This is a genomic window from Marinobacterium sp. xm-g-48 (genome assembly GCF_013282925.1).
In the GTDB taxonomy this organism is placed as follows: domain Bacteria; phylum Pseudomonadota; class Gammaproteobacteria; order Pseudomonadales; family Balneatricaceae; genus Marinobacterium_E.
On the sequence record NZ_WBYQ01000007.1, the window covers coordinates 1 to 57,671 of the forward strand.

The window sequence follows — 57,671 nt, forward strand, 5'->3', positions numbered from 1 at the left end:
CGATGACATCGTCCAGTACTTCGCCGTTGCTCATAAGCGTCAGGGTTGGCAGCTTCGCGCCCGGTGTCACACCGACCGCTTCATCAAACACAACAGTCAGGGTGACTTTATCGCCAGGCAGGTAGTTACCGCTGACAACATCTACAGAGGCTACGCGCGGTGACACGAGGTCGTCAGCAATATCTTGCAGTGAGGTTTCAATAGTGACAGCAGCGCCAGCATTGGCAGTAGAAACGATCTGGCTATTAACACCTGAAGTGACAGTGGTCGCAGCGACAGAACCATCAGCGGCGAGAACTGATGCGCCATTTAAAGCAAAACCGGTGACTGACAGAGACGGGGTAGCGTTGTCAGTATCCGATACAAAGTAGTTGAATGTCAGTGTGGCGTCGTCGGTTTGACCGGCGTATGTCGCAATCGCGCCGTTAGACAACGAAAGAAAAGGCACAGCGCCGTTTGACACTGTGACACTGTCACTGAACGTTGCGCTGATAGGCACAACGGATCCGGAATTGTAGCGCGCTGATGGCACGCTGAAACCTGAAAGAAAAGTCATCTCTACCCCTAGATTTGCTCTTCGTTTAACTTCATTCGCCTCTGGCTAATAGTGACAACTAGTGACACCAATCCAACCAGGTTTGTCATTATACTGACAATTTGTCACTGATGTCAAACATGTCAGGTATTTTTTGTCACACTCGACTATGTATGACATGGGGTAGATATGCGGGGAACTACTTTAGGGCATAAAAAACCGCCCCGAGGGGCGGCTGTTGGATTCACGGATAACTGAATTACCAGTTGAACTCCCAGGTATCAACCTGTTGGGTTTCTGTGATGTGCGTCACCTTAAGCCCAAGCGAGACAGATCGATCTGACGATGCATCGTTGCCAGCCACATCGACACCGGCAAACGTGACTTCACCACTGGTAATGTCGCTTCCGGTTACTGCGTGGGTCGACACAACCACACCGTCGACGACTAACTCAAGCGAATCGCCTTCGGCTATATCGACAAGCTTAATGACGATATCAGGGGTAGCGTCCGCGTTAACACCACTGTCATCAACGGCGGCGTTAGTTCCGTTATATACAGTATTCGTACCGGTTATTATTTCCTTGAATACTGCATCTGCCGTGTCCGTAGGAGATGCGTCAGTCACAGTTACAGCGTTACTGCTAGTGGCTGAAAGATTACCCGCTTCATCCATTGCATAAGCGTAATATGTACCAGCCGCCAGGCCTTCGGTAGACAGATTGGTATCTGTGTTAGTCGACGTAATGGCGACCCGGTTAACTTTGTCATCTGCCAACGCGACTATATCAGCAAAGGTCGAGATTGCATCGTCGTTATTGTCGTTGATTAGATAGACAAAGCCTTTCTCATCTGACTGGACAACAACATCATCACTAGCATTACTCACAGATTGAGCAGCCATGACAAGGTTAGGATTCGTTGTGTCAACAACAATAGTCGTGCTGTACTCACTGGTCGCATCGTTTCTGACTCGAATCTTCAGGCTGGCACCGTCAGTCAACGCAGAGGCAAAGGTTATCATCTGCCACGGCCTGTTGTCGGAGAGGTAGCCCGAGTTCGAAATACTCGAAGAGGTCCAACTAGAGCCTCCGTCAAGAGAGTATTCAATCTGCTTGTTGTAGAAACCGTCAGGAGCATTGGCAATCGATACAATTGCTGACTCAATTGTTTGGGACGATATATGATTATCATCGAATGTAATCACTTCAGCGCTGTCGATCGTCACCGCTCCTAGACCGTTACTCAGCGTTATATACCTGCTACTGGAAATGGCGGGTGAAAAATCAGTGAAGCCATTTATGGCATCTGCCAACTTTCCAACCATGCTATTGTTTCCAGTGGCGCCACTAAGCGGGAAGGTTACGACTCCCGATGTGCCACCTGCATCTGTATAACTCACCCTCAGGATATCACCGTCCGACAAGTCAACTGTATCAATGCCGTTACTGACCACGCTAACTGAGGCACTCACCATTATCGGCGTGTCCGAGATCAACGTAACATCTAGTTCAAGCGGTTCAGGTACCAAATTGAAAGATTGGTGTGCAGCCGAACCCTTGTTACCCGCCACGTCAGCGATGCTTGCAAGCAGAGTAACCGCCCCACTCTGTCCTGCGAGATCAGACGAAGTCAGGTCGATATCAACATACCCATTTGTGATGTCATTGGCTGTCAATTCTATTGTTGTTAAGGCACTAACGGAGATCTCATCCACCGAGCTCTCGCGATCCAACGTCACAAGGTTGTTCGTCAGGGTAAGCGGCTCAGTTTGATCTACTGGCACGGTAAAGCTGATCTTCGCGCCGGATGAGCCCGGAGTTCCGATCACGGTGATAGTGATTCCACTATCTACACCACCCTGCAATAAGCTGAACGAGGTGCTGCTATCGAACATTGGATAAGAGACGTCATACTCATAGGTGTTACCACCGACCAATGACGGCGCACCACTAACTGACACATCGGACGCGTAATCGTTGATCGTTTGACTAGGTTGAGTAATCACAACAGCCGGCGTGCTTGCGGGTAGCAACACCTCGCTCCACGATGAGCCGTCCCACTGTATGAAATAGGCCTGTGGATTATCCAAGGTACCACGAGCCGCATTATCGTAGTAGCGCGCGCAGTGATAAGTGATGGCTGTATTCTGCAAAAACTCGTTTGCATTTATGAGGTTTATTAGATCGTTAGAACCAAAATACTCATCAAGATATAGACCCGATATAGGTTCTCTGTATCCTGCCGCGGCAAAGGCTGTATCGGTCATCTGATCTGCCGCAGTAATGATGCCATCACCATCTGTATCCACAGCATAAAATGCATCGTGCACGAGATGAGCTTCAATTAGCTTCAAGTTATGCGATGAGTTTAGCGTATAAGTAGTCACATCTGGCGATGCATCGTCGTAGGTTAGATACTCCTTCATTGTCCCGACAACGTTCACGCCACTCATTGCAACGCTGGCCGTAATGGTCTGAGCACCGTCGGCACTATCAAGTTGCACGTAGTCACCGGCACTCGTGCTGCTCGTATCCAAATTGACTCGAACGGTACCACCAGTGGAGTACAAATCGACATCTGTAATGCTCAACGGAGCAGTTACAGGAGCCGTCGTATCAAAAGTTATTGCCTGAGTGAATTCGGCTCCAGTGTTACCCGCCGCGTCAGACACCCGGAACTTCACAGTGGTATCACTGTTGAGATTCGCATCGCTAAAGCTCACAGCAGTAGAACTGATAGCAGTTGCGGCGACCTGGCTCCATGCAGCACCATTCCAGTACTCTAGAATTTCACCAGTAGCCAAGGCTGCCGAGAGTGTCGCACTGATTGTGAGGCCATCTACATCATTGGTGATGAAATCGCCTTGTACCCCCGAGTCATCACTGATAGTTATCGCAGTGACAGCCGTCGTGGGTGCTGTGGTATCCAGCGTGAAAGTAAGGCTCTGACTGGCAGAGACATTCCCGGCAACATCAGTCTGTCGAACCTCAACAACATAAGCTCCATCGGCCGAACCGTCGGTTGCCGGAGCGGTGTAGGTTTCACTCCACGAACTGAACGCCCCCGCATCCTTCTGCACTCGATATTCAACAATAGCGCCTGATTCTGCATTTGCTGGTGCAGTAATAGCGCCAGAGTTAGTTACTGCATCTGAATCATTGCCGGAGACACCGTTGGTACTGTCAACAGCCAAAGTTGCGTTTGGTGTAGCTACAGCCGTGTCGATGGTAATTAACTGCGAATCCACAGTTCCCGCCGTTCCGGCTGAATTCACAACCCGCATCTGTACTGTCGCTGTAGACGTTAAACTTGAGGCATCGTAGCTAACTGCAGTACCTGTTACTGAATCGCTGATATCAGTCCAGTCTGTACCGTTAGTTGAGAACTCAAGACGCTGGCCCGTTGCCAGCGCGGCATCAAGTGTCGCGGTGATGGTTAGACCGTCGTCGTCGCTGGTGATGAAGTCTGGAGTGGACGGTATTCCGGCTTTGACATTAAGAGCAGAAACGTCAATATCTGTCGCAGTTGGGCGAACCAATATCTCACTACCGGAACTGTAGAATTCATCTATCCCTACTGCAGCTTTCCACGTAGTTAACGCTGCGGGCTCGGGATTTCCTCCTCTGAAGGTCTGCAAAATCTGATATTGCAGAGTATAGATCGAATCACCCGGAGCCGGTACCGCAAAATCAGAGGTGTAAGTGGCTCCATTTAACTCCAATGTTAAGTAGTCACCAACCTGTACCGAGCTAATATCAATTAATACGTCCCCTTGCTGTCGATTGGGGTCAGTACTAACTGCAACAGCTAAATCTGCCATAGGCGGATATGCTGAGGTGTCATCCGAAATCGCATCGATCGTAACCGATGGAACTGGCAGAAGAGCGGCTAATTCCGCCGGCGTATCTGCGGCATTAACGCCGGCTGACACTGCCGCGGCGTTTAGCGCAGCAACTTCAGCGACAGCGACAGTACGGCCCAAGCCTATGGCGTTGTAATCATCGGCATCCGGTGCAGCACTGCCCTGATCGTCGATGTAATCCAAAACTACCTGCATCGCTGTCAATTTGGCGTGTGCCGCATCGAGCGCTGCCTGAATAGCCGATGCACTAAGCGTTCCGGTTATCCCACTGACAATCTCATTCGCAAGAGAAACAAGCTCTTGCGTCAAAGGCAGATCAGAAGATCCGTCGTTGTAGGTGTCTATGCCAAGAGCGAGATATCCAGTGAACGCGGGTAACTGAACCGTCGACATAGCCGTAGGATTTAACGCCTCAATAATAATGTTGAGGGATTGTACTCCCCAAACACCGGCGCTATCGATAATGTCCTTGCCAGCATTTGGTACGGACGGAGATGATTGATAATACTGCTCTCCTGAGTATCGTTCCGACACTACATAATCGGTTAAGCCAGCACTAGTCCATGCGTTTGGCAAACCGTTGAAAGCGTCGACAATTGCGTACAGACCGCCGTCAAAAGCTGGATTATCCTCATTTCCAGAAACCGACGTGTTCAAGTCAGTCGTATCAACTGAAATATCGGTACCAGTACCTCCCCTAATTGCTAGCGCAAAACGAGCACCATTAATCGTCGCATAGCGGTAGGTCACATTCGGACCTGAGCTTGGGTCAGGGTTAACATTTCCATTGACGTCTTCTTTGAAAATGTTCTGTGCTTCAGCCAAGGTCAAACCATCATTAGATCTTCCAACAGCGTTATCCCCGTTTCGGTCGAGCAAGTAATAGACTCGCCCACCATCAACGGTCACTGGCAAGATAAGATTGCCCAAACTACCCATATCAAATGTCGACGGTACGGGAGGTGTAACAAACTCTTCAAAGGCCTCCAGCGCGAGCGCAGCCGGCGTAATTGCAACGTTATTGGATAGCGTCACACTAGTTAGGCTATCTGAGTTCCCAGCCACATCAGTGAATTGGAAGTCCACCGTAACATCGCCACCAGCTGCCACTTCGGTATCGCCTGCCGAGACGATGTAGGTAGCTGAATAGGTACCATTACCGTTGTCCGTAACACCTTCTAGCGTTACACCATTGAACTTGGCTGCTGAGAACGTAATTCCAGTTTCGCCGCTCGCGGATGTAAGAGTAATTGCCACCGAGTCACCCACGCCGTAGGTTCCTGGAGCTACGCTCACCGACAGGTCAACTGCAGTATCTAGCGTCAGATTAATCATTTGCGTCGCGGTATTACCCGCAGCGTCAGTGTGCTTCACCTCAACCTTATAGCTGCCATTTGTGGTTGGCGCAGTGTAGGTACCAGCCCAGTCAGAGACAACACTGTCATCAGCTGCATTCAAAATGCGGTACTGCAGTGTATCCGAACCTGTATTTGTGGGTGCTGTAATGCCCGCCGTATCGGTTATGCCATCTGTCGCGCTGCTACCGCTGTCGGTGGTGATAAGCGCATCAGGCATTGGGATCGTTGAATCATATTCAAACGTGATTGTCTGAACTGTAGAAATGTTGCCCGCTTCGTCGGTCTGACGTACTTCTACTTTGTAGTTACCATCAGTTGTCGGCGCTATGTAGCTAGTCGACCAATCCGTCACGACAGCATCGGAGTTGTCAGCATCAAGCACACGGTATTCAACTACCGCCTGCGTCTCAGCATTGGTAGGCGCAGTGATAGCCGCACTATTTGTAAGGCTGTCATTCGCAGTACCTGAATCGCTTGTCAGCGCCGCATCGGTGGTAGCAGGAGGTGTGGTATCCAACACAAAGCTGGAAGTTGCTGCAGTACTTACGTTGCCTGCATCATCTGTCGCTACTACAGATACGGTGATCCTACCGTCGGTTAGCTGCGTCAAATCTGCAGAGGACAACTGTACAAATTGACCTCCGCCAGTTGCTGTCAGCGTTTTCTCAACTTCGTTGGAACCATTAGTGAAGGTTAAAGTGATCTCTGTGCCCTCTTCCGCAGAGACGTTGTAGAGACCCTCAGTTGCATTCAACGACGTGATCTCAGTTTCGGTCAATGCACCGGAAACAGCCCCATTAACCGCAAGACTTGGCGCATCTGGAACGACTGTATCAATCACAACAGGTTTCCCGGTTGGTACCGTCTCTTCACCCAGGGCATTACGAATCTTCAGTGTGATCGCCGCAGACTGGGTCAGCGTTGGATCAAGGTACGAGACAGACGTACCTGATACGCTAGAGCTAATGTCGACCCACTCACCTGCACCATTGAAGTACATAAGCTTGTGACCGGCAGCTAGTTCGGCGCTCAGAGTCGCCTTCACGGTCAAACCAGAAGTCTGGTTTACAATGAAATCACTCTCGGAGAAATCGGTGCTAATTACACCACCTAGTTCAATTTTGAAACCTGTGGTGGACATGTCAGCGCCGTCTCGGTCTCGGACATACAGGTTTCTAATCGAACCCGAGCTCGAATTGCTAGCTTGATAGCCGGCTGCGTAGATCTTTGCATTCAGCTGATTGTAAATATCGATGTAACTCGCATCACCGTTCCAAGTCGTATCGAATGTTGCAATTACTCCGTTTGAGTCACTTACCGTATACGTGCCAGAGCCAAAATCTTCGTAGTCAAAATAGATCGTATCGGAACTCGTGCTAACGCGAGTGTCGGATGGTCCAATCTCTCCAGATACATTTTCAGTGACCGTGTAACCAAGACTATCGAAGGTAATTGCCTGAGTCGGTGTTACTGGTTTCACCTCCTGCAATGCCACCGTCACATCAGTAGTATTGTTGAAGCTATCCGTGAATCCGGCTGTCACGGAGATAGTCTCAGTACCCGCAAACTTCGCATTTACCGCGGTGTAGGTGTCCATGTTATTGGCTGTCGACTTCGTAAAGTACGCAGCAAGCTCGGTATCGGTCAGTGCTGTTCCGTCAACCTTCACAACAACATCGGCATTCTCAGTTACCGTAAAGCCGTCATCATATGAGGCGTCACCTAAATTCACTACTGCGGTCAGAACTGGGGCATCAGGTGCCGTGGTATCCAGAATTCCTGTACCCGCCAGCTCGGTGGATGCGTAACCCAGGTTACCCGCCGCATCCTTAAGTGCGGCAGTAATAGAAAGGGTTTCGGTACCATCGAATGCATCGGTAATCGCCGTCGCGGTGTAGGTACCTGCAGGGCTTTCAATGATGTCAAAACTATCGGTAATGTCGGTTGAACCATCCATCAACACCACGGCTGCGGAGTGTTCGCCAACGATCGTGAGCACATTGCCGTCACTTGAAAGGGTCGGCTGGTTAGGACGATCGGCATCCAAGCTAAAGCTTGCAATATCAGAGCTGGTGGTTTGGTTGCCGGCCAGGTCGGTGGAGATCACCGATACTGTTATCGTGCCTGTGCCAAGGTTGTTTACATCCCCAGCCGTCAATACCAACTTCTGCGCGCTGCCATCATTGGCTGACAGTGTCTTCGTAACCGAAGTGCTGCTAGATGCATCACTTGTTAGGGTTACTTCGAGCGTTTCACCCTGCCCGCCTTGAACGGTAATGACACCTTCAGGAGCTGTGGCTTCTACGACACTTGCTGCATCATCGCTTATCGCCACTGGAATGACTACTGCGGGAGCAGACGGATCTGTGGTGTCGACTACGATATCCTGTGAGGCTGTTGCGCTGGCCTCACCAGAAAGATCCTTCACACGGATTTCGAGTGTGTAGGTCGCATCTGCGCTAAACGCAGTTGAACCGAATGCGATAGCGGTGCCGGTAATAAAGTCATCGGCAATCTGAGTCCAGGCACCATCATCAATACGGTACTCGGCCAACTGCCAAGCTTTCAGTTCAGCGCTCAGCGTTGCAGAGATCGTTTGAGCGCCGGTATGCGACGTGATGAAGTCAGTAGCAGAACCACCCGCATTATCAGCATCAAACGTATCCATGCTAATAGCGTCGATGCTAGCGACCGTCGGCAGTGGCTCAGCCACAAGGTCTACGAGGCTTTGAACGGCTGACTCAGTGAGCGTTGCTAGATCTTCACCGCTGTCCGTACCAATTGAGCTGTGCGCCAGAATTGCGTTCGCTACAGCGACATGACGCTCCTCCAGCGTTACCGCAGGTGAGCCAAAGGCGGTTATACCTGCATCTTGGTATTGCGCCAGCGACGGTGCAGCGACATCGACACCATCGGCTTGCGCGTACTCAGCGATTGCAGCTAGGGCTAATAGATGATACGAGCCTGTGGTGATCAGACCTTGGATATCGGTGAAACTGGTGTAAGTTCCTGACGCAGCATTTAGTTGCTGCAACAGAGCAGGAATTAGCTGATCCGTGATACGCGAGCCATCACTCAGTTCAAGGCCAGCTTCACGCAGATCATCGACATCAGGCGGAGTGTTGTTGCTGTCGGCAATATAGGCAGCGATTTTCGTCAGCGCGGTTGTCTGAGCCGTCATCACGGATGACGCAATTGCCGCGATCTCAGACAGATCTTCAACATTGCTTAGATCCGTTTCAGCGCCGAGGGCTTCGTTGAACAGCCTCAAGTTAGATGCATCGATGCTCAAGCCAAGCACCGCTGTATCGGTCTCTGACAACAAGACATCGGCTTCGTCATTGATCTTGCCTATTAGGCGATCTGTTACTGCAGTGAGTGCAGCGATCTGTGCCACTGTGGACACATCATTCTCATCCAGACCCGCAACGATCTCGCTGACGAGGTCGGCTTGCAGATCGGCCTGCGCATTATCTGCACGTAGGGTCACACCAACTCTGGTCAGATCTGTTGCAGCGATTGCGCCACTATCGATTGCTGCAACATCCAGAATGGTCTCCATGCTATCGAAAACAGCCTGGATTGACTCGCCCGTGGTCAGCGTCTCATTGGTTGATTTCAGGGCTGAGAGTACCGCATCCTCGCGGCCTGCAGTGACATCTAGACCCACATCTACAAATGTCTGGGCCCCCATAGCACTAGTATCAGCCTCTGCATCGCCTGCTGCAGCAATCAGCTGCCCATGAGTGGTGATGGCTATCGCCATCAAACTCTGGAGCGACGCCAGATCAGATACAGCACTCAGGTCTGTCTGCTGTTCAAGTACTGCCTGCAATGTGGAGAGGTTATCGGCAGTGATGTTGGTGACACCTAGATCTTCCAAATCGCTCTGAGCGATATCAGCTGTGCCTGCCACATTTGCAAACAGTGCCGTGGTAAGCGACAACAGTTCGTTAATATCAGCAACGCTTGCAAAGTCAGACTCATCCGCAGCCGCGAGAAGATCACTCACTAGGGTGAGCTGCACAGTTTGCGCTGTTAGATCAGCAACCGGTGTCAAACCAATGGCAGTCAGCATTTGCGCTGAAACGGCTCCTGTATCGCTGTCTGCGATATCCAACAGGCTATTAATCGCATCAACAGCGGCTTGGACGTTAGCAAGGGTTGTTGCACTGCTGGTGTTCTTCAATGCTGACAAAGTCACTGCCAGACGCGTGTCGTCTAGAGCGTCGATCCCCATGTTGGCAAAGGTTGTTGCAGTAAGCAGAGAGGTATCCGCACTGCTCTGCCCGGCAACAGCCGTGATGTCGGCGAAAGCTTGAACAGTGGTATTCAGTTTGCTCTGCAGTTCCGCCAGGGTTGAAACGGAGTCCACCGACCCAAGGTCGCTGAGCACCTTCTGTAGCGCCGGTAGGTTATCTGCGGTAGCTCCCTGAATACCCAAATCTAGGTACTCAGCGTCGGTCACCTGAATGTCAGTGTCACCGGCAGCACGTGTCAGAACGCGGTCGACAAGGTCAACCTCTACCTGCAGGTCAACAAGACGCGCAACATCGCTGAGCGAAAGTGTAGCTAAGAAATCTTGCAAGATAGCGACCTGAGCGGGTTGGGCACCGGCTGTCGCTGTCAATTCAACACCAATGTTGACGAGATCAGCCTCATCAAAACTTGGTGTACCGGACTGTGCTGTCGCTAGAATAGCGGTGTAGCTGTCGACAAGTGTCTGAACAGCAGCGAGGCCGGTCACCGTGTTACCAGTATTGGCCAGCGCGTCTTTAACGGCCAGAGCCATATCGTCCGCGGTTAGGCCCGTGATAGCGTCATCTGTGACGCCATCTACGCCCATTTCACTGAATGTCGCAGCATCAATAGCGGCTAACGCTGCGCTTGTATCCGATTGAGCTTGGGCTGTAGTTGTTAGCGCAACCACTGCATCAAAGGCATCAACCGCTGTCTCCAGCAGTGTTTCAAGGTTCGCGTATTGAACCACTGCAGCACTGCTGGTTTGATCAGCCAGCACCTTCAGCAGAACAGCACTTCGACTGTTGCCAGCGCTGTCGGCCAGCAGATCAGCAAACCCGAGTTGTGTTAGCTCCGCATCGGATATCGCGACGCTTTGCACATCGTTTGAATCTGCGAGTGATAGAACCTTCTCTACCGTGGCAACGTAGCTTTCGATCTTAGCGACTGTGTTTATCAGATTCGCCTGATCTGCCGCAGATTGTCCGTTTCCTACAGACGCAATAACCCCTTGCAACAGCGCTACCTGATCTTCTGAACGAGTCGCACTTAGGTTGGTGACTCCAATTATCTCAAACGCCTGTTCAAGTTCCGCAGCGCTTGGTTGAGCGCCGGTTGCGTAAACCGTGTTAAATACTTTGTTGTAGCTGCTGGCCAGGCTATCGATTTGAGCGTAGAGATCACCCTCAACTTCAAATCCATCGCGCACGCGCGCCAAGGAATCCAGTACTGCGCTGAGATTATCGGCACGCACTTCAGCCAAACCGATATCCGCAAATGCCTCGAGACCAGGTTCTGCCGCGTCAGCAGCCGACGAGTATGCGTGGATCAACGCAGATGCGGTGGTGACTTTGTTCACCAGCGCTTCGACGACGGCAACCGTCATCAGATCTATTGCGCCTAGTTCGGCATAACCGCTGGCGTTATTAGTGTCTGCGATGACTTGTAGCGTCGGATTACCCGAAGCATCGAGAACTTCAGCGCCTTCGCTATCAAGAACCTTCTCGTATCTTAGCGAGGTGTTGACGATGGTACTGCTTGCCGTGAACGTCGCTGTCCAGTTAATACCGTCGGTGCTGCTCCAGATTGGCGCACCCTCGGCAGCAGTGAAGTTACCGCCTACCAGTTCCAGTACGTCGTCTGGCAACTGCCCCACCCGCTCTGGGAAGCTGATCGTCACGACAGACGACTCCCCAGCCACCAACGCAGTTCTTGTGAATACAATGGTTGCCTGACCAAGCGTGTCAGCCAACTGATCAGCGAGTACGCGGTTGATCGCACCCATTTGGGTGTCATCAACGTTTTGAATATCCAGCGCTTCAAGCTGCGCTGTGGTAATACCTGAGGCTCCCTCTGGCGAACTCGTAAAAGTTGCCAAATCAGAGGTTGTTACCTGTACATAATCGCGGTTCAGACTGAGTGTGTCTGTCACCTCACCGACTCGCTCCCAAGTTGCAACCAGACTATCGCCTGATTCAGCCAAAGTGAGGGCAAATGGCAGATCGGCGTAGGCGTCCGCTGCCTGCAATTGCGCAAGCAGATCAGTGATGAGGTCGCCTTCGGACACATCTACCGTAAGTACAACATCACTAAACTCTAGACGGACTTGTCCTGGGGAAAGCTCAAATCCACTTTCAACAACAGTACCTGCAGGTGCGATTGCCTGTACAGCAAAGCTAGCAATATCGCCGCTCTGAACGACAGTCGAAGTGATTTCGCTGGCTGCAACAGTTTCAGTCAGGGTCGACTGGAAGGTTGAGTCGGGCTGAGGTCCAAAAGACTTGTAGAGCACTTGTACGTTGTTGCCGTCGGCAACCACGGTGTAGTTCTTAGCAGAATAACCAGGCTGCGCCTGAATTGCCGCGACCAGGTCACTGACGCTCGGGTTTACCACACCAGAGAGATCCAACGACAGTGCATCGCCACCAATATTGATCGCAAACACAGCGGGCTCTAGCGTGCCATCGGTGCTCACTGTCAGGCTTTGCTGCGCCTGAACCATGGCATCTGCCGTACCCGCTTGTAGCGCAGACAGATTCTTAACCGCTTCAGCTAGCGTGATAATTTTATCGCGGGTATCCACGGCGGTATCGCCATAGCGACCTGAGAGCCTGTCAAGAAGCTCATTCATTACAGCGCGCTCAGTAGCGGCAGTTGCAGGCAGAATATTATCGACGCTACCAATAATAAAGTCGTTGCGTGAAGAGCTCTCTGCGGGGTTACCCACCAAGTCAGCAGTGCTCGCTTGTACTTCGAATACTGCGCGAGGGTCATCAACCACAAAGGTAGGCTGGGGATCTTCGCTTTCGGCAGCAGCGACGGAGATCGCTTCGGTCAAATCTAACGACCATTCGAACTCAACGGTTCCATCTACAGTGTTGTAGGTGGCGCTATTGACAGTAAGCCCAGCGGGTAGCAGTGAATCGTTTATCACGACCGCGCCATCCACGATCTGCAGGAAGCTTGTGTCCAGCGAGTATTTGAAGCTATCGTCTAAGGAGTTGTTCAACAGCACATTGAGGTTGTCGCCTGGGCGAATACCCTCAATCGAGCCTTTTACAAGCAGGGGGGCGTCGCTTGAAGGCGCAGTAACCTCAGCAACTGGCGGCACGATGTCGACTGCTACTAGAATTGGGGCACTGAAGTCCGCCTCTTGCCATACCTGTGTTTCGCTTGCGGCTATTGCGAAGCTTACAGGGATACTATTGGCATCGCCTTGTAGCTCAATGATCTCCATCGGCACAGGCACCGAGATCGAGCCATCTTCAGCGATATGAGAGGCATCGATTACCACCTCAAAGATATTGGGCTGACCATCATGATCACCGCCAACGATATTACCCCAGCGCACAAAAATAGTGTCGCCAAGTTGAGCACCTTTAATCGGCAGCGTTGCTGTCTCGGCTTCCGCTAAGTTCAGACCAAAGCCCGAGGCTGCAGCGGCATCCATATAGGCCAGATCCATGAGATCGCGGTTTACGCCAACGGAATCGAGTGACTCGATGCTTGATGAAGCCTCGAGGGCTTCGACCAAAAGATCGGCACCGGCCTGTTGAATCGCAAAACCGGCTGTACCGTCGATGTTAGTGACAGGCTCAATCTGCTCTGCAAGCTCTGACAATGTTGCAGCAACAGAACCGCTGAGGCTGTCTCGCGCTGATAGCATGGCAAGCACTTGACCGTATTTAACAGATGCTTCGGAGACACCTTCTTCTCCTGGTTGTAGCAAGTCTAGGCCTGTATCCGCCTCAACTGCCGCAGCGTTTGTTACCGCTGGTGTAGTCGCAGTGATGTCATTTAAGCCAAAAATTGAACCAATACCTGCGTTGTACTGATCAACAGTTGCAACGTCGAGCTGAGCGTCAGGCCCATTGATCGCAAAGAATTTTGCAACGGCCAACTCAGTCAGAGGTGATACGGTCACGTCGACCGCACCCGGCCCAGTAACATTGAACATTGCACGAATAACGGTATCCAGGTCTTTCGCTTCACCGGTGTACTCGTCGATGTAATCAGGATCAGAATCCTCGTCGAGAACTTCAAGAATCACAGGTCCACGATAGCCCGCAGGGTAGGTTTCGCTTGGCGAGACTACGATGCTTGCTTTACCCGTTGCCGGGTCGATATTAATTACAACCCCATCTTCAAGAAGCGAATTACCCGCTTTGTCTAGCAGATCAATCTGAGCCGCGGAGTTGACGACGAGACCGAGCACGATCGATGGATTAAGCTCGAATGACTGAGTATCGACACGCTGCGTGTGACTGAGATCTGACTCAGAGAGGTTCTGAGCAAAATCGCCTAAGGCATCACTAGCGATGCTTACCTTCAGATCGGCATAGGTCAGATCGGGAATCTGAACGTCTACACTGAAGCGCGTCAGATCCATTTCACCCTGTTCATTGAGCTCAAAGCGGAAGTTCTCTGCTACTAACCCTGTATTCCAGCCGGGATCCGATTCAGTTGGCTGAGGCATCGCATGCAGGTTGCCATCAGAATCTTCGTAGGCACGAGGTGCAACCGAACTGCCGGGGATCTGAGCCAACTCGATCGAGAAGAAATCCAAAATCTCAGCTTCGTTATCAGCCACCAGCTGTGCAATTGCAGCAGTGTCCGATGGATCAATACTCTGGTCAGTCGCAAGAATCCAATCCATCACCTCTGAGAATTCAAAGGTGAAGCTAACGGCCTCTAGCGTGTTAACCACATCCTCACCGTCATCATTGGCAGTGAAGCTGTCGGTGGCAGCAGTAAGTTCCGGCGCTTGGGTATCGACCACCGCCGTGGTGTAGTTACGCTTATCGCTCACCATCTCAACAAGCGCGGGGTTACCGGCATCATCAGTCAGCACGGCTGACTGCTCTGCCAGACCGAGAACCTCTAGATCATCGCTGTTGATATCCCCCTCAGCGACGGTGTATTCAAATCGAAGGGTGTCTGTTCCATCTCCTTCGATGTAGTAAGCAAGCTGACCATTACTCAAGGTCAGTACTGGGCCATCGTAATCCTCATGACCTATTTGCGACTGAGTAACAGCGTTCAAGTCAACGTTGATGACAGAATCAAACGCCACTTCAAACGCAATCGTGGTGCCTGCTTGGTAGTAGCCGTCATTCGCTACATTAGTCGCAGCAGAGGCGCCCGTTGCGCTAGAAGTTGTCTCGACAATGCTGATTGTCTGCACGACCGGCGCATCCGTATCAACAACAACGAGGTTCGCCGATGTCAGAGACCCGCTCTTAATTCGGCTCACATCGAAGGCATTACCATCTAGGGCATTGCCGGCGGCATCCGCAATCACTCCGCCGTTCATCACTACGGCGTTAACTGCTAGCTCAGCTGCAGACTGGTGATTATCCAGTACGTCGTATCGGAACAGGAGTGTGTTCGAGTAACTGCCCGATACATAGCTGGCGACACCGCCATTCGACAGTGCCAAGGTAGGTCGGCCCGCCGTTGTATCGACTGAAACCCACTCAGTGGTATGCATTTTGATCCAGACTACATCACCGGTGTTGTACATGCCGATCTGTGCAGGATCCACCTCAGCGCTGTTGTACTGCGCCTCAATTGCACTGAAGCCAACAAGTGCCGGGCCCTCTGCGTCAACAATAACCGTGTTCTGTAGACGGTTAGACGATCCGAGCTGCGTTTGCGTCAGGTTACCCGCCTGATCAACAACCAATTTGTCATTCTCTAGGAAAGTGACAACCTGCAGGTCTCGGACCTGTGCATCACCCTCACTGAAGGTGTATTCAAAACGCCAGCTGTCAGTACCCGAGCCAGAGACGTAGGTCGCCGTCTCACCATTGGATAGTGTCAGCGTCGGCACTCGATCACTCGCCGGCTCATCGGCTCGATCCATTAGGGTCACCGCCTCAGAGAATTTAACGTCTAGGGCTAGCGTATCGCCGATAGCATAAGCACCGGCAACAGTTTCAATACCCTCGATGCGCGCGTTGACTGTATCAACAGGCTGAACCAGCACGTTAGAAGCAAGATTTGCGTTGAACGCCATATCAGCGACTGCACCATCAGCAACACGTACTTTTACCGGATCAGTGCTGTTGTCATTCGGTATAACAACGAAGCTGTACTCGCCTTCTGGCCGCCCGGAGTTATCAGGCGTTTCGAGACTGTCGAGATCAATCTCGCCGTTGAGAACATTGATCCAGCTGAAATCTTCAGGGGTGCCCGGGATGCTCGGTGCAATCGCAGAGTAACTAATCTCTCCCGTCTGCGCGTCGACTGTGCGTAACTGGACCGCTTCGGAGAAGTTGATAACGATACGGACTTCATCACCCTCACCGGCAATCCCTCGAAGGTCGGAGCGGATCTCTACCGTTGGGTAGGCACTGTCGAGTGTGTACGCAGCTTCCGCTGACGTTCCCAGACCATAATTTCCTGCCAGGTCCGACACCTGAGTCATATCAAGAGAGATAGACTGTTCACCAGCTTGAGTACCTTTGAGTGGTGTGAAACTACCCGTCCAGGTTACCCCGCCATCATCACTAGAGAGCGCGCCAAGCGAGCCATTTTCAAGATTGAAAAATTCGGGGCGCAGCTCTTTTACCGCTGCATCAAAGACGACTGTCAGCGTCGCCAACTCACCCGCACCGAGGGTCGCAGAGCCATCTGTATCTAGCAGGCTGATCTGCGTCACCTCTGGTCGCGAAAGATCGATCTGCACGCCACCCTGATCATCGGCTAGAGCGCCATCATTTGGCAGACTCAAATCGGCTGATTCACCCGCAACAACGCCGGTAAAACGGGCAAAGTTAGCGCGAAACTCATCGATTGCGAGCTGGGAAGCCTCGCCATCGGTTGCTCGTACTGTGTAACTGAAGACTAAGCGGTTTGGCGTTGAGGCTGCTGCATTGAATTGCGCAATTTCACCATTGCTCAGTTTCAGCTCTGGAGTACCCAGCGAATCGTCCATCGCAACGGGTTTGTTCCAACCCAACGCAATATCGATAATCTCGCCTGCCTGATAGTTCCCCGCGTTAACGGAGATGGTGTTGAAGTAAGGCGTTGCGGCATCAACGACGACATCAGAGCGGTACGATAAGCGGCTATTGTTACTCAGAATTGCCGGGTTAACTTCATTACCTGAGATATCTTTTAACAGCGCGCCGTTACCAATTAGAGCGTGGACATCGAGGTCTGAGGTGTCGAAATCGTTCGGTTGAACGACATATTTAAACTTGAGGTAACGGCTCTCATCGCCGCTTACATACTCAGCGACCGCACCGTTACTGAGCGCTAAGATTGGACTCCCGTTGGTGAAGTCGACATAAACGTTTTCGCTGAACTGAACCGTCAAATCGACCTCATCACCCGCGAGATAAAGCTTATCCTCAGCCGCGGTGATGGTTACGATGACCGGCGCGACACTGTCGATCTCAACGGTTCGCAGATCTGCCAGATTGGTACCGGGCTCTATCTGAGCTTTCGCGGCATTACCGGCAAAATCAGTAATAACTGAATTGTTGCGTACCAGAGCGAGCACATTGAGTGCATCTACCTGATCGTTCTCAACGACTGTGTACTCAAACACCAGTGTGTCGCTCTCACTACCGCTGATATAGCTGGCCTCTTGGCCGTTGTTTAGAGCGAGGAACGGACGGAAGCCGGTCGATGTATCAACCTTTACCTTTTCGTCATACTTCACCGCGATACGAATAGTCTCGTCCACTGTGTAAGGCGTAGTATCAACGGCAGTCACCGAAACAATCTGCGGCGGGATCACATCCCACGCGCGGGAAAACGACTGCTCCGCGTTTTCATTGCCTAATAGATCGGTCACTGTACCCTTGCGCAGCGCCACAGTGACTTCACCCGTTGGGTTATCAGCTAGCGGCTCTACCTCCAGCGTGTAGACCCGATTCGGGACTACCTCGGTAAAACCACTGGTCACTCGCAAACCGTTGGTAATTGTCAGGTCGTTGACATCGAAACCGACAACTTCTTCACCAAAATCGATGGTAAAGAGACGGTTATTATTGAACAGGATCTCTTGCGAGAAGCTGACTATCGGGCCTTGAGTATCGATGCTCAGAGGGTTTGAAGCGCTCAAGCCTACACCCGCGTTGCCAGAGTCATCAACGACCAGAGCGTTATCGAGTGTCAGCGTTACACCCTCTGCCTCCTGACCTAGGCTAGGGATGAATACCCCTTTCCAGACGGTTCTCGGTAGTTCGGTACCGTCCACCGCTACCAACGTATTCAGCGTTCCGTTAGAGACTGTGATAGCTGAGCGCGGATTCGATACCGGCTCAGCAAAAGTCAGAGTTACACCGACGGTTTCACCGGCGACAACCTGCGAGCTATCAAAGCTGATTTGTCCCTCTGGGCGGGTTGTGTCCACCTCGATATCGTAAGTAGTTGCAACGGCAGTAATATTACCCAGTGCTAGAGAGACCTGATCATTTGCATCAGCCAAAGAGACAACGTCCACACCATCGGCATTGAAACTCAGCACATCCAGGTCAGATGAGTCAGCGTCACCATCCTGAAGGGTGTAAATGAACTTGTAGGTGCGGGCATCTATCTGCGCAGCATAATTTGCAGTAGTGCCGTTACTCAGGCTGAGGTTCGGTGAACCATCGCCTTCAAAGTCGACCGGCTCAGAGAACTTAACCAGGAACTCAACACTGTCGCCGATAGAACGAACACCATTGGTCGATTGAATCGCGCTGATATAAGGGGAGCGCGCATTGATCTCAACATCGTTGAAGGTCGATAGATTATTTGCGCTGCTGATACGCAGATCGACATTTTGCCCCAAGGTGCCAACAAAAGCGCCATCGTTCTCCGCAACACCGAGAACCGTCAGATCCAACGTATCACGGTCGCTCGGTTTCACAACGTAGCGGAATGTCAGCGTATTTGTTCCACTTCCCCCTTGATAGGTGGCAAAACCACCATTTTTAAGCACGAGCGTCGGCACACCCTCGGTGGTATCGACGTTGACAACACCGGTCGTACGAACCGTCAGATCTAGAACATCACCCACCACAAACTGCTCGGTGTCGTTATCTAGATAGCGGACACTCTCGATCGTGATCGGCTCATAGGTCACTACATCCGGAGCATCTGGATTCTGGTCACCGAGTGATACAAATAGCGCGTCAGCAAGACCTGGCACTGGGACTTCACCCAGTCCGTTACCAGCTGAGTTACCATCACCATCAAGGATGGTACCGCCATTAAGTAGAATCGTCCCAACCTGAAGGTCAGCAACATTCATCGTCTCGGTAACAACAAACGAGAATGTGAGAGTCTGTGTGCCTGACCCTGCTGAGTAGACACCGAAAACGTCGAGTAGTTGTTCCCCATCGCTGGTCAGCGTCAGCGTGGGTGTACCGTTACGGCTGTTGACTAGCACAGGCTCATCAAAAACGACTTTGAAAGATACGGTTTCACCCACCAGGTAGTTGCCGCTGACAACCTCAACCGAACGGGCTTGCGGGAGAACAAGGTCGTTATTGGTTTCAGTGTTCCCAACGATGGCGATTTTATCTTGCAGCGTTAGGTTGGCATCATTTGCTAGGTCATCTGGGGTTGCACCGATCAGATAGACATCCCGGTCCTCAATCGCCACTGTGGTAACAGTAGAGTTGATAATTGCATCGCCCAAGTAGAATCCGTTAACGCTCAAGTCCGGCGTTGAATCGTCAGTCTCGGCTACGGTGTAACGGAATACAAAGGTATCATCGGAGTTTAACGCTGCAGTCGCCTCAGCGTCATAGATCGCCCAGCCGCCATTGGATAGATGGAGGTAGGTTAAATCCGAAGCCCCCTGGATAGAGACCACGTCATTGAAACGGGCCTCTATGAGCAGACTTTCATTGTAATTGGTCAGTATCTGACGCGCTGCAAACTGTTGAATTGTGATAGCCATTGTACTCTCCTTGCGCTAACAGCGCACTAGCCCTGCCACACAAGCAAAGCCGGTAAATTCTTTAAAATCTGATGCTTATATAACTTATCTAGACTTGGCTTTGATTTTTTCTATCTTGCGATACAGCGTGCGAACCGTGCATCCGAGCTCGTCTGCAACCGCCTTCTTATCACCGCCATGCTTCACTAGCAGTTCCTCGATAAACAGGAGTTCGCGCTCCTTTAGCGAAAGGTTTTCTCGCTGTGCGCGTTGAGCTGATGGCGCTGTTGATGAGACTGGCGAACCAACCACCGGTTGGGGTTGTGGGCGCGCCTGAGGTGCAGGCGCACTGCCCTGATCGGCTGTACTTAGGTCGTCAAGCGACTGATTGGTTGCAGAGAACTCCTGCAGTTTTGAATCCACGGTATCGGTATCAACCTGAGCCCCTGGAGCACCAGACCAACGCCCTTTTCGACGAGCATCGTTAAGCTCAGCCGGCTCTACTACCGGAGCAGAGTTTGCTTCTTGAGTGGTCAGGGTATGTGTCTCAGTCGATCGTTCAAGAGCCATTGGATCATCGGCGTTATCCACCATAGTCGATTCAATGCTGAACGTGCGATCCTGCAAGTCTTGGCTCTGGCTGAACACTGAGCCGCCGGTAATCGCGAACTGCATCACACTCTCATTGATGACATAACTCGTGGACTGCGAGATTGCTCGTAACAGGATGTTGCGCAGCTCAATCAGGTTACCGGTGAAGCTGTGCGAAAGCAGGCGGTTGTAGGCCGAACGATCCAACTGGTAAGGCTGACCCGGCGCAATTTCACGCAGGATATTTGCCGAGAGCAGATCGATATCCGCAATACGCTCGTTCAGTGTTGGCGTATTAATCACCATCTGGGCGAGCATGTGATACAGATCGTTTCTGAAACGACCCGCTTCAACAAGTGCGGTTAGGTTAGCGGACGTTGAACAGACAAGACGCACGTTGGATGCGATCACATCATTCGAGCCAACCGGCGTAAATACACCGCTCTCCAGATAGCGTACCAACTGTGCCTGCATATCCAGTGTTAGCTCTGCCACCTCGTGCAGATAGAGTGTGCCCTCTTCTGCCAAGAATACGGCACCTTTGCGCACCATCTCAAAAGCGGAGTTCTGCATGCCGAACAGTTCGATACCAAAACGGCTATCGTTCAGTGCAGTACAATTGACCGTTACAAAGCGGCCATCAGCCCTACGACTCGCCTTGTGAATAGAGAGCGCACACTGTCGGCGACCCGTTCCTACCTCACCGTTGATCAAGACGTTGGCATCCAAACGGGATGAACGCTGTAGGTTTTCAATCAACAGTTTGAACGCTTCACTGGCAGCCATGGCACACTACTCCTAATGTAATATTTGTCATATGTGGCAAAAATATTCTTGTTTGTCGCATCTGTCAAACTCCTATTTTTCACCAAATGACTGATTCAATGTCTTGACAACTGGCTTGAGCAGGTATGTCAGGACTGACCGGTTACCGGTCTTAATGTCAACCTGACCGGTCATACCCGGGATCAGCTCGACCTCTTTTCCAATCGATGTAAATACGGGGTTTGCAGGCATCATCAGGTGGACGATATAGAAGGTTTGCTCCTGCCCTGGACGGCTCCCATCTTCGACAACTGTGTCGCCCGAAATGAACTTGACGTTTGCTTCAATTGTCCCGTAAATGCTTGAGTCAAAAGGGTCAAGACGCAAAGTTGCCATTTGGTTCAATGACAAGTCAGCAATGTCTTTGGGCGCTACTTTCGCCTCGAGAAGTAGCTGATCATCTTTAGGGATAATCTCCATCAACTCTTCGCCCGCTTTGAGGACTGCACCCATGGTCGTGACGTTGATGTTCTTCACATAACCTGGAATCTGAGCCACTACATCTGAGCTCTCTACCATATCGGTGCGCTGGTTCAGCACTTGGCTCGACTGCGAGAGTTCATCGCGCGCTTCAGCTAGTTCGGTACTGGCTTTCTCACGGTATTCATTTATGCGGCTGCGCAGTTTTGCTTCAGCGTCGATGACCGCTTTTTACGCGGTAAGCACCTCCATCTGATCCACATCACCGGTGGCCTTAAGCTGATCAACAATCCCCTTTTCGCGTTTAGCTAGGCGCAGGTTGTCGCGCAATGCGCTGACATCGTTGCGAAGACTCGCTTTGCGACTCTCGTAGAGTGTGCGTTCGATATCAACGATTTCAGCAGCCCCTTTAACGAGCTCCGGCTCAAACTGCGGCTCTTCATCAGATATCTCGGCAGTTAAGCGTGCGATTTTGGCTCGCAAAGCATACACACGGGCTTGGATCTCGTTACTTGAGGCTTCAAAACGCTTGGAGTTAATCTTTGCGAGAATCTGCCCCGCTTCAACGAAGTCACCCTCTTTTACATACAGCGCATCAAGAACACCGCCATCCACAGACTGAATCACCTGCACACGGCTCTGAGAAAACACTTTTGCCTGTGCCCGAACAAACTGGTCCAACTCGAAATAGTAGGACCAGGCGATAAAGCCTGTGAAAGCAGCGAAAACAATCCATACAACGGCTGTTCCGCTGTAAATCTCTTTAGTCTTAGCCATTGCTCACCGCCCTAGCGCTCTTTGGGCGCAGTTGTACCGCTGACGCAGGCGCGTCATTCGCGATCTGACCGTTATTCATCACAATGACTCGGGTAGCCAGATCCATCGCCAATTTAGGATTGTGGGTAGCGAAGAGTAGAATATCGGTCGGACGCATCCGCACTTTGATCGCCTCAACGACCGCCGCTTGAGTATTCGGATCGAGTGACGCAGTGGGCTCATCAAGCACCCAGACGCTGGAGTTGCCCACAAACATGCGCGCAATAGCGACGAGTTGCTTCTGCCCGCCCGAGAGACCAACACCGCCCTCGGCAATCTCAAGGTCTAGGCCTTTCTCGCTCTGATCAGCGATAGCGTTGAGACCTAGAAGGTTGACCACACTGAGAATTTTGGTGTCGCCGATTGGGCGACCCAGAGTGAGGTTGCTCTTCAAAGTACCTTTGAATAGTTCTGGGGTTTGCGGCAGATACGCTAGGTTCTTAGCGATGTATTCAGGGTCGAGTTCCCAAAGGTCGGCATCGCCCAGACGAATGCGTCCGGCACTGGGTTTGTAGAGACCGGCCAGCACTTTTAGAAGAGTAGATTTACCTGAGCCGATACTCCCAAGGAGCGCGATTCGCTCGCCCTGCTTCACCTCCAAACGCTCTACATTAAGGATCTTCTGCCCCTCTTCCGAGTACTGAAACTCCAGATTTTGCACGGAGATGCGAGCTGGGCGAACATCCGGATAGACATAGTCGACGCCCTGATTACGCTGTTCTGGAATAGCCCAGAATGCGTCTATCATCTTCATTGACTGCGCCACGCTCTCATACTGCACAAGATGACCTACCGCCTGGCCCACAGGGCCCAGTACTCGGCCACCCAAAATTGAACAGGCGATCATGCCACCCATAGTCATCTCACCCTGACCGATCAAGTAGACGCCGATAACGATCGCAATTACATATGAGACCTGTCCCATTGTTTGAGATGTAGTGGTCGCGTTGGTGGAGATACGCTTCTGCTTGAGGCTGTACTCGGAGATTGAGTCGTTGATCTCATTCCACTCATGCTCAAACATCTGGTAGGAGCCAACGCTTCGGATTGTTTCGCGTCCGCGAATACTATCGACCAAGACACCTAGCTTCTCGTTCGAGCGCATCACTAGGTTTGCCGCTAGGTCCTTGCAGCGCTTCTGTGCAATCAGTGCCATGATGATGCTGACCACCAAAAATGCGCCGTAAACAAAGGCGATCTGTCCACCGATAAGGTAGATAACACCGAGGAACATCAGTGCAAACGGCATATCCACTAGCGAGAATACAATCGTCGAGGAGAAGAACTGACGTACCGACTCAAGACCATTGATCTGGGCCGTCAGTGTACCAACCTGATTTGGCAGCTTGTCGAGCTGCACATTGAGAAGGCGCTTGTAGATGTCCGCTGAGATCTTCTTATCGATAAACGATGAGTTGTGATCGACAATCTTGGAGCGGGTGATTTTGAGTAGCCAGTCGACCATGTAGATGATCGATACGCCAGCCACCAACGAGGTCAGTGTCTCCATCGCCAAGGTCGGCACAACACGGTCATACACCTGCATCGCAAAAAGCGACGAAACTACAGCAAAGAGGTTAACGATGACCGTGGCGATCGCGATATTCACCAACCACACCGGATGCTCTTTGAAGTTCTTAAAGATCAGACCCTTGGTCGTGATGACCTTCTGCTCCGGCGCGCTCTCATAACTGGTCTGTCTGCGCTCTAGCCAAGTGACGACGGTTACAGGCAAATGCTCAGGTTCAAGCTCAACCTCATCCAGCGTGACCTGATCGATGATGCGATAGAGTGTGTCGCTCTTCTCGATAATCTTCCACTGTCCGTCATGGAAGATAATCCCTGGCAGGTTGCTATCTTGTAGCTGAGACGTTGAGGTATGCGCCACATTAAGATCATTTAGACCCAGACGTTTAACTACGAACTGCAAGGTCTCGAAGGGCGTAAAGTTTGTCAGCTCCTGGAGGTCCTCAAAGGCCTTATCCAGAGCTCCGACATCATATGTGGCGCCACTGTTCGCCAGCAGGGCCATGGTTAGTTCTTTAGTAATCACTGCTCAGGCCTCACTCGATCTTATCGTTCTTATCCGCAATGATCGGTCGATCACTGGGGTTATTCATTTTTGCCAGAATGGCTTTTGCTTCGGCCTTTTCTGCCTCCGAACCATCACGGCCGATCTCTTCGAGCAGCATCCGAGCCATCACTTCATCACCCATGTTCATGTAGACAATGGCTAACTGCAGCTTCTCGCTCTTGTCGGCGCCGGCAACTGCAGGCTTGGCTACTTTTTCTGGTTGTTGCTGAACCGGCGCGCTTGGCTGTGCCGGGGGTCGTGCCGGCGCTGGGGCAGGCTGAGTCGTCGGCGCCTGTGCTCGCGGCGTAGCTGGATTCACAGGGCCTGCGGGTTTAGCCGGATTAGCTGGCGGCGGCGCTGGCGGTACTGTTGGTCTGGCTGGCCGGGGTGCAGGCGCGCGCTGTACTGCTGGGGCCTGGGGCTCTTTGGTTGGACTAGCCTGAGCCTGTTCTACCCTCGCAGGTATCGCTGGGCGCTGCGGTGCTGGGCGCACTGGCGCTGGTTCTGGATCATTCCAATGAGGCTGTTGGGGGCTCGGTTGTTGCGGGCTTGCCTCTAATGGGTGCCAAGGTTGCGGCATCTGCACGGCCGCTGTTTGAGCCTGTGTATGCTGAAGCTGCTGATTGTGGCCCATCAGTGAGGGCAACGCCTTGAGTAGATCACTCATCATGGAATGCTGGTCGTGCTGCACCGAATGATGACGCGAGTCTGAGTTCTTGTGCATAAACAGCACGACAACAAACATCGCTAAGAGAAGTAGCACCGCCAGTGCGATAACGACAATGTAGAACGGGAACTGCTCAGTGCCATTGGAGACTGGTTGGCTGCTCGACTGCATCGGCGGGTAAAAAATCTGTGGTTGTGGAGCGGGCGTGGAGTAGATCGCCGCTGGCTGCATCGGCTCAACGACCGGCGCCGGCTGTGCCGCTGGGGTCGTCACTGAAGATGACTGCGCAGCAGGTGCTACAGCTGCCACAACCGGTTTTGATACGGCTCTTACCGCGGTTTTAGCGGGCTGATCGTACTCTTTAGCCGGCGCGAAATTTGCAGCTACCTGCCCTGACTGAAGCGACAACTCTACAGGATAGACGCGACGAAACTCTTTGAACTGCACATCCAGTATCAACGTGAAATTAGCACTATCGACTGGGGTTGATGTGGTAATAAGGTAGCGATTGACGCCTAACTTGCGCACGGTCGCGGTATTGAAAAACGCAGGTCGGGTGTAGCCAGCTTTTTGGTACTCCGCTTCTGATGCCACAGTGACGCTAACTGGGTCAGTAACAGATGAACCAAATTCGGCGACGCCATAGACCGGCTTACCGATGGACGGAAATATATTGAGTTTTAACCCCTCATTCGCCAAAGCGACATTGAGCCCTATAACCAGTAACAGAGCGACTAACGTAAGCAGTCTAATGAAGCGTTTGGCATGGATTGATGCCATATAATTTGAGTTAACCATAGATATTTACATCCGTTTCAGCGTCAATGTGGTCGACACCAGCGGGTGTAACGACCTGTGTGTTATTCAAAATTGAATCTGGTGTTGCAGGCTGAGCAGCTGCGACCGCATCGTCAGTTGTGCTCAGTTCCTGAATTTCGCCATCGATCAGCATCTCGAAATCGGACTCGTCCGAGAGGTAAGCTGAGAGGTCAAGTAGATCGGTATTCGGTTCAATCCCTTCGGGGGCGATGAACGGTGCAATTACCATCGGGTAATAGTCATAGAACTGCTCGAGTACCTGAGTCAGCTCTGGGGCAATCTGTTGCACGTATGGGTTTTCGCTTGCGGCGACGGCTTGAACAGCGTCGGCAATTAACGGGTCGAGCTCGCATTGATCTAAACCGCTCGCAGGGTCAAGCAGATCGAGCGTTGAATTGATTCCACCGGTAAGGTTATCCAGCGTAGAGAGAGCCGCTAATACCAGACCGTGGTTCTCTGCAGCAGAGATTCCGTCAGCTGTATCAAACCCATCCGCTGTTGTAACTGTGATTTGGCCGCGGGTGTCGGTGAGGCTAAACAGCCCATACAGCTGTGCCATCGCCTGATCATAAGCGGCATCCAGATCCAAAACGCTATTTGCCTCTGCTAAACGCAGCGCCAGCTCTGTCAGTGGCGTCACGCTGATCGGTTCAAGCGCTACTGAATCTTCGTAGTTGATGAGCGCGCGTAGACCAAATCCTGCCGTGGTTTGGCCGTAGTCCTTTAGCTCGCCGCTAAACTCATCGAGGTAATCAAGCTCTGCTGAGCCGTCCAGAATATTGATGATCGCCGGGCCGCTGTAGCTAGCTGGCATCAGGTCGACATAGTCGATTGCACCGTTGAGTGGATTGAAGTCGGTCTCGCCGAGGAGTTCGCCCTCTAGGGTATAGGCTTTGACAATTAGGGAGTCGGTGACGAATTCGCCGGCCACAATCCAGGTGCTCGTGTCACTGTTGTAATCGTGTACAGAACCATCGATATCGACAAACGTCGTTTGATCGTAATCGTAGTAAGATTTTGCGGTGTTATTGCTGTCCACGCCCGTAAGTTGGCCCAACACCAAATCAAACACTAACGAGCCACCTTTCAGATCATCAAGCGACACTCCATTGGAGGTCGCTAGATCAAAGACTAGAGTATCGCTTTGTGTCGCATCCGTGCCCGAAGTAAACGTGGCGACAATCTCATCTGTGCCTACCTTCGTGACATTAATTTCTGTGTTGGCGGGAATGATCAGTTGTTCGCTGTAGCTCAGCGTAAAGCTTGTTGTTTCTAGCTCCACTGTCTCGACAGTGGGTTGAATATTGTTAAATGACCACTCTCCTGCAACATCAATCGCTGAAAAAATGAGATCGGCGTTACCGCCGGCGCCAGTCAATGTAACGCCGTCATCGAGGACGATGGCGTGAACCGAGACTGTTCCAACAAAGTCAGTATCCATGGGCTGTGTCACCTGGAACAACAAACTGCTGGCATCATTTGGGTCGACCGATTGCAGTGCGGCGTTGAGTTCTTTCACCACTGGATTACCCAATGAATCAGCCCCAGTCAGGTGTAGTACAGCCTTGACCCCTTGTACATCAGACGGGGTCACCGGCTTATCGAAGGTGACTTGTAATGGCAATGTAGCACCCTGCAAGGGCGAAACATTCCATTCGGCACTGATCACTTGCGCAGCATTTGGAGCAACATCGGACACAGCGACAGTCAATGTTTTGTCTGAAAATTCATCACCATTGCTTGCGCGAAGAGTAAAGCTGAAACCATTGCTCGCATTGCTCTCGTAATCTAAGTTCTCCAGCGCGGTAATTGCACCCGAACTTGAATCAACTGAGAAAGGCACGGTGATAATTGGCTCGTCATTCACATCGAGCTCTGAATTCTCAACGATCGAATACTCAATAGTTCCGTTAACGCCAGATGCCAGCGTTGCGATACTTGGCTGGAAGGTTGTCCCGGCCAGAACTTCTGGGGTCTCAATATTTTCTAGCGCTGAATCAAACACTGGATTGGTGCCGTCATCCAGTACAGCGACCGTTAACGGAAGGTCCTTGGGAACGCCCTGCTCATCGGTTGCACGAATTCGGAAGTTGAGCGTAGACAGCGTTTCATAATCGAAAGTCACGTCATCTTTGAATACAAGATCCCAGTACTCCGGCGAATCTGCATTCTGCGTGATGGTAAAGAAGTCAACGGATCCGTCTAACAGAGTCAAAACTGCAGCGGGATCATCAACGCGCAACTCCCAAGCATAAGCCGAAAGATCTGTATTCTCTTCAACTGTCGCAAGACTCAAGCGCATTTCGGAGAGTTCGATACTCTGCCACTCACCAGTGGCGATATTTCGCTCTTTCAGGGCAACGAAGTTAGCTGCGGTACCGCTCTCATTGACATCCAAGCGCACATTTTGAGTAGCCGTTTTACCGTCTGCTCCAGTGGCGATAAGCGTGAAGGTATAGACGCTCTTTAGATCGTAATCTGGTGATGCATTGATACTGACGTCACCGGTATCTGGGTCGACGGTCAGGAGTTGGAAGTCACCGGTACGTGCTAGCGAGAATACAACTTGATCCGACACATCACGCTGACTATCGTCATCATAGATGTCAGTAACTGTGCCCGGACTGTAGACCAGCGCGCCCGCTTCCACATACTCCTCAACCACACGCACAGCATCGTAGTCATCCTCAGCAGTACCATCATCTTGGAATTGAGGTGCGCTCTCATCCAGGTTACCGATATGAGCTGCAATGCTGGCTGTTCCGCCGATATTACCTGCCGCATCGACGGCATTTACCGTCAGGGTTATCTCTTTCGTATCCTGATCAACCAACCGATCTTGAACCAAGGATTCGAAGTCAAATTGCCATAAGCCGCTGACTGCGTCTTGGCGGATACTGACACCGCCGGTATCAGGGTTAATTTGGAAATATTGCTGATCTTCGGCGCTCAGTTCGTATGTGATTGATGAGGTATCGTCCGACTGAGCGATGAAGAACAGAGTGGACTGATAAGGCTGATTCTCCAGTAATTCAATCAGACCACCAGTGATCTCATCGCCATTGGAATCAACAAAGATAGGAGCCGTAGGCGGCGTCGAGTCAAAAGTAAACACACCGCTTTTCGTCGGCACACCAATAATTAGGTCACCGGCTGAGTCCAGCATTCTTATGCTGTAGTTGATATTGGTGTTATCTAGCTGCGCGGATTGGAGTGCGGTTAAGGCGGTCAGATCGAAAGTTGAACTGCCCAGATACCCCGCACTGGTAACGCTCGTATCGATTGATGCAACGAGAGAATCATATCCATCCAAGGTAAATTCAATTTTTGCGCCAGCCGGCGACGCAAAGCTGAGAATAGAGAACTCTGCATCAGGACGCAGCACCCCTTCAGTTGTATCCACACCCAGAATTGAGGCACCTACGTTGTAGGTGACCGTGGTCATCTCATCAACCGGTGAATACTGGGGAATCTCATTACCCGCAAGATCACTGACTACCAGTGTGTCGAGGAAAACCGCGTCCGGGGCAATGTTCAGCGTTGTATCGTCAACAGTGACACCCTGCACCACGAATGTTAGTTCTGAGGTGACACCGGTTGTGTCGGCTGGAACTACCAGGGCTGCTTGATTCGGCTCACCAACTAGATTGGATAACTGCAGATAGCTGGCGTCTGTTTGAGCAACTAGCGTAGTCCAGTCGATAGTTGCACTGGCATCCAACTTAGCGACTACTGTGACGTCTGCTTGGTCATTTTCATCAATGACATAGCTGACCAGCATCTCGGAAAAATAAGGGAGACTGGTGTCGATCGTGTAATTTCGATCCAGAAAAAGAGAAACCTGATCTCCGGTGTTACCGCTGGCATCGACTTGGTAAGCTTGAACCTGCTTTGACGTTAGGACACCCTCGGGCAGTGCAATGGTCGTTACGTAAGTGTCGCCTGAACGAGTCCAGCCACCAGAAGGGGGAAGAGCTTCGATAAAGGTCTCCCCTGCATCCAGCGAGTAATTGAGAACTGCGTATTTCTCCAACCCGAAGACCTGAACGATCGAGGTACGTGTGATGCCATCCGAGGCAGAGGCGCCTGTATCCGTTATCGAAAGTGAAAGCTCGCTCGGCGCAACCGTGTCAACCTCGGGATTAAACAGCTCCAGAAGTTCAAGTCCATTGCCAGCCAAGTCAGCGTAGGTGTCGGCTGGTATTACAGCCGAGCCGATTCCCTCGAACGGCTTATCAAGCACAAAGTCCGCAGTAAATTTCAGCGGATTTTGTGGGTCAACTATAGGGGCAATAAGGGTGTTTTGATCATCAACGGCAAGACTCAAACCACTTATTTGAAGACCTGAAAAATCAGGCGGCCACTCAGCCAATTTTTCAGAAAACAGGATGTTCAGCTGATACATACCAGCGTTGTTCTCGGTCAGGGTCTCAGTGGTATCTATCCAGAGTTTGACAGTCGGTGCGGCCTGATCAATATCCAGAGTTCCTGTGCTCTCCAAGCCAGATTCAGGAACTACGGCTCGAACATCAAAAGACGTTTCACTCCCCGCTGCTGGTTGTACCCATTCTCCGCTTACGGGTACCGCCGTTGCTAAATCAATCGACCATGCACCATTAACGACCGTGACATCCTCAAAGGTAACGATAATCTGCTGATCGGTCCCAATAACGGAAACATCTAACGTCTCACCCTGTTTTAAATTTGCTGTACCGCTGACCGTCGGCGAAAGCTGGCCGCTAACCGAATCAGTCACTACGGGTGCGACGGATGCACTGAGATCAACAGTGAAATCATCTACGGCTAAATCACTGCTCATCAACTCCGTACCATCAAGGTACATCGCGATCCGTGCTGTGACTGTGTAGTCGCCATCGTTAAGTGGCAGGCTTAATTCAGTTGCAAATCTTGAGGTTTCTAACGGTGTTGCTGTTGCAGTATCGAGCGTCCACTCGTATACGCCCGCCTCTGTCTGACTGGCAACCGGTGTCACCTCGTATTCAATCAGCTCTTCACCGGTTGAGGTGGTTTGGCTCAGTTTGACGATGAGTTTGAGATTTTCATTCAGCTCAGGAGATGTGCCGGTGAAAACAGGTGACTCGACATTGACGATCGCTAGATCGTTGACTGTCGGACTTGGCGGCGCCACTCGCAGCTCGCTGGTCGTTTCATCTGTTGAACTTAGCTGCGACTCACTATTCGTAACAGTTGCCTCTACGTCGTAGATAACACCCTGCTCCAGCTCTGAGAGTGTGCCAGAGACAACATCAAGATCCTCCGCGCGTAGATTGAGGGCCCAATCGCCATTCTCATCGGGTGTGACATTGACAACGACGCCATTCACGGCGACGGTTAATTGCTCGCTCGCCCCCAAAACAGCCGTGCCCTCAATGATGGGGAGCGTGTCAGACACGTTTTGTGTGTCGACCGTAGGAAGTTCAGGCGCCGTTGTGTCACTCTCATCAACATCTAATACTTCGATTGTGATGGCTTTTTCAGTGACATTTCCGGCGATGTCAGTCGCAATCAGTGTCAGCTCATAAATATTGTCGCCGTCGTCATCGCTCGGCGCTTCAAAATCGGGTGCCTCTTTAAATTTGATGGCACCGGTTAGCGAATTAACCGAGCAAGCAGCTTTGTCAGCACCATCGATAGAGTACTCCAGGGTTGTTTCATCCGTTGCAAGCGCAACACCTATATCGGCACTGTCCAGCAGAGAATCTGTCGTTCCCTCATCAAAACTGAGTGCAAGCTCATCACTGTCAAACACAGGCGCGATACGATCGAGCGTGATGCCGACATCATTTGTAACAGTGGCGTCTGACACCAGCGTCGCAACCATGTCATACAGCCCGTCATCGAGGGCCTGCAGTTCAGCCGCTTCTATTGCAAACAGTGCTTTGTTATTGCTGACAACCGCTTCGTAAGTTGTACCGGCAAACTCCAATTCGATGGTTTCGCCGTTGTCTATGTTCGCTGTTTTAACCGTCACAACGGCATCGTCAACATCCTCATCGATACCAAGCTCTGTTCCGAAAGTTGTTACGATACTGGTGATACTCGCGGCAGGTGCCGCTACTGTCCCACCGACGCCACCAACGCTAATGTTGATATCCCCACCCTCCGGCGTAGGGGCAAGGAGGGCAGCAGCGGGCGCCGCAGCACCCATCGCCATCATCGCAGGACTGATACCACCCGCAGCAGCCGCTGGTGCGGCAGTTCCAAACATTGGGATCGCACCTGACAAACCACCGTAAGAGGCTTGCATCAGGCCGGGAACGTAATCGGGGAAGTAGACCTCAGTCTCGGGTCCGAAACTGGCCAGCATTGTCTGAGTGCTATAGGGCGTGCCCATGTCACCGAAGAATTCACGAATTATGACAATGGTGCCATCGGGTAGAAGCAGTTCTAGATTGGGTCCGTTTTGTCGCCCCTCTACAAACGGAATCGGACTGAGAGAGGAGCCGTCCAATAGGGTATAGCTGGCCCCTGCTCGTGCGAGCAGCTCACGCATTTCGGCCACATCGTACACAGTCGATGCGGACTCGAAATCTTCTTTGATCAGGACCTGCCTTTGGTCAAGGATCATCGTGCCATCGTTACCCTAAATTGGTCAAAACTATGTCAAATTACAAATTGACACACTTATGACAATTATGTCAGGTATGGCAAATAGCGTCAACGATAGACGTGACACTATTGTCAATGATGGCAAAAATAGACGAATAACCTTATTAAAATCAATATCTTGAATGAACCTAGCGTTCAAGCAGGGCTCATTAAAAATATGACACACAGGCGCGAAAAATGGGTAGAAGATCCATTCTTGACAGAAAAAACAATATGAGTGTCAGTCGTAATCAAACCGCTCCAGCAGAATACGATCGTCAGATACGCCCTTCTGTTTGAGTGCCTGATACACCTGGTCCATCATCGGTACAGGCCCGCAAATAACGAAGAGCCAAGTGTCAAACTCAGCGTCGGAAAAGCTCTGCTCAATCAGCTTCTGATCGATTAAACCGACCTCACCCTGCCAACCCTCAGTTGGCTCTGACAGCACAAGTATTGGGTTGTCATCAGCCAGCTCGTCACGACAGACAATCTGATCCTCAGTCCGGTTAGCGTATATCAGACGATACGAACGCGGATCATCGGTTTGTTTGAGTTGCTGAAGTATTCCAAGTATCGGTGCCACACCCACACCCCCTGCAATCAGAGCAACACCGGGTTCCGAGCGGCCATCGACGATCAAACTACCATAAGGGCCATCCAAGTAAGCACGCGCACCCACCTTGGTTTCACCGAGCGTTGAGGTGAAATCACCGAGCTCTTTGATCACAAAACAGATCTCAGGCCCCTCTGCGGGTGCCGACGCGATAGAGAACGGGTTCTCGCTGATTGAGAAACTTGAATGACCGAGCTTCAACCAGGCGAACTGCCCGGCTTTGTAATCCATCCCCGGATGCCCATCCGGCAGCAAACTCAAGCGCCACTGTCTCTCTGACAACCTTTCCACCCGACTCACCTTCCAGGGTTTGCCCAGTTGTTGAATGGGCGAAATCAGATAGCGGTACACTAGCGTCAGAAGCGCAATCAGCGCCATGACTTGCCATAGCAGCGCTACAGTTTCGTGTGCCGCATACCGCCCCGCAGACAAGGTATGGTGCAGAAGGAGTCCAACCAAGGCTGCGGCGATTAAGCCGTGCAGCCGTCGCCAGGTCTCATAGCGATAGTCCAGCGACGAGCGCCAGACTGCCAACACAACAAGCACTGGTAGCAAAATAAAAGCGATCACACCTGTCGAGATCGCGGCAAAGTCAGTGGCGACTGCAAATTGACGCGTGCTGTCCCACGGCCAAGGGCCTGTTGTTGGGGTCGATTCGTAAAGAAAGGGATGAAGCAGAGCAGCGATCAGCGCACACCATCCAATGATGCGATGAAACCTCATCGTTGCATCCATGCCAACCTTGCGTGAGAAAGATTTAACCCGGCCAGACAGAACAAATTCAGAGAGGATCATCGCGAACGCAAGGATACCCAATACTGAACCAAGCTCTTGCCAGAAAATGCGTGGATGACCTACGAAGTACCAGGAGGCCAGCAGGGGTATTGCAATAATCAGTACATAAAAACCTATCAACAGTCCCTTCTTCATCTCAACCCCTCCGTAACGCCCCGTATCAAAAACTCTCAGTATCAATATAGGTCAACGTTACGATAGCGGGCTAAACTAAACGCCATCTGCCCAATCCTGCGTACCAACCCAAACTAGTGACAGGAGGTTTTTACATGTCGAAAATCAATGTTAAACGCCGCTCCCTACTAACTGCCGCGGCACTGCTCCCGTTGGCTCCCGTTGCCAATGCGCTTGCTCCAACCCCGTCAGCAATGGAGGGACCTTTCTACCCCACCTCTTCGATGCGCTTCGATGATGTCGACAACGATCTGGTAAAGATCGAAGGTGCGGTAAAAGCCGCCGGCGGTGAAGTAATTCAGCTGAACGGTAGACTCGTAGATAGCGATGGGGATGCCATCGCCAATGCGATCGTAGAGATCTGGCAATGTGACGCGACGGGTCGCTACTTGCATACGGCGGATCGCCGCGCCGAACCACGCGACGCTGGCTTTCAAGGGTTTGGCCGCGCCCGTACCGATGCTGAAGGGCGCTTTACGTTCAGAACCATCAAGCCTGTGCCCTACCCGGGCCGCACCCCGCATATCCACGTGAAAGTGATTGACCAAGGGTTTGAGCTGCTCACCAGCCAGCTCTACCTCGAGGGCCACCCCGGCAATACGCGCGACTTTCTATTCAATCGTATGAGTAGCGAACAGCAGCAACAGGTCAGTATGCGCTTTGAGCAGGATCCGGCGCAGACAGAGGTGTTACTGGTGGTATAACATTCGCTAGAATTAAGTTCGCCCGAGAGCCCTTCAATGACAAAATTTTCCAAGCTTGGCTTAACACTCACGCTAGCTGCGATGCTCAGCGCGTGCGGTACCAGCCCCACCGGTCGCAGCCAGCTGATGCTGGTCTCACCCTCGCAGGCTATCAACGCCTCCAAAGCGGCTTATACCCAGATGTTGGCCCCGCTCAAAGATGAAGGCAAAGTAGACACTGATGCAGAGGTGGTTAAGCGCGTACAGACGATCGCGGGGCGTATTGTCTATCAAGCGATCGAGCGCTTTCCCAACACCCGTAACTGGGATTGGAGCATCAGCGTTATTGATGACCCAGAGACTGTAAACGCCTGGTGTATGGCAGGCGGTCGCATGGCCATTTACACCGGCTTAATTGAGAAGCTAAATCCAACCGATGATGAACTGGCTCAGGTGATTGGGCATGAGGTCTCCCATGCCTTGGCCAATCACACGGCGGAGCGTATGTCTGTGGCGATGGCGACTCAACTTGGGATGTTGGCACTGAGTGTTGCAACCGAGAACAGTGAATACCGCGATCTTGCGCTTACAGGTGCGCCTTTGGCCGCTGCAGTCGCGATTACGCTGCCCAACAGTCGGACCGGCGAGCTTGAAGCCGATCGTCTTGGCATGGAGTTGGCTGCGCGCGCCGGTTACAACCCGAACGCTGCTGCCACCCTCTGGCAGAAGATGGGCGCTAATAGCAAAGGTGCTCCGCCCGAGTTTCTAAGTACCCACCCTGCCCCAGGAAACCGCCAACAGACGCTGGCAAACTTGGCACCGCAGATGACGGGCTTATACAACCCAACTGCAGCGGCCCTTACCTACTCGTTTAACTAGGTTGCAAAGACAAGAGCGGACTGAGATGCAAACGAGCTCATCGCACGAGGCACATAGCTTTGGATTCACTGGCGAAGTCTGGCGCTGGGAGTCGGAGAAAGCCTCTTGGTTCTTCGTCACCCTGCCCATCGAGACCGCCGAGCAGATTCGCTTCTTTTTTCCGTTAAGACGGGGCTTTGGCAGCATTCCGGTTCAGGTACAGATAGGCTCCAGCTGCTGGAAAACCTCTATTTTTCCCGATAAGAAGTCGGGCTCGTTTATCCTCCCACTCAAGGCACCCGTTCGCACCAAGGAGGGCTTTGGAGAGGGAGACGACATCTCTGTGGAAGTGACCGTCTCACCTTAAAAAGCGCCATGCTCTGGCTAGTGCAGCTGCTCATGCGAATATCGCTTGAGCATCTCTAGATCGACTCGTTCCAACGCAGCGATATTTGTGGAGCTAAGCTTTACCGGCGGCGCACAGTGGAAAGCCTCCGCCTCAAGCCATCGCGAGGCACACAGGCACCATGAGTCGCCAGCCTTTAGACCCGGGAAGTCATACTCCGGCCGAGGGGTAATCAGGTCATTACCGCGACTCAATGAGAACTGCAGAAACTCGTCGGTAAGAATCGCACAAACGGTGTGTGAACCACGATCATAGGCATCGGTATTGCAGCAGCCGTCACGAAAGTAACCGGTCATTGGGTCGCAACCGCACTGCTCCAACGCCTCTCCCAACACGTTTTTCTGTTTCTCAGCCATCATCCACTCCTAGACGTCTTGACGTGAGTACGCATGGCGCTCGACAAAGGATTTGAATACGCTCGCGTGACGCTGCAAAAACTCGATAGTGGGTTGATCTACGATTTTCCCAGCCTGCACTTTCTGATTCACACCAGCAATCATTACCTCAGGTTTATTCATAAAGTGAAGGTCCAAGTAGACGCCCACCTGACGCAGGTGATACTGCATCCGGGCCGTGCCTTGGTTACCGGGGCTCGCACCAATGATTGTGGCCGGCTTGCCTGCAAAGGGCTGAGGTTTGCAGCGCGACAGCCAATCAATGGCGTTCTTGAGCCCACCGGGTATCGAAAAATTATACTCGGGGCTAAAAAAGATCACGCCATCAGCTTCAACTATCTGAGTTGACAGCTTCTCAACTGCTGGGTGACTCTCATCTTCCCCATCGTAAAGGGGAATACCTGCAATAGATCCGAGCTCCAGCTCAAACTTACCCGCTGCAATCTCGCAGTAATGATTAAAGATTTGTCGATGCACGCCATCGTCACGACGGCCGTCCTCAAACTCAAAAAACAGTTTTTTATCGAGCTTTTGACTTGTAAGTTCAAAGAGTAGTGAGAGTATCTTGCTCACTAAGGAGCCCTCCACCCTTGGTGTTTAGTAAATCAATTAGGCTGCTCTCGAGCGGCCATCTTTTTTTGTACTAAACTCAAAGCAAGGAGATCATATGACTAAGCAAAAGTGGATTACATCTATCACATCAATCTGGCTGACCATTTTGACAGGGAGTTTTTTACATAACGCGCTTTTTGCAAACACAAGCACGATAGACTGGAACATATTCGATGAATTCATAGTCATCGCTACACCGTTACTCATTGTATTGATGCGTTCAAAACTACTGACACTTCATAGGCGTGCTAAAACATTCACGGTCTATAGATGGATATTCCTGCGTACTGGTATGCTCGTGATTGGATTAGTGACCCTCCTCGCGGGACTGTTCGGACTAATATTCAGTGCCAGAGCGATTCAGGTAACTTCCAATCCCACCTATCACTCTCAGGACCAAAAAGACCCATTAGGGAACGACTCTCAAAATCCTAACTTTTGGTAAAAGAGTATGAAGATCTCATTAGCGAGATTTGTAGATCATTATTCATCATCCATTTTTACCAACCTCTCCTGAACTACCACCCATTGAACCAGGTACACGCGTTGATGAACTGCCAAGAGTGCCTGAAGTCGGACTAACAGGGTTACCCGACATACCTGATCTGGGTGACCCCCCTACTGACTGAAACCCTTTCGCCAATGCTAATCCAACGCCTGTCATAATCATTAACCAAATAATGGGAAGAATCAGAATGATGCCATAGGAGAGCATGACACTGATGACCGTTTCCAATGCAGAGGCCTCACTTGCATCGGTGGACGTCAATAAGGCCAGACGGTGCTGGAATAGATTACCCAGCCCTAAAATCGCGTGCATGAACTCCAACGTGAACCACATGCCTGCCATCGTAAAAAATGCCTTAAAACGATAAGACGTAAACACCAACACGATGGGTGTCGCAATGACAATCACAGCCTGAATCAAAGCAATAATCATCGGTATGAAGACCTTTACGGCTTTATTGGCTGTCATAAGCTGAGCGGCCTCTATGGCTTGAGTGCTAGCACCCACCGCTGCCACGACATTCTCTGCCATGCCAATGACGTTATTCATTATATTACTGACACTGAAGCCTTGATCTTGGTATAACTGTGTCTCGGCACATAGGAACTTTGCCCTGCTCGAGTGACGGCGTCTGTGTTAATGCCCTGAACCTCAAGCACCGTTCCAGACCTCTGAGCAATACGGGTTAGTACCGCGTTCAATGGGTTCTTGCTTATCAGGCTGATGATTTCTTTCATCCCGGATGAATCCATAGGCCTCTTGATTATGGAGATAGGCCTCGGGCGATTGATAGAACGTACCGGGCGTTTGGAGAAAAGTTTTCGAGCCTAACCAATCAACATCCCAAAGCTTATTCAGCGCAGAGCGATCAACTGGTATCGTGGTTAGCTGCTCACGCGCCACGCTGTAACAACCCGATTCGAACTCGCCGATGCGTTGAATCAATTCAGCATCATGAATTTGTGCTTTTGCTGTTTCATACAGGTAATCGTTATAACTGTATGAGCAGCCCATTGACCGGATCGCAGCATGGGTTAAGCCCGATGAATACTGCGTAGTGATCCCCCAAAGAAGCGGTATTCTTGCTTCGTGAGCCGACGTCAGATAAGAACCGAAATCAGCCAAAAGAGCATTACCTCTTAAGGAACACGAAGCTCCAGCTTTCCCTCGCTTTGAACAAAGTCGAGGTGTTTTAGAAAACTCATCCCTAACAGAACAATCTGACTGTCCAGCTCAGGTACAATCATTGCGGGTACGTTAGCCATGGAGAGCCCACCCAAGCTAACCTCCTCCAACTGCGTTAAATCGACGGGCACTCGACCATTGGCGGTTATCGCAAAGCTTTTGCCCTCACGGGGTAACGAGAGCTCATCGGCCAGAGCATCTGAAAGTGACACATAGGTCGCACCGGTATCAACCACAAAAGAGACAGGGTATCCATTGATCGTACCGGGTGCTCGATACTGCCCTTTTCGATCGGCAATCAGGCGAACCTGATCGGTGCCGTTTGCCAAAGATAGTTGTGCATTGGGATGATCGCGCTGTTCAAGATAGGCGTTAAAGCCATAGGTAAGCATCACCAGAATAAGAATCCAGGTCATATGCGCAGAAAAACGGGCCATTTTACGCTGTGTACTCGGAACCTTATTCACACAAAACCTCTCTAGAAAAGCGCTCTCTGTTTATCTATCAGATCATTAAAGCTGGCACCAAGAAAGGGTAATACTGTGTCAGCGACCGGCTCTAACTGTTTAGAGACATAGTGTTGATAATCAATGATTGATTTACGACAGATGGTTGGTTCTGGACCGTTAACTGTCATGACGTACTCAATAGGGTCGCCTCGCCCTAAACGCACGTTTAAACCCTGCCTATCTAGGTATGACTGCATTTTTTTAGCCGCTTTCACATGCGGTGGATTACTGGCCTGATAGGCATCTAGAGGTCGTCTTAGTCGACGACGATAGGTCAATTGATGATCTGCATTACCGCTGAGTAGTTGCTCCGTGGTTTCGACGACCAGATCACGCCAAGACTCGTCATTGAATATTCTGGACAACAACTCTGTCTGGAATTTTTTGGCCAAGGGTGTCCAATCGGACCTAACCGTCTCCAACCCTTTAAAGACCAATTGATCCTCACCACCCGATCTCTTAAGACCCGCATAGCGTTTCTTAGTGCCCTTCTCAGAGTGACGCATGGTTGGCATCAAAAAACGTTTGAAATGAGTCTCATATTGCAGCTCAAGTGCACTCTCTACACCGTATTGCTGTTTAAGGTGCTCTTGCAGCCAGTGGTTAGCTTGATCTGCCAATTCAGCACCGTACTGTGCGATATCACCCTGTTGGCAGTCATCGCCCAACCAGACAAAGACTGAATCGGTATCGCCATAAATCACCTGATGGCCCCGTTCAAACTCAAACCATTGCGCGGTTTTTTGCAGGAGCTCATGGCCTCTCAACGTAATTGCTCCCGATAGGTTCTGATCATAGAAGCGACACAAATTGGACCCTAACACCCCATAGCAGGCATTCATCTGTATCTTGATCGCTTGTGATAACGCAGAGTTACCTTGCGCCTTGGCTCGATCTCGGGCTAACCAGAGCTCTTCAATGATCGCGGGAAGAATGGCCACATCGGCATTGAACTGCGCACCAAAGAATCCTGGTACTAATGATGCCTCTGAGGCCTCACCCGCCAGAGCGAGTGCTAAAGGATCCACTGAGAAGGTACGAATGATACTGGGATAGAGGCTCTTAAAATCGAACACTAACACATCACGATAGAGTCCGGGTTTAGACTCCATGACAAACCCACCAGGCACAGAGAGGTCACTGCGACCTGAGGCATAAGGAGGTGCTACATAGCCAGCGCGATGCAGCTTAGGCAGATAGAGATTATCGAATGCCGCTTGGGAACCACCCACTTTGTCCAACGCCAAACCAGTAAGACGAGTGCGTTCGATAAGATACTCAAGCAACTCCGCTTTTTTGAAGATCTCTAACACCAATCGACAATCTTCAATGTTATAGGTCGCTAATGCTTGTTTATCCTCTCTAAAGAGTTGCTGTATCTTCTCACCACGATCGTAAGGGTTATCAATCGCTTTACCACGCCCCAGCAGTGCCTGAGCGACACTCTCTAGGCTGAAGCTATCAAATTGCCAGGTAGCCCCTTTTAAAGTCTCGATGCCGTCGATGGCAACACGACCAGCAATGCGACTGAACCAGCGACCATTTTGACCAACATCGACGTGCATCTCACTGCTATCACGTCCAAGTTTGAGTCCAACTCGATTAGCCTTAGCTCGCCGTGCTAGCACGCGCAGATCAAAGCCAATCAAATTCCAGCCGACGATCAAATCAGGATCCCAATCTGCCACTATCTCGACAAAGCGTTGAAGCAGAGTTCGCTCATCCGAGCAGCCCTCACACCAGGCTAGTTCGGGTGCCTCACCATTAAATAGCACAAGACTCTGATCGCCCTGCTGCAAACCTATAGAGAGCAATTGATTGGCATTTAACGTGGTTTCAATATCTAACGAGAGTAGTTTTAAATCAGGTGTAAAATCATAGGGGCGTAACTCAACCCCTTTAACAGTTTCGAACTGAACAGCCCCAGTGCGAATAAACCGTTCCATCAAGTAGCGATCAACCGGCCTGATATCCTCTTCCATGAGAGCAATTTGTTCCGCCTCGAGTCGTTTTAACACTTCCCAGTAAACTTTTAGGCTTTGGCAGTAGAGACCCATGACAGGTTTTAAAGAGAGGGATTTCAGTTCTAAATGACGCAGCGTCCAACCCGATATATCTTTCAGACAGGACTCAATGGCAGCTTGATCAATAGCGAAAACAAAACAGACCGCTTCTGCATGTGTGACGGTAACCGCATGAGCCCCCTCCACCCCAGTCAACCAGAAGGTGTATTCAATACCCTGCGAACCATCTCGCTGAGTTCGAGTAAGAGGGAAGCCAGTGATTGGCATAACCGCGTTAGACACCGAAAGGGGTGACTACCTCTAGTTCAGGGAAGTGAGCCAATAGATCACTTAAGGACTCTTTCTGGAAAAGCAGCTTCAAGTTAGGCCCCGCATCCATGGTGAAATAGACCTCCAACCCCTGCTCACGAAGGTGCCACACCTTATGCATCGCCTGTAACGACTCTGGTTGCCAATAGACGAGCGGTGGCCAGCTGGAAGCAAACGTGGCATGCATAGACATAGCATTATGCTCTGCCGTAGAACCCAACAGGGTAAAGTCCTTATCTGAGATCGCCTGATGCAGCTTCGACAGATCGGCATTTGCTTGAGCGGGCCAACTGTTATAAAGGTGGGAGGTCTCCTTGGTGCGCTGCATCCCAGATCGGCTATCAACGGACTTTTCGCCGATATCTACTTTGACCAGACCGATTCGAAGATCATCCCAGGTCGCATCAATCGGGTGTGCATGACTGTCCAAGCCATCTTCACGGTGCCCCATGTGCCACTCTACAAATCCATTAAAGATGGATCGACAGGCACTGCCGCTCCCCATACGCGCAATCATGGATAGCGCTTCATTGGATAGATGAAGTGATAGTGCATCGTTCATCGCCAACGTCAGGGCCGCAAAACCAGAGGCAGAGGAAGCGAGGCCTGCCGCGGTAGGAATGTTATTTCGAGTCTCCACTCTGAAAGCGAGTGACTTGTTACCACGAAAAAGATCGATGAACCGACTGACACGACGTGCAAACTGTGAATCCTGGTGCATCTGTTGGCCGTTTAACCATACCTCATCAATCGGCTGATCAATCGGCGTTACTCGAGTTCTAGAGCCCAAATCATTCAATGAGACAGAGAGGGAGGGGTTGATCGGCAAATTAAGTTCAACATCTCGCTTGCCCCAGTACTTACACAGAGCGATGTTACTCGGAGCAAAGTGTTCCGATGAAGCGGAGACAGCCCCCAACTCGGGCAGCACTTTAGTCAGTACTTCTTGCTTAGTCATCACATTGACTCCTGTTTGAGACCTACACTGTGTATCGAGACGGGCAGATGTTGATAGGGTATCTCTGAAGGATTGGTCAAACCTAACGAGATGACAGAGTCACCCAAACCAGATCCTGAAATCTTAGCACCCAGAACACCAGACTGCTGACGCATTCTAAATTGCAGGTCTGCTAAATTAGCATCACACACTCCTAGCGCATCCATAAGCCCTGAGTATTGATCCATCAATTGCCCTAGCCGGTTCCACTCTTGTGACTCTATCGCTTGTTCTGCTGCGCGAGTCACCTGCCCCATTAATTGATAGATTGAGGTATAAATATCGGGATCGGCGTCAGCTCGCTGATTTACCAACGCAATCACCTCAGGTGTTTTCATCTTGTACCCGACGTAGAAGAGATCAATATCAGGGGTGCCTTTCAGTGGACGCACCTTGGCACCGTTCATTTCGTAGGCGATCATACCGCCCCAAATTGAAGCGGCTAAATCGGTGCCCGAACCACGACCGCCTTGAACCCTGTGAACGGCCTCTAGAGCCTGTTTGAATACCTGTTCATTGGTCACCGGCTCATTACAAAAGTTTAACAGGCAGGCAACGGTTGAAGCGGTGACAGCGGCCGATGAACCCAGGCCAACTTGATCTGAAAACTGACTGGAGACGGTTAAATCAAAACCCTGTTTTAGCTTGGATTGACATAGCTGAATTGCAGTGACCATAAAGCTGAACGTTGAATCGTCTGCTAACTCACTCAAAGCGCTCTGGTAACGGCCCAGTTCCGATTCAATAGTGACGACCTCATCCACTCGCGGGATCAAAGAGACAGACAGCCGGTTACCAACGGCCAGAGCAATGGCAGGTTGACCATGCAAGATGGCATGCTCGCCCATTAACATCAGGTTACCGGGGGCCGAATAACAGATCATACATCGTCTCCGAGACTGACACCCTGACCATCCGATTCAACCCGCCCCCAGCGCATCAAAGACGGTAACTTCAAAGCATCCGGTGTTTGATTAGGCAGATAGGCCAGCACAAGCCCACCGGCATCACCGGATACCGCACCAGCACCAGCGATTTTAGCCACACCGCCTAACCTCTCGATCCGCTCAATCAATGCGGCGACTCGGGCGGGCACCACCCCGATACGGTTTAAAAGGCGGTGGTTATCTTGAATCGCAGAGAAGAGCTGATCGAGATCGGTTTGAGCCGTTTCGATACGATGCGTCACAGCAGCAAACTCACTCCATATATCCGACTGTTCAAATTGGCTGCGAACACGCTCGACACAAACTCCGGTACTTGTTGCAGGAGTTCCGGTAAATATCCAGTACCAGTCGTTATTAAAAATATCAGGCAACAGACCCAATCGATTCGCTTGATCCTGCTCCACCTTGACCAAACCCCCCATGGTTACTGTAGCGGCATCAATCAAACTGCCGCGACCGTGTTGTAAGCGTTCGCAGTGCCGCACCTGCTCAATCAAAGTGGCTAAATCTTCATGTTTGGAGAAGAGTTTCAAGAGTGCAGCGAGCAGAGCAGCAGACGAGCCCATACCGGCACCCACCGGAATGTCCGATTGAATATCAAATTTGCCGCGCGGAATGCGTTCAAGGTTACCTAGGATACGGGCCACATCAACGGTGTAGAAAATCAACTCTGCCGGTCGAGAGAAGATCTCGCTGATGGAGCGTTCACCTCGAAGGTAGCCATCAAACGCCGCATCCAATTTATGACGAAGAGTGGAAAACTTTTCCAGAGCCATCTCATGTGCTCTGTCTGGAGTAAACCAGCTAAGTCGAGGCAGAAGATCGGGAGTAAAGTTAACGGTCAAACGCTGTTTAACCGAGAATGCTAGAGCTGGAGCACCGTACACAACGGAGTGCTCACCACTTAAAATAATTTTTCCGGGAGCACTTGCAACCGACATGACTAACGTTCTACGTACTCACGTTTATGATCGCTAATCGCCGCCAAGCGGAAGCGGCCCTGTGTATCGGGTGCAATCACATGCTGCCCACCATCACGTGGATCAGGGTAACGGTAAAGGGTGAGATACTCTTCGTAGCTCAATTCAGTTCGATCGTTTAGCAGCTCAGCGTGGCGGCCTGTATTCAAAGCCGATTGGTAGCCCGCCACCACCTTAGCGGTGAAGAACTCACTGACCGAACCCGAACCATAACTGAACAGTCCGATACGTTTATCGGTTAAATCTTCGTTAAGTTGCTCAAGGAGGGAACAGAGCCCAATGTACATTGACGCTGTGTAACAGTTACCAATCAAACGGTTGTAGATAAGTGTTGGTTCAATCTGAGCAGCAAGCTCTTCCGGAGATTGACCCGTTTTATTGACACGGGCCAACTGTGAGTGAGCTTTCTGTGCCATCTTGCCAAAGGGTAAGTGGTAGCAGAAATAGTCGATATCACCGTAGCGAACGGAACTCTCTTCACAGAAGTTTTCCCAGCTACGTTTCAAAGATGTTAGGTAAATTTTGGTCGAGTATTTGCCATCGACCAGCGCCGTTGTACGGTAGTTGGGACGCCAAAAATCCATCACATCTTCAGTGTGAGTGCCCGATTCTGGTTCAATCTCTAGAACTCTCGGGTTTGCTTTGATCAACATTGCAACCGCACCACAACCTTGGGTGGCTTCACCTGGAGAGTCCAGGTCGTAACGAGCCACGTCAGATGCGATCACAAGCACCTGTTTACTTGGGTTACGAGCAACCAGTGCACAGGCCATTTGAACGGCCGCTGTTGCACTGTAACAAGCGTGTTTAAGCTCAACGACACGGCAGTGACTGTTCAATCCCAACAAACGATGTACATAGACACCCGCCGCTTTGGATTGATCAATACCGGTCTCAGTGGCAAACAGAATCGTTGAGATGGCATCAGTTCCAATGCGTTCAACAATAGGAAGCGCAGCGTTCGCCGCAAGCGTAACGATATCCTCATCATGCGCCGCCATCGCCATCTTCTCTTGACCGATACCATCGTAATACTTGTTCGGATCAGTGCCTTGACGTTCAGCCAGCGTGCGCAAATCGAGGTAGTAGCTCGATGTATAGAAGCTGATTTCGTCGATACCTACGGACATACTTTGATCAAATCCTTAAAACTGTTCGATGACAAGCGCTCGCTGACCCTTAAGCGCTGTCGTACTAGGCACACCTAAAAGAAACAGTGCCGTTACATATTCACGTTTTATACGTTCAATTACGTCGACAACCGCATCAGCCGATTGCATTGCAGGTTGCAGTAGAGGTGCTGCAAATCCCCCCAACGAGGCGCCGAGTATAACAGACTTAGCTAGATCAATCCCATTACGTAGACCACCGCTGGCAATTAACGTGCTCTTATCTTGCCAAGACTGACATTGATCTAACGCCACCGGTGTCGGTAATCCCCAATCTTGGAATAGTAACCCAAGGTCATCCTGATCACGACGATGATGTTCGATTCGACTCCAGGAGGTTCCGCCGCTGCCTGCCACATCGAAATAACGAACGCCTGCTCGGTAACCAAGCTCCACATCGGCGGCCGACAGGCCAGAACCCACCTCTTTCAACCAGACTGGAACGGACAAACCCTCGACAATCTGCTGGATCTGATCGGCAAGATTCTCGAAATTACGGTCACCCTCAGGCTGAATGGCTTCCTGCAAAGGGTTCAAGTGAAGATAGAGAGCATCGGCTTTCAGTAGGTCGACAGCGGCCTGACACTGCTCCAGTGAAAAACCATAGTTGAGCTGCACAGCACCAACATTGCCGATCAATAGCGCATTGGGAGCAACCGATCGAAGATCAAAACTACTCCTAGCCGAATCGTCACTGAACATCACTCGCTGCGAACCCACCGCCATCGCCACGCCACAACGCTCGGCTGCTTCAGCGAGATTACGGTTAATGGTCCGGATCAACTCATGATCGCCACCGGTCATCGATGAAATGAGCATGGGGAAGCTTAGCGATTTACCCAACAATTTAATGGACGGATCGATCTTTTCGAAATCAAGCTCTGGCAACGCCCTGTGCGTTAACTTGATACGATCGAAGTAGCGCGCATCACGATCGGTCTCGGCATCCTGCAGAATCGCATTGATGTGCTCAATCTTCCGATCGTTGGTCAACTGACTCATTTGCGTTCCATCTGAAGGTGCGACTGCATCAGCTCACCTGGGTTAGTCTGCGCAGCAATAAGCGACAGCTCACCACACAGAACCGTCGCACCACAGATTGCAGCTAATCGACGAGCATTAGCACCCGGCTCACGATCATCTCGACAGCCAAGGCGTTCTAGGTTCTCTTCTACAAAGTCGATCCCTTTGCCGTTACCGACACTGCCGACGATGAGGTTGGGTAGCGTACAGCTGAAGTAGAGATCGCCGTTGCGAACCTCTGCGTGAACCACACCTTGTGAGCCCTCAATGATATTGGCCGCATCCTGCCCTGTTGCCAAGTAAAAGGCGAGCAGCATATTGGCGTAGTGCGCATTAGCACTGCGCAAACCACCAGCGATCATTGTGCCGATCAGGTTTTTCTTGATGTTCAGATCAACAATTTTTTCCGGCGTAGAGTGAAGGCGGCGCTCAACAATATCTCGTGGAATCAGGATTTCACAAACCACATACTTTCCACGACCAAGAATACCATTAACAGCGGTTGCCTTTTTATCGGAGCAGTAGTTACCCGATATGGAGCTGTACTGAAGGTGTGGATACTCTGTCAAAATCCAAGGAATCAGATGATCAGCGGCGTTAGTCACCATATTGTGACCAGAGGCATCACCTGTCGTAAACTCAAGGCGCAGGTAAATAAGGTTACCAACCACCTGTGAATTGATATCAATTAACTTGGCGAAACGGCTCGATTTAGCCACTACCTCATTGAGGTCATCCATTCGTGCTTTTAGAGACTGGATCGCTTGGTGCGCTGCATAAGCATCTTCCGCTTCAAGCAAAATCGAGCGAGTCATACGCTCATCAATCACACTGACTTTAATCCCCTCTTCACAGAGTGTAGAGATACGTGCACCACGGCCAACGGATGGCCATAGAGGGGTTTCGTAAGTGGCTAGAGGAACACTCAACTTCTCTTCAATCAGATGACCTGACAGTTTCATCGGACCGACCCAGCGCATTGGGATCGGAGCTTGAAGAATTTTGTGTGTTTTCATCCGCTGAAAATCCAATAAAAAAGGGTTGTAGTAACAACCCTTTAGGTTCAATAACTATCTAGAAACAATTTTATCGATCACATCTACCTGATGCAATTGATTGAACTCATAACAGAGCTACTGAGATCACTAAAAAAACAAAAAACCCGAGTCATCAATCGATGATTCGGGCTTCGATTTAGCAACCTAGGCTAGTTGACGATCAGTCGAACTTACGACCTTTGCTAGCTGCGATACGCATACGAAGGGCATTCAACTTAATGAAGCCTGCAGCGTCTTTCTGATCGTAGGAACCTGCATCATCTTCAAAGGTTGCAATGCTCTCGTCAAACAGACTCTCTTCAGAGCGACGACCAACAACCGTCACGTTACCTTTGTACAGTTTGACACGGACTTCACCGTTCACGTACTTCTGGCTCTCGTCGATCATCGTTTGAAGCATCTTGCGCTCTTCTGACCACCAGAAACCGTTGTAGATTGTCTTAGCGTAACGTGGCATCAGCTCATCTTTTAGGTGAGCCGTTTCACGATCCAGTGTAATCGATTCAATCGCACGGTGTGCAGGAAGCATGATGGTTCCGCCCGGTGTTTCGTAACAACCACGTGACTTCATACCTACAAAGCGGTTCTCTACGATATCAAGACGGCCGATACCGTTTTCGCCGCCCACCTTGTTAAGGTAAGTCAATACGGTAGCTGGAGACATCTCTTCACCGTTGATCGCAACAATGTCACCCTGACGGTAGGTCAATTCAAGGTAAGTTGGCTGATCTGGAGCCTCCTCTGGAGAAACAGACCAACGCCACATATCGGCTTCAGCTTCTGCCCAAGGATCTTCAAGAATGCCGCCTTCGTATGAGATGTGAAGCAGGTTCGCATCCATAGAGTAAGGTGACTTTTTCTTTTTGTTAGAGAAATCGACTGGGATGTTGTGAGTTTCACAGTAAGCCATTAACTTCTCGCGCGAGTTAAGATCCCACTCACGCCAAGGTGCAATAACGTGCACGCCCGGTTTCAGTGCGTAGGCACCCAATTCGAAACGTACCTGATCATTACCTTTACCGGTCGCACCGTGTGAAATCGCATCGGCACCTGTCTCGTTGGCGATCTCAACCAGACGCTTAGCGATGAGTGGACGAGCGATCGACGTACCCAGTAGGTATTCGCCTTCGTAAATGGTGTTCGCGCGGAACATTGGGAATACGTAATCACGAACAAACTCTTCACGAAGATCTTCGATGTAGATCTCCTTGACGCCCAACGCTTCGGCTTTAGCTCGCGCTGGCTCAACCTCTTCACCCTGACCAATATCAGCAGTAAAGGTTACAACTTCGGCATTGTATTCATCTTGTAACCAACGAACGATTACAGAGGTATCCAAACCACCAGAATAAGCTAAAACGACTTTTTTAATGTCGGACATTGACGACTCCAACTCCATGCTCGCCCGATCAGGGCAGAGGTTAATACGGCGCACTGAACTCATGAATCAGACAGCACTGAAATTTATGGGCGGGAATTATAGCGAACATTTAAATAAATATCAGTAGATCTGAGTTTTAACTCTGCCCTTATCCATTGGATTTGTTAAACTCCACAAAACCCCATCGAAGAGTAAGGATCTACTGTGCCAAATTCGAAACAGCGTCACCCAATGGCAGACCGTTTCCGTGGTTATCTTCCCGTTGTTGTTGATGTTGAAACAGCTGGATTCAATGCTCAAACCGATGCTCTCTTAGAGATTGCAGCGGTCACACTGACCATGGATGAAGAGGGTTACCTGATCGTAGATCAGTCGATTGAAGCACAGGTGGAGCCTTTCGAAGGGGCAAATCTAGAACAATCGGCATTGGATTTTACCGGCATCGATCCTTGGTCACCGGATCGTGAAGCAGAGCCTGAACTCATGGCGATGGAGAAGATCTTCAAGCCTATCCGCAAAGCGGTTAAAGCACATGACTGCAAACGAGCCATTCTGGTTGGCCACAACGCTCACTTCGATCACAGCTTTGTCTGCAATGCAGCCGATCGCTGTGACATCAAGCGTAATCCCTTTCACCCATTCTCCACCTTTGATACCGCCACACTAGCAGGTCTGGCTTATGGCCATACGGTGTTGGCAAAGGCCTGCGATCTCGCTGGAATTAGCTTCGACAACAAACAGGCGCACTCTGCTCTCTACGACACAGAGAAAACGGCCGAACTGTTTTGCATGATTGTGAATCAGTGGAAAGAGATGGGGGGATGGGACATGATGCTCGCCCTCAGAGAAGAGAGCGAGCAGGACTAACAAGCGTCAGCGGGGATTAACCCTCAGCGCTGTCACCCTCTTCAGATTTAGCCGCTTCAGAGACCAATGTCTGTAGTTCACCGCTCGCTGCCATATCACAGATAATGTCACACCCGCCGACTAGCTCACCATTAACCCACAACTGAGGGAAGGTCGGCCAGTTAGCGTACTTGGGTAGCTCTGCACGAATATCTGGATTCTCAAGAATGTTTACGAAAGCAAAACGTTCGTTACATGACATCAACGCTTCAGATGCACGTGATGAAAAACCACACTGAGGAAAGCGAGGTGTGCCTTTCATGTAAAGAAGAATGGCATTGCTTTCGATCTGTTCTTTAATTGTCTCTAAAGTGCTCATTAACTCACCTCTTAAATCTCATTGAACGAATGGGCGCACTATACAGTAAATCTGAGTAAAAAACTCGGTTATATCCTCTCTAAGATTGCTTATTTTGTAAGCACAAAATAATATTACTCTCCAGCGACAGCCACGGCTGTCTTTTTGCGTTTTACGGAGAACACTTTCAATGACCATGACCCCTGTAATGCCCACCTACGCTCGGTTACCTGTTGCTTTCACTCACGGTGAAGGCGTTTGGTTGTTCGACACTGAGGGGCGACGCTATCTGGATGCACTCTCTGGCATAGCCGTCACTGGTCTTGGTCACGCTCACCCTGCCGTCACTCAAGCGCTCAGCGAACAAGCCGCTAAACTGATTCACACCTCCAACCTGTACGAGATCTCACTGCAACAGCAGCTGGGCGAAAAGTTATGTACCGAGACCAATATGGAGGCTGTCTACTTCTGCAACTCCGGTGCGGAATCGAATGAGGCGGCAATCAAGATTGCACGTAAATACGGTAACGACCGCGGCATCACTAACCCGTCAATTATTGTGATGGAACAGAGTTTTCACGGCCGCACCATGGCGACGCTGTCAGCCACGGGAAATCGCACCATTCAAGCAGGGTTCGAACCGCTACTGAGTGGATTCGTGCGCGTCCCATACGATGATATTGAAGCGATTAAGAAGGTCGCATCAAACAACCGCAGCATTGTGGCGATTCTTGTAGAGCCTGTTCAGGGTGAAGGTGGCGTACATGTCCCTACCGACGGCTACCTAAAAGCCTTGCGTGACATTTGTGATGAGAATGAATGGCTGCTCATGCTGGATGAGGTTCAAACAGGCAATGGCCGTACTGGCAAGTATTTTGCGTTCCAACATGAAGGTGTAAAGCCAGACGTATTGACCACAGCAAAAGGTCTTGGTAACGGAGTACCTATTGGTGCCTGCTTGGTTGCACATCATGGCAACCATGTATTCGGCCCTGGTAACCACGGTTCAACTTATGGTGGTAACCCATTGGTATGTGCGGCGGCCCTTGCGGTTTACAACACCATCCAAGATGAAGAGTTGATGGCCAACGCGATGGCTCGCGGCCAACAAATTCGTGATGGTTTGGCCGCTCGCTTTGCCGACCTTGAGGAATTTGTTGAGGTACGAGGCAAAGGGTTGATGATCGGTTGTCAGTTCAAGACTGACATTACTGGCTTAGCTAAACTTGCCTCTGACAATCAGCTATTGCTCAATGTGAATGGAGGAGGTAAGGTTATTCGATTGCTACCACCTCTAATCATCTCTGAGTCCGAAGCAGAGCAACTGATAGAGACTGTATCTGAGCTAGTTCATCAGCTACTTGCAAAGTAATCAAAACTAACTTTATTTAGGGTATCGTCAGTCATATTTGTGGCTGACGTTTTAATTTTTATGGGAACAAGACACTTTTTAACTCTTCTAGACCTAACTCCTGAAGAGCTTAACAAACTGATCAATCGTGCGATTGAACTTAAACGCATGCGCAATGCGGGAGAGATCTACGAGCCACTCAAGAATCGCGTTATGGCGATGATCTTTGAAAAGTCGTCTACGCGAACGCGTGTCTCCTTCGAAGCAGGGATGGCACAGTTTGGTGGTCATGCGATGTTCCTATCCCCTCGCGACACCCAACTAGGACGCGGCGAGCCGATTGAAGACAGCGCTCGAGTCATCTCTAGCATGGTTGATGTGGTGATGATTCGTACCTTTAGCCACGAGTTAGTTGAAACCTTTGCAGCCAACTCAAAGGTTCCGGTTATCAACGCGCTAACCGATGAGTTCCACCCCTGTCAGCTACTTGCCGACATGCAGACCTATCAAGAGATCCGCGGATCCATTAAAGATAAGACCGTGGCATGGGTTGGCGATGGCAATAACATGTGCAGCAGCTACATCAATGCAGCTCGCCAGTTTGACTTCCATTTAAACGTCGCTTGCCCTAAAGGTTTTGAGCCAGATGCAGAGCTACTTGCCGCAAACCCAGGTCGCGTAACTATTACCCATGACCCCAAAGAGGCCGTTAAAGATAGCGATCTGGTTGTCACCGATGTTTGGGCATCAATGGGACAGGAGGAGGAAGAGGCCCTTCGCCTGAAGCGTTTTGATGGATTCCAAGTGAATACCGCATTGATGGATCTCGCTAAACCGGATGCTCTATTCATGCACTGTCTGCCTGCTCACCGTGGTGAAGAGGTCAGCGATGAAATGATGGACGACCCACGTTGCGTTGCATTCCAGGAGGCTGAAAACCGCCTTCACGCCCAAAAAGCACTTCTCGAGTTCCTTCTAGTAGGCATTTAACCCTTGAGTAAGCAGTCCATGGGCTGCTTACCTGTTATGGTCTATACTGGCCTCAAAGCAAATAGCCGGAGTCAGCCATGATCGATCTTCGACATCTTAAAACTCTTGTGGCACTGAGAGATGCCGGTAGCCTTGTCGAAGCTGCAGAGCGGGTTCACTTAACCCAATCGGCCCTGTCACACCAAATCAAAGATCTCGAAGAGCGCCTAAACTGTTCATTGTTTATCCGCAAAACCAAACCGATTCGTTTTACCTCAGCTGGACAACGCATCCTATCGTTGGCGGATGATATTCTACCGATGATCCGAACAGCCGAGCGTGATATTGCTCGCTTAGCGGGTGGTGAAGTCGGTCGTTTGAATATCTGTATTGAGTGTCATAGCTGTTTTGATTGGCTCATGCCAACCATCGACTCGTTCCGCAAAAATTGGCCTGACGTTGAGATGGATCTCTCAACCGGCTTTACATTCCAGCCACTGCCTGCACTGGCTCGTGGTGATATTGATCTCGTTATCACATCGGATCCAGAGCCAAGAAACGGCATTCACTACGTTCCACTGTTCAGTTACGAATCGATGCTAGCGCTAAGCCGCCAGCACCGACTCAACGCTAAAAAGCAGATTGAGCCGTCCGATCTATCGGAAGAGACCTTGATCACCTACCCCGTCGATCAAAACCGTTTGGATCTGTTCACACGATTTTTAGATCCTGCAGGAATCGAACCTCAAGAAATTCGCACTGCGGAGTTAACCGTTATGATGGTGCAGCTGGTTGCTAGTGGTCGAGGCGTGGCTGCGTTGCCAAACTGGGCACTGCACGAGTACCTTGAAAAGCAGTTCATCGATGCCAAGTCATTAGGTGAAGAGGGTTTGTGGTGCACACTCTACGCGGCCATACGCGAAGAGCAGAAAGAGTCAGACTTTATGCTGGACTTCCTAAGCACTGCGCAAGAGATCAGTTTTAAACGACTCAAGGGCATTAAAGCCGCGATCACCAAGTTTGAACACAACGATGAGTAAAGCTCAAGCCGTTACACGATCGATCGAAGCGATCAGAGATGAGATGGTGCGTTTATCACTCTGGGAGGCATCGCCACCAACCCAGGAAGCGTTAAACAGTCAACAACCCTTTTGCATCGACACGCTTAAGTTTACTCAGTGGTTGCAGTGGATTTTGATCCCTAGGCTTGAAGCCCTTTTAAAAACAAACATTCCTGTTCCCGACTCCAGTGCCATTCACCCTTATGCCGAAGAGGCACTGAAGAGTCGTAAAGAGAACACGCACTTAATCGCTCAGATTCAACAACTCGATAGAGCACTCAGCGGGGATAGTAATGGCTGAAAGCTACGGTCTATTTGAACAGATACTGCTTATTTTCATTGGTGCCGTTGTAGCCACCACCCTGTTTAGACGCTTGAAACTACCCGCCATTCTCGCCTACCTAGCTATGGGCGCCCTGATTGGCCCGTTTGCACTTCAAGTTGCGCACCCTGATCAGATGGCGCTGCTTTCAGAGCTAGGCGTTGTATTCCTCCTTTTCATGCTGGGTCTAGAGTTCTCGTTGCCGAAAATGATTGCCATGCGCAAGACCGTTCTCGGCTTAGGTTCAGCCCAAGTAATTACCACTTCCGCTATTTTCATCGGCTTATCACTACTCATGGGGATGGAGTTGGCACCATCCATTGTTCTCGCCGGTGCATTAGCTTTATCTTCAACGGCCATCGTTACTAAGGAGCTCATTCGACTCCAGCAGCTAGGCCAACCGCATGGGCAACTATCCTTTGGGATTCTGCTATTTCAAGACATCGCAGCTGTCGTCTTTCTGATCTTAGTCCCTGCGCTTGGAACCAGCACCGCTGAAAGTAGCGAATCCATAATCTGGCCTCTACTGCAAGGCGCTGGATTACTCCTACTCCTTCTCATTCTTGGGCACAAAATTCTTCCCGCACTGTTTAATGAGGTTGCACGTGAGCGCTCGGATGAGCTTTTTGTTCTAGTTGCACTGGTCACCGCTATGACAGCGGCTTGGATTACTCACGCAGCCGGCCTTTCAATGGCACTGGGTGGATTCCTAGCGGGCATGATGTTGGGAGAGAGCCATTTTAAGCATCAACTTGAGAATGACATTCGCCCATTCAGAGATGTGTTGCTAGGACTCTTCTTCGTCACTGTGGGTATGCAGCTTGATCTGTCTGCACTGGTTGAAAATATCCACTGGGTTATTTTAACGACTCTGATGTTGGTCACGGCGAAAACCCTCGTCATTTTGCTGCTAGGTCGTCTATTCGGTAATAACGCAAACACCTCCCTGAAAGCAGGCATCAGTCTAGCTCAAGGCGGTGAGTTTGGCTTTGCCCTACTCGCGGTTGCTCTGACCTATCACGTGATCGACAGTGACCTAAACGCTGTCTTAGTCTCCACCATTATCATTTCGATGGTCATTACACCTAGTCTATTAAATAAAGCCGATTGGATCGCAGAGCGCTTTTTCCCAACCGAAAACAGCACTGAGTCTGTGCCAGAGCACCAACATGCTGATGCCGCCAGCCAACATCACGAACTCGCCGACCATGTCATCATTTGTGGCTATGGTCGTGTTGGACAGATTGTGGCTCGTTTTCTGAAGCAGATGGGGATTCAATACGTAGCCATCGATCCGGACCCGATTCGCATTAAAGAGGCCTCTTCAGCCGGTGAGCCTGCCTATTACGGCGATGCCAAACGTGTCGATATTATGCGAGGCTTAGGAGCTGCGAAGGCTCGCCTTATTATTCTGACGCTGCCTAACCCCAAGTCGAGCCTTGAGACGTTAAAACAGATCAAGCGCGAATTCGGTGATATCCCAGTACTCGTTAGAACCCAGGATGATTATCACTTAGAGCAGTTTCAGATATACGGCGCAGCAGAGGTGGTACCTGAGGCCCTTGAAGGCAGCCTAATGTTGGTCTCTCACGTCCTCACACTGCTGGATGTTCCCGCAGATATCATCAAGGAGCGCATTCGTACCGTAAGATCACAACGTTACCGAATATTGCATGGTTTCGTGCACGGCGGACAATCCCTGAAAGCGGATTTAGACCCAAGCCGAGTGATTCAAAAGCACGCGGTTACTCTCTCTGAAAACGCCTATGCTTGTGGCAAAACCCTAGACGCCCTCGACCTAGAGTTGGAGATCAGCTCACTGATTCAACAGGGTGAGGAGATCGATAACCCATCGGGAACTCTGCTGCTTAATGAGGGTGACACTTTGATTCTGAACGGATCGCCTAGGGAGATTGAACAAGCAGAAGAGAGGATTCTGCTCGGCAACCTGTGATTCGCTCGCCGACATGGTAAAATCGCGCGCTTAGAAAATGGAGTCAGCGATGAGCGATCAACAGGTAACTTTAACCGCACTATTCAAACAGGCCGGAACCGCGATGCGTATCTACGATCTCGGCCGTCGCATCAGGGCATTCAGTGCTGACGAGTTTGAACGCATCGAGACTCAAGCCACCCCTTACCCTACTCCCTATCTGCAGCACGCCTGGATAGCTCTCCTACTTTGGAATCCTAAGTCTGCAGATGAGAATGCCGTCTGGTTTTTAAAGTTACCGCTCGATGAGCAAGGGTTTCTGCTCAGCGCTGTTCGTGATGATATCGTCAATCGCCTCCTGCAAAACGTTCAATCCAGTATCGACGGTGTTCCGACAGAAGACAGCCTAAAGGAGAATCCTTTCGCGTTTAAACCAATCGATGAAAAGATGGCACTGTTTCATGCGAAAGCGGCTCTAGATAACCAGCAAGCAGCATCTGCCTATTATGAGCCTGTGCAGCAGTTTATCAGCCAACCCAACCTTGATACAGGCTGGGAGAACTTGTCACTTCAGGGCTTGGCTGATTTTGTTGTAAGACTTGAACAGTCCGGTAATGAAGCCACTCTTGTGAACGCACTCAATCAGCTTCCAGAAGGCTTACACGCACAGGTTCTTGGGTTGCTTGAGCACGCAAAGCCTAGCAGCGATCTATCCAAAATGCTGTTGCAGCAGCTAACAGAGGCATTAAACGAAAACAGAGACCCAGTGCTCATCTCGCTTCTTGTCCGTGCGCTCTCAAGTGCTAAAACAGAAAGTCATACGCATCAGGCGATTGAAGCTGTTCTTAATAGCAGAGCAGCACAGAGTGCTGAGTTGCTCGCTGCGATCGCTACCCGTTGTGAAAACGCGCTGCTCGAGCCAACACTTCTAACTCTGTTTTTAGAAGCGTTAGCCCAGTGTGATGCTGGGCAGAACGCCTTCAGTCGCATCCTGGCAGACCTAATGTACCTGCCTGTTCATCGAGTATTGATGGTTCAAGCGCTTCGCTCATCCTCGGTGTCCGATGCACTGAAACAGGCAACCGATCTAATGTTCGGCCCACACTTTCGCCAACCACAATAGGCTCTTGCAATGAACAGTGTTCGCGCTATCGCTCACCGATTAACTCGTCAGACTGGCGATCAGTCATTTCACCTGAAAGAGCAACCTATAGGGTCAGAACTGAATGCCCGAAAACTGCTAAACGAAATCGATCAGGTCTTCACCCGCAGGGCCACCAAGCGATATGGCCGCTTTGCGGATGAAGCAACGAGCTTCAAAGGACTACTGCTGAACTGGCAAGAGAAGGGTCTAGACCTAACTCAATTCAGCTCCAAAGTGATCGAGTTGTTAGCGGTGATGTTTGAGACTGAGGATTTAGAGACTGATGGTTACTGGGCGTTCATCGAGCAAGATGAAACTGACCTACACGAACTCTGGATAGCGCAATTAAAACAGACC

Annotated in this window: 35 protein-coding genes (1 of these 35 running past the window's edge); 12 read left to right on the forward strand and 23 right to left on the reverse strand. The window is 50.8% G+C overall.

What is annotated here, in order from left to right; genetic code table 11:
- From XMG48_RS10180 to XMG48_RS10220, 9 genes are all read right to left on the reverse strand, one after another.
- A partial coding sequence (locus XMG48_RS10180; protein WP_173481966.1) for a hypothetical protein occupies positions 1-556 on the reverse strand: 556 nt, incomplete at its 3' end.
- Positions 557-794: 238 nt separating this feature from the next.
- On the reverse strand, positions 795-19,901 hold the full coding sequence (locus XMG48_RS10185) for an Ig-like domain-containing protein (protein ID WP_173481967.1): 19,107 nt from the start codon (positions 19,899-19,901) through the stop codon (positions 795-797).
- A gap of 84 nt (positions 19,902-19,985) precedes the next feature.
- Entirely contained in the window at positions 19,986-21,257 is a 1,272-nt protein-coding gene (locus tag XMG48_RS10190; protein ID WP_173481968.1) for a sigma 54-interacting transcriptional regulator, read from the reverse strand.
- A 72-nt stretch (positions 21,258-21,329) separates the two neighbouring features.
- On the reverse strand, positions 21,330-21,836 hold the full coding sequence (locus XMG48_RS10195; protein ID WP_173481969.1) for an HlyD family efflux transporter periplasmic adaptor subunit: 507 nt from the start codon (positions 21,834-21,836) through the stop codon (positions 21,330-21,332).
- A gap of 111 nt (positions 21,837-21,947) precedes the next feature.
- Entirely contained in the window at positions 21,948-22,493 is a 546-nt protein-coding gene (locus tag XMG48_RS10200; protein ID WP_173481970.1) for a biotin/lipoyl-binding protein, read from the reverse strand.
- On the reverse strand, positions 22,486-24,585 hold the full coding sequence (locus tag XMG48_RS10205) for an ATP-binding cassette domain-containing protein (RefSeq protein WP_173481971.1): 2,100 nt from the start codon (positions 24,583-24,585) through the stop codon (positions 22,486-22,488). The genes XMG48_RS10200 and XMG48_RS10205 overlap by 8 nt, the downstream gene beginning before the upstream one ends.
- Positions 24,586-24,595: 10 nt before the next feature.
- Positions 24,596-26,071 carry a FimV/HubP family polar landmark protein gene (locus tag XMG48_RS12130; protein WP_173481972.1) on the reverse strand — a complete coding sequence of 492 codons (1,476 nt, stop codon included), beginning with the start codon at positions 26,069-26,071 and terminating at the stop codon, positions 24,596-24,598.
- Positions 26,064-32,681 (reverse strand): cadherin repeat domain-containing protein, encoded by a 6,618-nt coding sequence (locus XMG48_RS10215; RefSeq protein ID WP_173481973.1) that lies wholly within the window; start codon positions 32,679-32,681, stop codon positions 26,064-26,066. The genes XMG48_RS12130 and XMG48_RS10215 overlap by 8 nt, the downstream gene beginning before the upstream one ends.
- A 261-nt stretch (positions 32,682-32,942) precedes the next feature.
- Positions 32,943-34,247 (reverse strand): ferric reductase-like transmembrane domain-containing protein, encoded by a 1,305-nt coding sequence (locus XMG48_RS10220; RefSeq protein ID WP_173481974.1) that lies wholly within the window; start codon positions 34,245-34,247, stop codon positions 32,943-32,945.
- 134 nt (positions 34,248-34,381) lie between these two features.
- On the opposite strand from XMG48_RS10220, the gene XMG48_RS10225 reads away from it, so the two are divergent.
- Genes XMG48_RS10225 through XMG48_RS10235 form a run of 3 tightly spaced genes read left to right on the forward strand, consistent with a single transcriptional unit; the run spans position 34,382 to position 36,194 of the window.
- Positions 34,382-34,990 carry a protocatechuate 3,4-dioxygenase gene (locus XMG48_RS10225; protein WP_173481975.1) on the forward strand — a complete coding sequence of 203 codons (609 nt, stop codon included), beginning with the start codon at positions 34,382-34,384 and terminating at the stop codon, positions 34,988-34,990.
- Positions 34,991-35,026: 36 nt separating this feature from the next.
- A complete protein-coding gene (locus XMG48_RS10230) occupies positions 35,027-35,848 on the forward strand; it encodes a M48 family metallopeptidase (protein WP_173481976.1) in 822 nt (273 codons plus the stop codon).
- Between the two features lie 25 nt (positions 35,849-35,873).
- Positions 35,874-36,194 (forward strand): DUF1905 domain-containing protein, encoded by a 321-nt coding sequence (locus XMG48_RS10235; protein ID WP_173481977.1) that lies wholly within the window; start codon positions 35,874-35,876, stop codon positions 36,192-36,194.
- A 17-nt stretch (positions 36,195-36,211) separates the two neighbouring features.
- Here the strand turns inward: XMG48_RS10235 and XMG48_RS10240 are convergent, their stop codons facing one another.
- The gene (locus XMG48_RS10240; protein ID WP_217362034.1) at positions 36,212-36,589 is read right to left on the reverse strand and encodes a DUF2237 family protein; all 378 of its coding nucleotides are present in this window, start codon (positions 36,587-36,589) and stop codon (positions 36,212-36,214) included.
- Positions 36,590-36,598: 9 nt separating this feature from the next.
- The gene (locus XMG48_RS10245) at positions 36,599-37,201 is read right to left on the reverse strand and encodes an NADPH-dependent FMN reductase (RefSeq protein ID WP_371731447.1); all 603 of its coding nucleotides are present in this window, start codon (positions 37,199-37,201) and stop codon (positions 36,599-36,601) included.
- 94 nt (positions 37,202-37,295) lie between these two features.
- Here XMG48_RS10245 and XMG48_RS10250 point away from each other — a divergent pair, with 94 nt between their 5' ends.
- Positions 37,296-37,685, forward strand: a complete 390-nt coding sequence (locus XMG48_RS10250) for a hypothetical protein (protein WP_173481979.1) — start codon at positions 37,296-37,298, stop codon at positions 37,683-37,685.
- A gap of 45 nt (positions 37,686-37,730) precedes the next feature.
- On the opposite strand, the gene XMG48_RS10255 is transcribed toward XMG48_RS10250, so the two are convergent.
- The 11 genes from XMG48_RS10255 to XMG48_RS10305 all read right to left on the reverse strand — a co-directional run bounded on the left by XMG48_RS10255 (position 37,731) and on the right by XMG48_RS10305 (position 49,330).
- Positions 37,731-38,297 (reverse strand): hypothetical protein, encoded by a 567-nt coding sequence (locus tag XMG48_RS10255; protein ID WP_173481980.1) that lies wholly within the window; start codon positions 38,295-38,297, stop codon positions 37,731-37,733.
- Between the two features lie 102 nt (positions 38,298-38,399).
- Positions 38,400-38,873 carry a hypothetical protein gene (locus XMG48_RS10260; protein ID WP_173481981.1) on the reverse strand — a complete coding sequence of 158 codons (474 nt, stop codon included), beginning with the start codon at positions 38,871-38,873 and terminating at the stop codon, positions 38,400-38,402.
- 14 nt (positions 38,874-38,887) lie between these two features.
- Positions 38,888-39,400 (reverse strand): retropepsin-like aspartic protease, encoded by a 513-nt coding sequence (locus XMG48_RS10265; protein WP_173481982.1) that lies wholly within the window; start codon positions 39,398-39,400, stop codon positions 38,888-38,890.
- Between the two features lie 11 nt (positions 39,401-39,411).
- Positions 39,412-41,748, reverse strand: coding sequence for a DNA polymerase II (locus XMG48_RS10270; protein WP_371731448.1), 2,337 nt, complete (start codon positions 41,746-41,748; stop codon positions 39,412-39,414).
- Complete coding sequence (mvaD, locus tag XMG48_RS10275; protein WP_173481983.1) at positions 41,741-42,733, reverse strand: diphosphomevalonate decarboxylase; 993 nt, start codon at positions 42,731-42,733, stop codon at positions 41,741-41,743. Before mvaD ends, XMG48_RS10270 begins: the two co-directional genes overlap by 8 nt.
- Positions 42,733-43,656, reverse strand: coding sequence for a mevalonate kinase (mvk, locus tag XMG48_RS10280; protein WP_173481984.1), 924 nt, complete (start codon positions 43,654-43,656; stop codon positions 42,733-42,735). The genes mvaD and mvk overlap by 1 nt, the downstream gene beginning before the upstream one ends.
- Positions 43,653-44,660 carry a mevalonate kinase gene (locus XMG48_RS10285; protein ID WP_173481985.1) on the reverse strand — a complete coding sequence of 336 codons (1,008 nt, stop codon included), beginning with the start codon at positions 44,658-44,660 and terminating at the stop codon, positions 43,653-43,655. The genes mvk and XMG48_RS10285 overlap by 4 nt, the downstream gene beginning before the upstream one ends.
- Before the next feature lie 2 nt (positions 44,661-44,662).
- Positions 44,663-45,829, reverse strand: coding sequence for a hydroxymethylglutaryl-CoA synthase (locus XMG48_RS10290; protein WP_173481986.1), 1,167 nt, complete (start codon positions 45,827-45,829; stop codon positions 44,663-44,665).
- A 15-nt stretch (positions 45,830-45,844) separates the two neighbouring features.
- The gene (gene fni, locus XMG48_RS10295; protein WP_173481987.1) at positions 45,845-46,870 is read right to left on the reverse strand and encodes a type 2 isopentenyl-diphosphate Delta-isomerase; all 1,026 of its coding nucleotides are present in this window, start codon (positions 46,868-46,870) and stop codon (positions 45,845-45,847) included.
- On the reverse strand, positions 46,867-47,907 hold the full coding sequence (locus XMG48_RS10300; protein WP_173481988.1) for a hydroxymethylglutaryl-CoA reductase: 1,041 nt from the start codon (positions 47,905-47,907) through the stop codon (positions 46,867-46,869). The genes fni and XMG48_RS10300 overlap by 4 nt, the downstream gene beginning before the upstream one ends.
- Before the next feature lie 202 nt (positions 47,908-48,109).
- Positions 48,110-49,330 carry an argininosuccinate synthase gene (locus tag XMG48_RS10305; protein WP_173481989.1) on the reverse strand — a complete coding sequence of 407 codons (1,221 nt, stop codon included), beginning with the start codon at positions 49,328-49,330 and terminating at the stop codon, positions 48,110-48,112.
- Between the two features lie 231 nt (positions 49,331-49,561).
- On the opposite strand from XMG48_RS10305, the gene rnt reads away from it, so the two are divergent.
- On the forward strand, positions 49,562-50,197 hold the full coding sequence (gene rnt, locus XMG48_RS10310; RefSeq protein WP_173482040.1) for a ribonuclease T: 636 nt from the start codon (positions 49,562-49,564) through the stop codon (positions 50,195-50,197).
- Between the two features lie 16 nt (positions 50,198-50,213).
- On the opposite strand, the gene grxD is transcribed toward rnt, so the two are convergent.
- On the reverse strand, positions 50,214-50,555 hold the full coding sequence (gene grxD / locus XMG48_RS10315; protein WP_173481990.1) for a Grx4 family monothiol glutaredoxin: 342 nt from the start codon (positions 50,553-50,555) through the stop codon (positions 50,214-50,216).
- Between the two features lie 169 nt (positions 50,556-50,724).
- On the opposite strand from grxD, the gene XMG48_RS10320 reads away from it, so the two are divergent.
- The 7 genes from XMG48_RS10320 to XMG48_RS10350 form a co-directional block, all read left to right on the forward strand.
- Positions 50,725-51,906, forward strand: a complete 1,182-nt coding sequence (locus XMG48_RS10320) for an aspartate aminotransferase family protein (RefSeq protein WP_217362035.1) — start codon at positions 50,725-50,727, stop codon at positions 51,904-51,906.
- Between the two features lie 60 nt (positions 51,907-51,966).
- Positions 51,967-52,875 carry an ornithine carbamoyltransferase gene (gene argF / locus XMG48_RS10325; RefSeq protein WP_173481991.1) on the forward strand — a complete coding sequence of 303 codons (909 nt, stop codon included), beginning with the start codon at positions 51,967-51,969 and terminating at the stop codon, positions 52,873-52,875.
- A 77-nt stretch (positions 52,876-52,952) separates the two neighbouring features.
- Positions 52,953-53,894 carry a LysR family transcriptional regulator gene (locus XMG48_RS10330; RefSeq protein ID WP_173481992.1) on the forward strand — a complete coding sequence of 314 codons (942 nt, stop codon included), beginning with the start codon at positions 52,953-52,955 and terminating at the stop codon, positions 53,892-53,894.
- The gene (locus XMG48_RS10335) at positions 53,887-54,216 is read left to right on the forward strand and encodes a YqcC family protein (protein ID WP_173481993.1); all 330 of its coding nucleotides are present in this window, start codon (positions 53,887-53,889) and stop codon (positions 54,214-54,216) included. The genes XMG48_RS10330 and XMG48_RS10335 overlap by 8 nt, the downstream gene beginning before the upstream one ends.
- A complete protein-coding gene (locus tag XMG48_RS10340) occupies positions 54,209-56,191 on the forward strand; it encodes a monovalent cation:proton antiporter family protein (RefSeq protein WP_173481994.1) in 1,983 nt (660 codons plus the stop codon). The genes XMG48_RS10335 and XMG48_RS10340 overlap by 8 nt, the downstream gene beginning before the upstream one ends.
- A 49-nt stretch (positions 56,192-56,240) precedes the next feature.
- Positions 56,241-57,293 carry a DUF3549 family protein gene (locus XMG48_RS10345; protein WP_173481995.1) on the forward strand — a complete coding sequence of 351 codons (1,053 nt, stop codon included), beginning with the start codon at positions 56,241-56,243 and terminating at the stop codon, positions 57,291-57,293.
- 9 nt (positions 57,294-57,302) lie between these two features.
- A protein-coding gene (locus XMG48_RS10350; protein WP_173481996.1) for a nucleoid-associated protein crosses the window boundary here: on the forward strand, positions 57,303-57,671 show its 5' end (the start). It continues 633 nt past the right edge of the window; 369 of the gene's 1,002 nt are visible here — the first part of the coding sequence; it begins with the start codon at positions 57,303-57,305; its stop codon lies off the right edge, out of view.

Coding starts and splice junctions, on each gene's coding strand:
- XMG48_RS10185 (WP_173481967.1), bottom strand. CDS start 19,901: ATGGCTATCACAATTCAACAGTTTGCAGCGCGTCAGATACTGACCAAT.
- XMG48_RS10190 (WP_173481968.1), bottom strand. CDS start 21,257: ATGGCTGCCAGTGAAGCGTTCAAACTGTTGATTGAAAACCTACAGCGT.
- XMG48_RS10200 (WP_173481970.1), bottom strand. CDS start 22,493: ATGGCTAAGACTAAAGAGATTTACAGCGGAACAGCCGTTGTATGGATT.
- XMG48_RS12130 (WP_173481972.1), bottom strand. CDS start 26,071: ATGGTTAACTCAAATTATATGGCATCAATCCATGCCAAACGCTTCATT.
- XMG48_RS10215 (WP_173481973.1), bottom strand. CDS start 32,681: ATGATCCTTGACCAAAGGCAGGTCCTGATCAAAGAAGATTTCGAGTCC.
- XMG48_RS10220 (WP_173481974.1), bottom strand. CDS start 34,247: ATGAAGAAGGGACTGTTGATAGGTTTTTATGTACTGATTATTGCAATA.
- XMG48_RS10225 (WP_173481975.1), top strand. CDS start 34,382: ATGTCGAAAATCAATGTTAAACGCCGCTCCCTACTAACTGCCGCGGCA.
- XMG48_RS10230 (WP_173481976.1), top strand. CDS start 35,027: ATGACAAAATTTTCCAAGCTTGGCTTAACACTCACGCTAGCTGCGATG.
- XMG48_RS10235 (WP_173481977.1), top strand. CDS start 35,874: ATGCAAACGAGCTCATCGCACGAGGCACATAGCTTTGGATTCACTGGC.
- XMG48_RS10240 (WP_217362034.1), bottom strand. CDS start 36,589: ATGGCTGAGAAACAGAAAAACGTGTTGGGAGAGGCGTTGGAGCAGTGC.
- XMG48_RS10250 (WP_173481979.1), top strand. CDS start 37,296: ATGACTAAGCAAAAGTGGATTACATCTATCACATCAATCTGGCTGACC.
- XMG48_RS10255 (WP_173481980.1), bottom strand. CDS start 38,297: ATGAATAACGTCATTGGCATGGCAGAGAATGTCGTGGCAGCGGTGGGT.
- mvaD (WP_173481983.1), bottom strand. CDS start 42,733: ATGACTAAGCAAGAAGTACTGACTAAAGTGCTGCCCGAGTTGGGGGCT.
- mvk (WP_173481984.1), bottom strand. CDS start 43,656: ATGATCTGTTATTCGGCCCCCGGTAACCTGATGTTAATGGGCGAGCAT.
- XMG48_RS10285 (WP_173481985.1), bottom strand. CDS start 44,660: ATGTCGGTTGCAAGTGCTCCCGGAAAAATTATTTTAAGTGGTGAGCAC.
- XMG48_RS10290 (WP_173481986.1), bottom strand. CDS start 45,829: ATGTCCGTAGGTATCGACGAAATCAGCTTCTATACATCGAGCTACTAC.
- fni (WP_173481987.1), bottom strand. CDS start 46,870: ATGAGTCAGTTGACCAACGATCGGAAGATTGAGCACATCAATGCGATT.
- XMG48_RS10300 (WP_173481988.1), bottom strand. CDS start 47,907: ATGAAAACACACAAAATTCTTCAAGCTCCGATCCCAATGCGCTGGGTC.
- XMG48_RS10305 (WP_173481989.1), bottom strand. CDS start 49,330: ATGTCCGACATTAAAAAAGTCGTTTTAGCTTATTCTGGTGGTTTGGAT.
- rnt (WP_173482040.1), top strand. CDS start 49,562: ATGGCAGACCGTTTCCGTGGTTATCTTCCCGTTGTTGTTGATGTTGAA.
- grxD (WP_173481990.1), bottom strand. CDS start 50,555: ATGAGCACTTTAGAGACAATTAAAGAACAGATCGAAAGCAATGCCATT.
- XMG48_RS10320 (WP_217362035.1), top strand. CDS start 50,725: ATGACCATGACCCCTGTAATGCCCACCTACGCTCGGTTACCTGTTGCT.
- argF (WP_173481991.1), top strand. CDS start 51,967: ATGGGAACAAGACACTTTTTAACTCTTCTAGACCTAACTCCTGAAGAG.
- XMG48_RS10330 (WP_173481992.1), top strand. CDS start 52,953: ATGATCGATCTTCGACATCTTAAAACTCTTGTGGCACTGAGAGATGCC.
- XMG48_RS10335 (WP_173481993.1), top strand. CDS start 53,887: ATGAGTAAAGCTCAAGCCGTTACACGATCGATCGAAGCGATCAGAGAT.
- XMG48_RS10340 (WP_173481994.1), top strand. CDS start 54,209: ATGGCTGAAAGCTACGGTCTATTTGAACAGATACTGCTTATTTTCATT.
- XMG48_RS10345 (WP_173481995.1), top strand. CDS start 56,241: ATGAGCGATCAACAGGTAACTTTAACCGCACTATTCAAACAGGCCGGA.